At 51.0% G+C, this 44979-nt stretch carries 44 protein-coding genes and 1 pseudogene; 25 read left to right on the top strand and 20 right to left on the bottom strand.

Going from position 1 to position 44979, the window contains the following annotated elements; all coding sequences use genetic code 11:
- Window positions 1-304: 304 nt before the first annotated feature.
- From B156_RS32650 to B156_RS0121040, 4 genes are all read left to right on the top strand, one after another.
- Entirely contained in the window at window positions 305-544 is a 240-nt protein-coding gene (locus B156_RS32650; RefSeq protein ID WP_084757824.1) for an HNH endonuclease family protein, read from the top strand.
- Between the two features lie 153 nt (window positions 545-697).
- On the top strand, window positions 698-1468 hold the full coding sequence (locus B156_RS0121050) for a DUF5958 family protein (protein WP_018621764.1): 771 nt from the start codon (window positions 698-700) through the stop codon (window positions 1466-1468).
- Window positions 1469-1607: 139 nt separating this feature from the next.
- Window positions 1608-3350: a cryptochrome/deoxyribodipyrimidine photo-lyase family protein gene (locus B156_RS0121045; RefSeq protein ID WP_018621763.1), complete on the top strand. Its 1743-nt coding sequence runs from the start codon at window positions 1608-1610 to the stop codon at window positions 3348-3350.
- A gap of 52 nt (window positions 3351-3402) precedes the next feature.
- Window positions 3403-3675 carry a hypothetical protein gene (locus B156_RS0121040; protein WP_018621762.1) on the top strand — a complete coding sequence of 91 codons (273 nt, stop codon included), beginning with the start codon at window positions 3403-3405 and terminating at the stop codon, window positions 3673-3675.
- 8 nt (window positions 3676-3683) lie between these two features.
- On the opposite strand, the gene B156_RS0121035 is transcribed toward B156_RS0121040, so the two are convergent.
- The 3 genes from B156_RS0121035 to B156_RS0121025 form a co-directional block, all read right to left on the bottom strand.
- Window positions 3684-4178 (bottom strand): YybH family protein, encoded by a 495-nt coding sequence (locus B156_RS0121035; RefSeq protein ID WP_026260962.1) that lies wholly within the window; start codon window positions 4176-4178, stop codon window positions 3684-3686.
- 23 nt (window positions 4179-4201) lie between these two features.
- A complete protein-coding gene (locus B156_RS0121030; RefSeq protein ID WP_018621760.1) occupies window positions 4202-5926 on the bottom strand; it encodes a M14 family metallopeptidase in 1725 nt (574 codons plus the stop codon).
- A gap of 152 nt (window positions 5927-6078) precedes the next feature.
- Window positions 6079-7653 (bottom strand): amidase family protein, encoded by a 1575-nt coding sequence (locus B156_RS0121025; protein WP_018621759.1) that lies wholly within the window; start codon window positions 7651-7653, stop codon window positions 6079-6081.
- A 305-nt stretch (window positions 7654-7958) separates the two neighbouring features.
- Here B156_RS0121025 and B156_RS0121020 point away from each other — a divergent pair, with 305 nt between their 5' ends.
- Entirely contained in the window at window positions 7959-9551 is a 1593-nt protein-coding gene (locus B156_RS0121020; protein ID WP_018621758.1) for a serine hydrolase domain-containing protein, read from the top strand.
- Between the two features lie 104 nt (window positions 9552-9655).
- Here the strand turns inward: B156_RS0121020 and B156_RS0121015 are convergent, their stop codons facing one another.
- The 3 genes from B156_RS0121015 to B156_RS0121005 are packed head-to-tail and all read right to left on the bottom strand — an operon-like array spanning window position 9656 to window position 13456.
- Complete coding sequence (locus B156_RS0121015; RefSeq protein ID WP_018621757.1) at window positions 9656-11908, bottom strand: xanthine dehydrogenase family protein molybdopterin-binding subunit; 2253 nt, start codon at window positions 11906-11908, stop codon at window positions 9656-9658.
- A 4-nt stretch (window positions 11909-11912) separates the two neighbouring features.
- Window positions 11913-12914: an FAD binding domain-containing protein gene (locus B156_RS0121010; protein WP_018621756.1), complete on the bottom strand. Its 1002-nt coding sequence runs from the start codon at window positions 12912-12914 to the stop codon at window positions 11913-11915.
- Window positions 12911-13456, bottom strand: coding sequence for a (2Fe-2S)-binding protein (locus B156_RS0121005; protein ID WP_018621755.1), 546 nt, complete (start codon window positions 13454-13456; stop codon window positions 12911-12913). The genes B156_RS0121010 and B156_RS0121005 overlap by 4 nt, the downstream gene beginning before the upstream one ends.
- A 193-nt stretch (window positions 13457-13649) precedes the next feature.
- Here B156_RS0121005 and B156_RS0121000 point away from each other — a divergent pair, with 193 nt between their 5' ends.
- The gene (locus B156_RS0121000; RefSeq protein WP_018621754.1) at window positions 13650-14210 is read left to right on the top strand and encodes a hypothetical protein; all 561 of its coding nucleotides are present in this window, start codon (window positions 13650-13652) and stop codon (window positions 14208-14210) included.
- 72 nt (window positions 14211-14282) lie between these two features.
- Here the strand turns inward: B156_RS0121000 and B156_RS0120995 are convergent, their stop codons facing one another.
- Window positions 14283-14714 (bottom strand): energy transducer TonB, encoded by a 432-nt coding sequence (locus B156_RS0120995; RefSeq protein WP_018621753.1) that lies wholly within the window; start codon window positions 14712-14714, stop codon window positions 14283-14285.
- Between the two features lie 172 nt (window positions 14715-14886).
- On the bottom strand, window positions 14887-15993 hold the full coding sequence (locus B156_RS0120990) for a class I SAM-dependent methyltransferase (RefSeq protein WP_018621752.1): 1107 nt from the start codon (window positions 15991-15993) through the stop codon (window positions 14887-14889).
- A gap of 69 nt (window positions 15994-16062) precedes the next feature.
- Between B156_RS0120990 and B156_RS31515 the strand changes: the two genes are divergently transcribed.
- Window positions 16063-16263, top strand: a complete 201-nt coding sequence (locus B156_RS31515) for a hypothetical protein (protein WP_157627122.1) — start codon at window positions 16063-16065, stop codon at window positions 16261-16263.
- Window positions 16264-16331: 68 nt separating this feature from the next.
- On the opposite strand, the gene B156_RS29625 is transcribed toward B156_RS31515, so the two are convergent.
- Window positions 16332-16574: an L-rhamnose mutarotase gene (locus tag B156_RS29625; protein ID WP_018621751.1), complete on the bottom strand. Its 243-nt coding sequence runs from the start codon at window positions 16572-16574 to the stop codon at window positions 16332-16334.
- 93 nt (window positions 16575-16667) lie between these two features.
- Between B156_RS29625 and B156_RS0120980 the strand changes: the two genes are divergently transcribed.
- The 5 genes from B156_RS0120980 (at window position 16668) to B156_RS0120960 (ending at window position 19117) form a co-directional block, all read left to right on the top strand.
- The gene (locus B156_RS0120980) at window positions 16668-16946 is read left to right on the top strand and encodes a type II toxin-antitoxin system RelE/ParE family toxin (RefSeq protein ID WP_018621750.1); all 279 of its coding nucleotides are present in this window, start codon (window positions 16668-16670) and stop codon (window positions 16944-16946) included.
- Window positions 16947-16956: 10 nt separating this feature from the next.
- Entirely contained in the window at window positions 16957-17295 is a 339-nt protein-coding gene (locus B156_RS0120975; RefSeq protein ID WP_018621749.1) for a HigA family addiction module antitoxin, read from the top strand.
- A 23-nt stretch (window positions 17296-17318) separates the two neighbouring features.
- Entirely contained in the window at window positions 17319-17642 is a 324-nt protein-coding gene (locus B156_RS0120970) for a HigA family addiction module antitoxin (RefSeq protein WP_026260960.1), read from the top strand.
- 96 nt (window positions 17643-17738) lie between these two features.
- Window positions 17739-17990 carry a HigA family addiction module antitoxin gene (locus B156_RS29620; RefSeq protein ID WP_018621747.1) on the top strand — a complete coding sequence of 84 codons (252 nt, stop codon included), beginning with the start codon at window positions 17739-17741 and terminating at the stop codon, window positions 17988-17990.
- A gap of 269 nt (window positions 17991-18259) precedes the next feature.
- A complete protein-coding gene (locus B156_RS0120960) occupies window positions 18260-19117 on the top strand; it encodes a hypothetical protein (protein WP_018621746.1) in 858 nt (285 codons plus the stop codon).
- 324 nt (window positions 19118-19441) lie between these two features.
- On the opposite strand, the gene B156_RS30450 is transcribed toward B156_RS0120960, so the two are convergent.
- The 5 genes from B156_RS30450 to B156_RS0120935 all read right to left on the bottom strand — a co-directional run bounded on the left by B156_RS30450 (window position 19442) and on the right by B156_RS0120935 (window position 24520).
- The gene (locus tag B156_RS30450) at window positions 19442-19783 is read right to left on the bottom strand and encodes a recombinase family protein (RefSeq protein ID WP_018621745.1); all 342 of its coding nucleotides are present in this window, start codon (window positions 19781-19783) and stop codon (window positions 19442-19444) included.
- A 225-nt stretch (window positions 19784-20008) separates the two neighbouring features.
- A complete protein-coding gene (rhaM, locus tag B156_RS0120950) occupies window positions 20009-20323 on the bottom strand; it encodes an L-rhamnose mutarotase (protein ID WP_018621744.1) in 315 nt (104 codons plus the stop codon).
- A gap of 90 nt (window positions 20324-20413) precedes the next feature.
- Entirely contained in the window at window positions 20414-21580 is a 1167-nt protein-coding gene (locus B156_RS0120945) for a glycoside hydrolase family 88/105 protein (protein ID WP_018621743.1), read from the bottom strand.
- A 127-nt stretch (window positions 21581-21707) separates the two neighbouring features.
- On the bottom strand, window positions 21708-23120 hold the full coding sequence (locus tag B156_RS0120940) for an FGGY-family carbohydrate kinase (RefSeq protein ID WP_018621742.1): 1413 nt from the start codon (window positions 23118-23120) through the stop codon (window positions 21708-21710).
- A gap of 125 nt (window positions 23121-23245) precedes the next feature.
- Window positions 23246-24520, bottom strand: a complete 1275-nt coding sequence (locus tag B156_RS0120935) for a sugar isomerase (RefSeq protein WP_018621741.1) — start codon at window positions 24518-24520, stop codon at window positions 23246-23248.
- A 131-nt stretch (window positions 24521-24651) separates the two neighbouring features.
- Here B156_RS0120935 and tnpA point away from each other — a divergent pair, with 131 nt between their 5' ends.
- The gene (gene tnpA / locus B156_RS0120930; RefSeq protein ID WP_026260959.1) at window positions 24652-25095 is read left to right on the top strand and encodes an IS200/IS605 family transposase; all 444 of its coding nucleotides are present in this window, start codon (window positions 24652-24654) and stop codon (window positions 25093-25095) included.
- A 153-nt stretch (window positions 25096-25248) separates the two neighbouring features.
- On the opposite strand, the gene B156_RS0120925 is transcribed toward tnpA, so the two are convergent.
- Window positions 25249-27354 (bottom strand): bifunctional rhamnulose-1-phosphate aldolase/short-chain dehydrogenase, encoded by a 2106-nt coding sequence (locus tag B156_RS0120925; RefSeq protein WP_018621739.1) that lies wholly within the window; start codon window positions 27352-27354, stop codon window positions 25249-25251.
- A 193-nt stretch (window positions 27355-27547) separates the two neighbouring features.
- Between B156_RS0120925 and B156_RS0120920 the strand changes: the two genes are divergently transcribed.
- From B156_RS0120920 to B156_RS0120910, 3 genes are all read left to right on the top strand, one after another.
- Complete coding sequence (locus B156_RS0120920; protein WP_018621738.1) at window positions 27548-27772, top strand: L-rhamnose/proton symporter RhaT; 225 nt, start codon at window positions 27548-27550, stop codon at window positions 27770-27772.
- 266 nt (window positions 27773-28038) lie between these two features.
- Window positions 28039-29091, top strand: a complete 1053-nt coding sequence (gene rhaT / locus B156_RS0120915) for an L-rhamnose/proton symporter RhaT (protein WP_018621736.1) — start codon at window positions 28039-28041, stop codon at window positions 29089-29091.
- A gap of 93 nt (window positions 29092-29184) precedes the next feature.
- A complete protein-coding gene (locus tag B156_RS0120910) occupies window positions 29185-29460 on the top strand; it encodes an L-rhamnose-proton symporter family protein (RefSeq protein ID WP_026260958.1) in 276 nt (91 codons plus the stop codon).
- A gap of 42 nt (window positions 29461-29502) precedes the next feature.
- Here the strand turns inward: B156_RS0120910 and B156_RS0120905 are convergent, their stop codons facing one another.
- Window positions 29503-30189 (bottom strand): haloacid dehalogenase type II, encoded by a 687-nt coding sequence (locus tag B156_RS0120905; RefSeq protein ID WP_018621735.1) that lies wholly within the window; start codon window positions 30187-30189, stop codon window positions 29503-29505.
- Window positions 30190-30547: 358 nt separating this feature from the next.
- On the opposite strand from B156_RS0120905, the gene B156_RS0120900 reads away from it, so the two are divergent.
- Window positions 30548-32386 carry a glycoside hydrolase family 2 protein gene (locus tag B156_RS0120900; protein ID WP_018621734.1) on the top strand — a complete coding sequence of 613 codons (1839 nt, stop codon included), beginning with the start codon at window positions 30548-30550 and terminating at the stop codon, window positions 32384-32386.
- 110 nt (window positions 32387-32496) lie between these two features.
- Here the strand turns inward: B156_RS0120900 and B156_RS0120895 are convergent, their stop codons facing one another.
- Window positions 32497-33384, bottom strand: coding sequence for a dienelactone hydrolase family protein (locus tag B156_RS0120895; RefSeq protein ID WP_018621733.1), 888 nt, complete (start codon window positions 33382-33384; stop codon window positions 32497-32499).
- 450 nt (window positions 33385-33834) lie between these two features.
- On the opposite strand from B156_RS0120895, the gene B156_RS0120890 reads away from it, so the two are divergent.
- Window positions 33835-34815: a ThuA domain-containing protein gene (locus B156_RS0120890; protein WP_018621732.1), complete on the top strand. Its 981-nt coding sequence runs from the start codon at window positions 33835-33837 to the stop codon at window positions 34813-34815.
- A gap of 259 nt (window positions 34816-35074) precedes the next feature.
- On the opposite strand, the gene B156_RS0120885 is transcribed toward B156_RS0120890, so the two are convergent.
- Complete coding sequence (locus tag B156_RS0120885; protein WP_018621731.1) at window positions 35075-36001, bottom strand: Nif3-like dinuclear metal center hexameric protein; 927 nt, start codon at window positions 35999-36001, stop codon at window positions 35075-35077.
- Window positions 36002-36786: 785 nt separating this feature from the next.
- Between B156_RS0120885 and B156_RS0120880 the strand changes: the two genes are divergently transcribed.
- The 6 genes from B156_RS0120880 (at window position 36787) to B156_RS0120860 (ending at window position 41076) form a co-directional block, all read left to right on the top strand.
- Window positions 36787-37293, top strand: a complete 507-nt coding sequence (locus B156_RS0120880) for a hypothetical protein (protein ID WP_157627121.1) — start codon at window positions 36787-36789, stop codon at window positions 37291-37293.
- A 27-nt stretch (window positions 37294-37320) separates the two neighbouring features.
- On the top strand, window positions 37321-37668 hold the full coding sequence (locus B156_RS0120875; protein ID WP_018621729.1) for a hypothetical protein: 348 nt from the start codon (window positions 37321-37323) through the stop codon (window positions 37666-37668).
- Window positions 37669-38438: 770 nt separating this feature from the next.
- Window positions 38439-38639 (top strand): hypothetical protein, encoded by a 201-nt coding sequence (locus B156_RS31505; RefSeq protein ID WP_157627119.1) that lies wholly within the window; start codon window positions 38439-38441, stop codon window positions 38637-38639.
- 327 nt (window positions 38640-38966) lie between these two features.
- Window positions 38967-39437: a hypothetical protein gene (locus B156_RS0120870; RefSeq protein WP_018621728.1), complete on the top strand. Its 471-nt coding sequence runs from the start codon at window positions 38967-38969 to the stop codon at window positions 39435-39437.
- Window positions 39438-39663: 226 nt separating this feature from the next.
- Window positions 39664-40494 (top strand): helix-turn-helix domain-containing protein, encoded by an 831-nt coding sequence (locus tag B156_RS29610; RefSeq protein ID WP_018621727.1) that lies wholly within the window; start codon window positions 39664-39666, stop codon window positions 40492-40494.
- A gap of 63 nt (window positions 40495-40557) precedes the next feature.
- On the top strand, window positions 40558-41076 hold the full coding sequence (locus B156_RS0120860; protein WP_018621726.1) for an SgcJ/EcaC family oxidoreductase: 519 nt from the start codon (window positions 40558-40560) through the stop codon (window positions 41074-41076).
- Between the two features lie 612 nt (window positions 41077-41688).
- On the opposite strand, the gene B156_RS0120855 is transcribed toward B156_RS0120860, so the two are convergent.
- Window positions 41689-42516 (bottom strand): AraC family transcriptional regulator, encoded by an 828-nt coding sequence (locus B156_RS0120855; RefSeq protein WP_084757820.1) that lies wholly within the window; start codon window positions 42514-42516, stop codon window positions 41689-41691.
- A 424-nt stretch (window positions 42517-42940) separates the two neighbouring features.
- Between B156_RS0120855 and B156_RS0120850 the strand changes: the two genes are divergently transcribed.
- Complete coding sequence (locus tag B156_RS0120850; RefSeq protein WP_018621724.1) at window positions 42941-44347, top strand: vanadium-dependent haloperoxidase; 1407 nt, start codon at window positions 42941-42943, stop codon at window positions 44345-44347.
- A 449-nt stretch (window positions 44348-44796) separates the two neighbouring features.
- Here the strand turns inward: B156_RS0120850 and B156_RS31980 are convergent.
- Window positions 44797-44979: pseudogene (locus B156_RS31980) on the bottom strand (IS1182 family transposase); the annotation flags it as partial.

Here is a 44979-nt window from a genome sequence, read left to right as displayed (position 1 = left end):
GGAAAAAGTATACGGCGATCAGGCCTACAACGGTGTATTCAAAAAAGCACTTGGGGAATGGAGTATTGATTTTGAAAAAGCTTCGCGAGCGGAGTCAGCGAAAGGGTTTGTTCCAGTGGCAAAACGGTGGGTGGTGGAGCGGAGTATTGCTTGGACAAACTTCTTCCNTCGGCTAGTAAAAGACTACGAACACACGCTGAGTTCATCAATAAACTGGCTTTATTTGGCTAACATTCAGCTAATGCTACAGAGAATACCCTCAGAATCAAGCACCTAATTCCCCAACACGCTCTTAGAGTTTCCTATTGCCATTCAAGAGAACTACATATATCGCCTGGGTAATTATACCTTACTGGAAGAAGATAAGAATCGCGATTGTGGCACTAAGGATTTTTCAGAGAAAAAAGACATATACCGTACAAGCCAATATTCTCTATCAAAGAGTATAACGGCTGATGTATGGACACCTAATACTCTGGAAAAGAGACAAGAAAGATTGGCGAAGGCGGCAACTTCTATATGGCGTTTGTCTCAACTGGATTAGCACTTTCAGTAATTTAGGTAGTTAGAAGTGACTGCCTTTGCGAACATTGGTAGTTTTCGATAATCTTCTGCTTGTTCATTCTCATAATCAAGATGAAACGAAAAAGTGGCAAAAGATAATCTCGTTTATTCCTCTACACCAAACCACTGACTCATGAGCCTGGAAGATGAATTAGTAATCATTCAATTCGCGCAGGGTATTTATCCCAAGGCCGACTTGCTGGACAGCTTCAGGCAACTGGATGAGGCTAAGAAGTGCAAACAACTATTTGAGGTAACGGCTTTACTGAGACAACTAAAACTTACCGACGCTGATATCGAACAAGTCAATGCCCGTAGTTCATCAGAAACGGCATCTAGCCCTTTTCTTATTCAGCGTCCCAAATTGAGCAAGGTCGGTTTACGAATAAATATGGCCTTGGTTGAGCTTAATAGCTCGTATTCCATTCTGCTTGATTTATTCAAAGATGCCTATCAGTGTTCTTTTGAGCAGGAAAAGAACTCCTCAGAAAACTGGATTTACCAGGACTTATCGAACGATGAAATCGTACAGGGCATCTTTACGCAGCGCGACATAATGATTGAAGATCTTTATAGTAGCACCAGCTTCAGGAGCGAATTTATCAGCTTAGCCAAATTGTGGCACAAAGACCGTATACTGAAAGAGGAACTACACCGAAAACCGGAACCTGCTGATGAGCCTCAATCGTACGTTAACTTTGTGAGCTACGATGAAGTAATGACAACGTCCATCCCGGTAACCGCCATCAGTAAAGAGTTACGGGCAATAGACATCCTGCTCCATTCGCTTCAAAAAGCCACGTCAATTCGATACAAACTTGAACCTGACCAGGCGAGCCGATTGGTCCTGAATGTTCTGCGACGCCATCTATGGGAAACGTACAATATGCAGCTCGACCAGTAGTCAGTTCCCTCCCAAATACTCAGCCGGGCGAAAGAGCCGAAACGGGGGTACCAGTCGGACGGGTAATGACTCCATTCCAAAGCTGAACAAATTGCCTGTACGGTTGATTATAGGTCATCAAGACAGCCTTCTACTTCCAATGGTAAGCACCCCGGACGAACGACCGGCTCTGAACATACTCTGGTTCAAACGGGACCTGCGTTTACGGGATCACGCTCCGCTGAAGGCCGCCATTGATGCCTGTAAGCGAGGCACTCCGCTCCTGTTGCTTTACTGTTTTGAGCCGTCGGTACTTGCTGACCCCAATTACGACCTGCGCCACTGGCGGTTCGTTACGGAGTGCCTGACCGACCTTAACCGCCAACTGGCTGGTGTTACGCTACTCAACCCCGACGAGCGTCCGCAATACATTCCCCTGGTACACGAGTGGCTACCCTTCGTTTTTGCCGATGCGTTGATACCCGACGAACCAGTCTGGGCAGACCTGATACCCGGCCCAACCCAGGTGTGGCTATTCCAGCGCGAAGTGATTGATGTGTTGCAGGCCTTGCAGGGGAGATATACCATCAACACCCTTTTCTCCCACGAAGAAACGGGCCTGCGGGTTACCTACGAGCGCGACAAAGCCGTGGCCCACTTTTGCCGTAGCGAAGGCATCGCCTGGCGGGAATTTCAGTCTAACGGGGTTATCCGGCGACTGGCCGACCGCGACGATTGGGTGGCCCGCTGGCAACAGACGATGCGCGCCCCTCAGGAGCAGGCCGATATGGAAGCCTGGCTACCGGCCCTGTTGGATGACAACTGGTTTGCAGCTGAAAGCGGGCCCGACCTGCCCGCAGTCTTGCAACAGCCGGATGCCGCTTTTCAGCCGGGGGGTGAATACAACGGGCACCGGTACATGCAGTCTTTTCTGGCTGAGCGTATCGCCCTGTACGCCAGGAGTATCTCCAAACCGCTGGAAAGTCGCCGGGGATGCAGCCGGTTATCCCCCTACATCGCGTGGGGATGCCTGAGCATCCGGCAGGCGTTTCAGGCGCAGCTGGAAGCCAAAACGGCCCGGCAGGAACGGGGCAAGAAAGGGATGGCGGGTCAGTACGCGGCCTTTGCCTCGCGGTTGCGGTGGCATTGTCATTTCATCCAGAAATTCGAGAGCGAAGACCGGATGGAATTCGAGAATGTGAACCGCGCCTTCGATGAAGTACCTAAAAATGATAACCCGGCGCACTACCTGGCCTGGCAAACGGGGCATACCGGCTACCCCATGGTGGATGCCTGCATGCGCTGTTTGAACCAGACGGGCTATATTAACTTCCGGATGCGGGCTATGCTAACCTCCTTCCTGACCCATCATTTGTTCCAGCATTGGCAGGAAGGCGGCTGGCATTTGGCCCGCGTATACACCGATTTTGAACCGGGTATTCATTACGCCCAGATTCAGATGCAGGCAGGCATGACCGGTACCAATACGGTACGGGTGTACAACCCCGTGAAGCAATCGCACGACCACGACCCGGACGGTATTTTTATCCGGCAGTGGATTCCCGAACTGGCAAACTGCCCCACGGCTTATATCCACGAACCCTGGACGATACCCCCGCTGGAGCAGGACCTGTACCATTTTCACCCCGGCATTGACTATCCCGCGCCCATCGTCGACAGTACGCAGACGGGCCGGGAGGCCCAGCGAAAACTTCAGGCACCCCGGCGTACGGACGAGGGTAAGACCGAAAAGGAGCGCATTCTAAAAACGCACAGCATACCAGGATCGAAGCCACTACGGCCGACGAAGAAAGGGACGAGGAAGGACAAAGAAGTGAACAAACTGGTCAAAAGCAGCAAACCGGATGGCTCATCAGAAACCCTGGCGTTACCGTTTGCGTAAACCGTTCCAGGCAATTGGTCGTATCTTTACGAAGCATTAAGCACACTGCCCCATGTCCACCGTCCGAAAATCCAGTAATCCCGCCGATATTCCTGCTTACGATAAGGTATACTGGTGGGCAAAAACACCTCAGGAACGTCTGGCGGCTGCGCTTAAACTCATCCGTCGGGCTAAAGCCATCTACTACGCCAACCCCAAAAACCCACCGTTAGGCAATGGAGGACAGGTACTTAAATCTGATAAGCCGATTGGGCACCCAAGATTACCGAGCTTACTCCCGCAGGACTTGCTCGACCTGAAAAATCGACCGGGTCAGGTTGACTAACGCCCCCTTCACTTGCCACAGGCGGCACTACCGGAGCAAGCCAAACTAACGAACAGCTCGGACTGGATTTTCCAGCCTTCGTCCGTTTTTCGCCACATAGACAGGTACGAACCACTGATGATTTGAATACCGTCGGGCCGGCGAAAACGACCGGTCCAGTGTCCATGTTCCGCAGCCATCGGTCCTATGCTACTCACCTGAATACTATCCGTCTGCCGGACGTATCCCAGAAAATCGGGGTCGTTGAACTGGCCGGCCACCGAAGCCAGTACCGAATCCCGGCCCGTTACATGTGACCCACTCCCCCGCGTCACCTCAATGTCCGGTAGCATCGCCTGGCCAAACCCAGTCAAATCACGGGCCTGAATCGCCCGGTTCGACTGCATCCTGGCGGCTAGAATAGCAGTTTTATCGACAGAATCAGCCGGTTTGTTTTGGGCTGACAGGTAGTGCGAAAAAGCTAACAGCATGAGCAGTAGTGGGCATATCGGGAAACGTTTCATAGTGGACGGAGATACAGGCTGCGTTAATTTATCCGGTAAACGGGATAGCGATTATGCGTTTTTTCGTAATAGGGCGTCTGCCGGTAAATGAAGTCCAGCTGCGCGTTGGCGTTTTCAGCGAAGGCTTTATCCGCAGCCTTTTTCCCGTCCAGTTGTTTCTGTAGCGCCGGATCTTTTCGCAGCAGTTCGGCAGCAGTTTCTTCAAAAATATACCCGGAGAAATACTCTTTCTGGTCGAGGATGCTATCGAAGAAATTCCACGCAAAAAACGAATCCACGCCCTGTGGTTCAAGCGTCTCAACGATATATCGATTGGTAGCCTGATTTGTAAGGACCAGGTAGTCACCTTTGTAGCATTGAATTTGTTGCGCTTCCGTTCTGGTGTTAACCCCCGTGTGCAGGTAATGACCTTCGTACGGGCGTTGCGGGCTTTTGTAATCGGTAATGTAATAGACGGACACCGTCAACAAGGTATCTTTCGGGAGAACCTGCATCACTACGCCGTTCCGCTTCAGTTCATTTACCACCTCCGGCCACGACTGCGGGATAACGTAGGCACGGGGCTTTTCAACCTGTACTTCCACCCCAAAATTATTCAGGTACGGCACCCGCTTCGTGAAGGGTTTCGACCGGTCGTAGTAGAGCCGTTTCAGGCCCGACACCTCGCTGGTTTTGTAGGAAGCCTCGTATCCCAGAAACGTAACGGAGTCGACTTTACTGCGGTCGAGCGTGTAGCTCAGCGGCACCGTTGTCTGCTGCCGTACTGCTTCATTCGCCCGTTGCTGATTGGCGAGAATGGTTTTGGCTTCCCGCTCACACAGCCGCAGCACGGCTTCATCGAATGCGTAGGACGCCCTAACCCGTGCCGGGTAGGCTTTCCACATGTGCGTTTCCAGCGTAAAGCCAAAACAGTTGAACAGAGCCGCGTAGCCCGTTGAATATCGGGGTGAATCGTTGTAGCCAATCAGGCCGTTTTCGGGGGTGTCGCCGGGGTGGTTTACGTACGGTGCCGGAGGAAACCCCTTTGCAGCCAGCATTTTATCCAGTTCCGGCTGGAAAGTCTGCGTCATAAAACCCGATATGGCCGGATGGAGCTTGTCTTTCTGGGTGGCAAAATAGGTCAGCACGTGTTGATAGTCGGCCCCGTTGCTGGTGTGGTTGTCGATAAACACCTGTGGTTTCAGCGACTGGTACATCGTTTGAAACGCCTGCGTGTTTTGGGCTTCGGCTTTAATAAAATCGCGGTTGAGGTTCAGGTTGCGGGCATTCCCCCGAAAGCCGTAGGCGTCCGGCCCGTTCTGGTTCACCCGCGACACGCCCCGGTTCAGCGCGCCCCCCACGTTGTACACGGGTATGATGGCCAGCAGTACATTTTTGGGCAGTTTACCCGACTTCAGTACATCCCGCGCCAGCATCATACAGGCATCAATGCCTTCGGGTTCGCCGGGGTGGATGCCGTTGTTGATGAGCAGGGTCACGCGGTCGGGCCGACTGGTAAACTGCTGGTCGGCGGCTACTAAGAACAGATGCAGAGGCTTACCAACGTCCGTTTTACCAATCTCCACCAGTTTGGCCTGCGGATACTGCTTATCAAGTTGCTGATACCAGCTTATTATCTGAGCGTAGGTAGCAGTCTGGTTCGTATCCCGCTCGAACGGAGTCAGGTTTGGCAGGTTCGTCTGAGCGAAAACGGTCAGGGGTAAAAACAGGCACAACGCCGTTTGCCGGAACAAAGAATATAGGGTCATAAACTCAGGAAAATGCAAGGGATACAACTATAACCGCGACCGACGCAAAGGGTGCAGGGAAAGCTTTGCGGCTTCAATTCTGTAAGCGGGCGAGTTGAATCGCCCGCTTACAGAATACCTGAAGGTCAACATATGCATGTTTCGCCAGATAGTCACTTCGCGTTCTTTTTCCGCTTACCTAACACCGGCGTACTGGCGGGCGGATGTCGGTGGTGCGTAGCCTGCTCATAAGCGTAAGCCAGTTTCACAAGGGTTGGCTCACTGAACGGCCGACCGAAGAACTGCAACCCCGCCGGTAAGTCATCGTAGGTAAAGCCCATCGGGACGGAAAAGGCGGGAAAACCCGTTGGGGGTGAAAGTGCGTTGTTGTTCGTGCCCGACGGCGTGTTCAAATCGCCCAGCAGCCGGGGTGGGTAACTGAACGAGGGATACACCAGCACATCGACACCTGTGGAATCCATCGCGCGCAGGAGCAACGTACGCAACCGCTCCCGCAACCCCATATTTTTTTGCCAGCCTTTATGCGCTTCGGGAGCCAGCGTATCGGCGTCCGCTTCCGTCAGTGTTTTTTCGATACTGGGGTGAAACTGCTTCGACTTGATAATGGAGGCCAGGCTTTTATGCGGAGCATTCGGCCCCAGGTTAGCCAGGTAGAGGTTAAAATCGCGCCGTAGCTGCGGAATGGTATCGTAGGATTTATTGATAGTATCCAGTTCCGGCACCCGCACTGAATCAATGATAGTAGCTCCGGCCGCCCGTAGTTCGTCGAGGGCCTTGTTGAACAGGGCGTACACCTGCGGGTCTGAATTCTTAGGCATAACGAGTTGCCGGAATACCCCAATCTTCGCTCCTTTCAGACCGTCTTTATCCAGAAACTGCCGGTAGGTGGCCGGAATTTTACCCTCGCTGCGGTGCGTCACGGTATCCGCTTTGTCGTAGCCCGCAATCACGTCCAGCACCCGAGCGGCATCTTCCACCGTCCGGCAGATGGGCCCGCCCGTATCGTTGGTCATGGCCAGGGGTGCAATCCCATCCCGGCTCACCAGCCCCAGCGTAGGACGAAACCCGACCAGACTCTGGTGCGAGGCTGGCCCCCGAATGGAACTCCCGGTGTCGGTACCCAGGCCAATGGTGCCAAAGTCGGCAGCTACGGCAGCGGCCGTCCCCCCACTCGACCCCGCCGTGGTCCGTTTAGTATCATAGGGGTTTCGCGAATAGCCCGGCAGGATAGAACTAACCGACACCTGCCCCGACGTGGCAAATTCGGCCAGATTAGACTTGGCAATGATGATGGCCCCGGCGGCCCGAATGCGTTGAACAACATACGCATCGTTGGGCGGAATACTTTTTTTCATCGCCAGCGTTCCGTTGGTCGTTGGCATATCGGAGGTGTTGTAATTATCTTTCACGATGACCGGTATGCCGTGCAAGGGGCCAACGAATTTACCCGTGATTTTGTAGAGCGAATCAAGCCGACGGGCTTCGGTCAGGGCATTGGGATTCACCAGAACAAGGGCGTTCAGGTAAGGGCCCTGCTTGTCGTAGGCGGCTATCCGGTCGAGGTACAGCTGCACCAGTTGAACGGCCGTCAGTTTACCGGCTTGCATGGCTGTTTGCAGTTGCTCAATAGTAGCCTCGCGGAGTTGTTTGGGTTTATATGACTGACCGCTGAGACTCCCGGACAGACTGAGAAAAGTAAGCAGGCAGGCGAGTATTCGTATTTTCATGTTGAAGAAGAATGGTAGAAAGAAAACTAACCTGGTTAAACCGAATAATATACGGCGTAAGAAACAAAATGCCAATTTTTCTGTATAAACATACGGCTCAGGGCTTATTATTCGGCAATTGCCCCTGAAAAGTTTAATTTCCCGTTCCAGGTAGTGCGTACTTCAGTCTGCACTCTGCTACCTTAACATCAGGTTACCGACGGACTGAAGTCCGTGATACCATCAATAGAAGTCAAACCGATTCAGTAGGTAACTGGCTAACGGTTGTTTACTCTATTGCAGACAATAAATCCTGAAAAGAAACGATGAACCTTAACCGCAGAGATTTCCTCCGGCAACTGGGCTTCGGTGCCGCTGGCCTGACTCTTATCACCACCCGGCCCGTATCGGCCTGGACCGTACCCACTAAAACGGGTCAACTCCCCCGCAGCCTCCCCGAAGCGCAGGGTGTGGCACCCGGTGGCCTGCTGGATTTCGCTACTACCATTGATGCAAAGCAGCTTAATGTACACAGTGTCATGGTGCTTCGGCATGGGCAAGTGGTGGGCGAAGGCTGGTGGGCTCCCTACGCTCCGCAATACAAGCACACACTTTATTCGCTCAGCAAAAGCTTTACCTCGTCCGCCGTGGGCATGGCGGTGGGTGAAAAACGGCTGACAGTGGAGGATAAGGTCATATCGTTTTTCCCGAAAGACCTGCCCGCTACAATCAGTCCTACTCTGGCGGCCATGCGCGTGAAGGATTTGCTGACAATGAATACGGGGCATGATAAAGATTCGACCCCGGCGCTCCGCGAGGGGCCAGATGGCAACTGGGTCAAATCCTTTCTGGCGCTGCCGGTCGAGCATGAGCCGGGTACATTTTTCGTGTACAACAGTGGCGCCACGTATATGCTCTCGGCCATTGTTCAGAAACTGACGGGGCAAACCGTACTGGAATACCTGAAACCGCGCCTGTTCGCGCCATTAGGTATCGAAGGTGAAGACTGGGAAGTATCGCCCCAGGGCATCAACACGGGCGGCTGGGGCCTGCGGCTCAAGACGGAAGACATTGCTAAATTCGGGCAACTCTACCTGCAGAAAGGCATGTGGAATGGCAAACGGCTCCTGTCGGAAGCGTGGATAAACGAGGCCACCAGCAAGGAGGTCCCCTCAAAAGGCGGCAAGGGCGATGCCAGTGTAAATGACTGGATTCAGGGCTACGGCTATCAGTTCTGGCGGTGTCGGCACGACGCGTACCGGGGCGATGGTGCCTTCGGTCAGTACTGCATCGTACTCCCCAAACAGGATGCCGTGGTGGCTATAACCTCCGAAAGCGCCGATATGCAGGGTATCATGAACGCCGTTTGGGACCATATCCTGCCCGCGCTTGAAGGAACGGGCCTATCGGCGGCTAAAACCACCCAGGCGGCACTGACCCAGAAACTGGCTACACTGGCCCTCCCCTTCCCAAAAGAAGAATCCTCTTCCCCGATGGCGAGTAAGATTAACGGTAAAACCTTTACGTTTCCGGACAACGCGATGCACGCCAAATCGGCATCGCTGAGCTTCGGCAAGGATGGCTGTATCTTCAAACTGACCGACAATCAGGGCGACCATCAGGTAAACTGCGGCCTCAATCGCTGGATCGACACCACCACTACGTTTCCCATTGCGCCATTAACGCTGACCCCCACGATAGTACCCGGTGGCGACACCCGGAAGGTAGCCGCTACCGGCACCTGGCAGGATCCAAACACGTTTTTGATGACCTGGCGATTTATCGAAACCGCCCATTACGAAACGGTCACCTGCCGGTTTAGCGCCGACACCATGCAGGTAGAATTCCAGAAAAGCCTGACCAAAATCAACGGCTCGAAAGATACCCGCCCGGTGCTGGCAGGGCGAGTAGTAGCATAACGGCTTTCGGTATAAGGGTTATGGTTTTCGGTTGGCTGACGCGGGAATGTATTGATGCGTCAGCCAACCGAAAACCGTAAACCTTATACCGTAAACCATAAACTTTATAACAGCTTATCCAGCGTGATGGGTAGGTTCCGGATGCGCTTGCCGGTGGCGTGGAAAACGGCGTTGGCAATGGCCGCGGGTACGCCCACCAGCCCGATTTCGCCCAGTCCTTTCACGCCCAGCGGGTTCACAATATCGTCGTGTTCTTCCACGAAAATAACATCGAGGGCCTGCACATCGGCGTTGACGGCCACGTGGTATTCGGCCAGATTGTGGTTCATGATCCGGCCAAACTGGTGGTCCATCACACTTTCTTCTTCCAGTGCTTTACCGATGCCCCACACCATGCCACCCAGTATCTGGCTGCGGGCGGTTTTCGGATTCAGGATTCGCCCACCGGCAATGGCACTGACGATTCTGGTTACCCGTACCGTCCCCAAATCTTCATCTACGGTCACTTCCGCAAAAACCGCCGAATGGGCCGAGCGGGTATATTTCCGCTGCTTCAGTATGTTGGGGAACCCCGTGGAGGTATGCCGCACTGCCGCACCACCATTCGAATCGACGACAGACTGTAGTGAAACCGCCATTAACGAGTCCTTCTTCAGTTGAATCATTTTATCGGCAAAAACGACTTCATCAAACAATGCACTGGCAAAGGGCGAATCGGGCATTTTGCGGGCGAGTTTGAACAGTTTTTTTGCCAGTCCTTCGCAGACCGTTTTCACCGCCGTACCCACCGTTGCCGCCGTCCAGGAGCCGCCCTGAATAGGGGCAGCGGGCATATCTGTATCGCCAAGCTTGAAGGTAACATCGTCCAGCGACATACCCAGCGTATCCGCGGCAATCTGCGTCATGATGGTGTACGTTCCGGTACCAATATCGGCGGTGGCACTGCTTACGCGCAGCTTACCATTCACCAGCAACGCGGCTTCGGCCCGGGCGGGCATCTGGTTCGCTTCCCAGATTCCGGTAGCCATACCCCCGCCAACCAGTTGGTGCCCATCCCGCATGGAGCGCGGCTCCGGATTGCGTTTCAGCCAGCCAAAGCGTTCGGCCCCCTGCCGGAAGCATTCCCGGAGTTCTTTGCTGGAATAGGGAAGGTCGGCAAGCGGGTCACGGTCAGTATAATTCTGCAACCGGAATTCGACCGGGTCGATACCGGCTTTAAAGGCCAGTTCATCCACGGCACATTCGAGGGCCGACATGCCGGTTACACCACCCGGTGCCCGCATATCCAGCGGTGTGCTTACATCGAGCGGTACAAGCTGGTGGTCAAGCGTCACGTTCTCCGGTGGGTAGAGCATACCCCCGTAGTTAACAACGACTTCGGTATAATCCTCAAACTGCGAGGTTTCGCTAACGGCGCTATGGTACAGCGCCGTCATATCGCCCTCGGCCGATGCCCCTAGTGCCACCGTTTGAATGGTAGCGGGGCGGTGCCCAAAGGAAAACATCTGCTGGCGGGTGAGTACAACTTTCACCGAACGTTTCAGATTCTGAGCGGCCAGCATCGCCATAAAAAGCTGATACTGGGGACGAAGCCCTGACCCGAAGCCGCCCCCCACGTAGGGTGATACAACCCGGATATTCTTAAAGGGAATGTCGAATACCTGAGCGGCATATAAGATACTGTTCGTTACACCCTGCGTTTTATCGTACACCGTGTACTTCCCTCCCGACTTGCCGCGTCCCTTTTCGAATACCACCGTTGTAGCAAACATCTCCATCGGGTTATGATGCTCCATGCCATGTACATACTCCGCCGTTACCTGATGGGGAGCCGCATTGAAAGCTTCCTCGAAATTACCTTTGGGTTTGGGTGGCGGTGGCTTCAGTAAGGTAGCCATTCCTGAGGATGCCTTTCGCGCTTTATGTCGATTGGCTTCCAGGTCGCTCAGGTGCGCTACCTGCTCGTACTCAACCGTTATCAGCGAGGCTGCGTACCGGGCCACCTCAAACGTTTCGGCAATGACCAGGGCAATGGGTTGGGCATCATAGCGAATTTTTGCATCCCGCAGCGGTCGAAAGGGAGACCCCGGCGGGGCGTCCTGGTCTTTGTAGTTTATATCGAACCAGGCCAGCTTGGGCCGGTTTTCGTGCGTAAACACCTTTACTACCCCCGGCAGACTCAGCGCGTCCTGCGTGTTGATCTTTTTTATTTTCCCTTTGGCGATGGTGCTGTTCACGACGTAGCCGTGCAGCAGGTCCGGCGTATCGAACTCAGCAGCGTACTTCGCCTTGCCCGTCACTTTGTCCAGGCCATCGAGCCGGTTTATTGGTTTTCCAATGTATGGTTGTTGGGTCATGGGGTTAGTTCAGTTTAGCGGCCTGAGCCAAAGCGCGGACGATGGCGCGTTTGGCCAGTTCTAGTTTAAAAGTATTGTGCCCGTATCCCTGCGCCCCATCCAGCATGGCATCCGCCACAGTTTGAAACACATCGTTACTGGCCGATTTCCCATGCAGCATCGCTTCCACTTCGGGGCGTCGCCAGGGCTTGTGGGCTACGCCACCCAGCGCGATCCGGGCATCGACAATTGTTTCGCCCTCCATCTCCAGGGCAGCCGCTACCGAGACCAGCGCAAAGGCGTAGGAAGCTCTATCCCGCAGTTTCAGGTAGGCGTAATTTTTTGAAAATCCGTTGGCGGGCAGGTCAATTGCCGTGATGAGTTCACCGGCCTCCAGCGTGTTGTCTATCTGGGGTGTATCGCCGGGCAACCGGTGAAATTCCGCAAAGGGAATCGTCCGGTCGCCGTCGGGTCCGGTTACTTGCACCGTCGCTTCGAGGGCGGCAAGGGCCACGCACATATCGGATGGGTGGGTGGCAATGCACTGCACATCGCCGGTTGGTGAGCCAGTACCAAGAATGGCATGAATCCGGTTATACCCGTTGATGGCCGAACAGCCGGAACCAGGCTCCCGTTTGTTGCAGGGTGTGGCTAAGTCGTAGAAATAATAACAACGCGTCCGCTGCATCAGGTTGCCGCCATCCGTAGCCATATTACGAAGCTGGGCCGATGCACCGGCGAGTATAGCCTCCGCTAATAATGGGTAATTTTTGGCTACTTTATCATCATACGCCGTGTCGGCATTAGTTACCAGGGCTCCCAGCCGCAACCCGCCATTTTCGGTGTCGGTAATGGTAGTCAGGGGTAGACGGTTAATGTCGATCAACCGCGTGGGACGGGCCACATTTTCCTTCATCAGATCGATGAGATTTGTACCTCCTGCAATAAATGCAGCGGTTGATTCGTCGGCGCGTTCGGCCACGGCATGCGTTACGCCGTCGGCCCGGGTATAGGCAAAACTGTTCATGCTGCGTCGGGTTGAGGGTTCATAACGGATTGAATGGCATCCACAATGTTGGTATACGCGCCACAACGGCAGATATTACCACTCATCAGTTCCCGAATATCGTCGGCGGTTTTGACGTGGCCTTCGTTCATCATCCCCACCGCCGAGCAGATTTGCCCCGGCGTGCAGTAGCCACACTGAAATGCGTCGTGGTCCATGAATGCCTGTTGAATGGGATGCAAGCCGTCCTTCCCGTCGGCATCTTTCTGAGACAGCCCTTCGATGGTGGTAATCTCATTCCCGTCCTGCATGATAGCCAGCGTGAGGCAGGCGTTGATGCGTTTGCCGTTCACCAGCACCGTACAGGCCCCGCACTGACCGTGGTCGCAGCCTTTTTTTGTGCCGGTGAGGTGCATGTATTCGCGCAGGGCATCGAGCAGTGAGGTCCAGGGAGCCAGTTGTAGTTCTGTTTCGGTACCATTGACGGTTAGTTTCACCGTATGCATGGCGGGCAGCGAAGGCGGTTGCTTCATTGGCGGAGCAGCTTTTTCCGTAAGGGTCATAATCAATTGGATTGAGTCTACTGATTTTATATAGTATCAAAACCCCATGAAGCCAGGGTTGTTTATAAAAAACCGTCTATTCGCGTACTATTGGCTAAAGCCTGAACAGCTTCTATTAAATGATTGATTAAACGGCAGGCAACATACGGCTTGATGGGCAAATCCGTTATCAGGAAAATACCTGATCATCCGCATGAAACCCCTCCTGATTCTCCTCGTTTTCACCTGCTTTTCAATTATATCAGCATCCGCCCAAACCGGCGCTAACCGGCCATATAGCAACAGTTTTAGCAAAGGAAGCTGGCAGGCTGGCACACGCGTCGGCCGTCAAGGGGGAAATCTGATCGGGACTCGAAATACGCTCCAGTTGCACGCTGGTTACTACCTGATTAACAAGCTGGCGGTGGGCTTGAGTACTACGTGGGCCAGGGAGGGGTCTAAATCCTTTACGGGTCCCTTTGCCTTCCAGGATGTCACCGCAGGACCTTACCTTCGGTACCAGTTTACGCGTACCCGACTCTCGCCCTTTATCGACGCATCGTACCAGATAGGCCAACGAATGGCTGGGGAAGGCTTCACGTCAGGAAACCAGGCGGTGAGTACAGGCTATATCAGTCCTGGGGTAAGCATTGGCGTTACGCCCTTTCTACGGGCAGAAGTAAACTACCACTTTCAGTGGCTGAACGCTGGCTACGGTACCGGGTATATCGGTCAACCCCAGGTTGGTCTTACATACCTGTTCGCAAAAAACTAGCGATGTTGCCCGCACTATCCTCCGGAATGCGTTTGCCGTTTTGTACGGCACCGGCCAACCGGGGAAGTCACCTCACCGTCCGCTAAAGTTGATCGGTAAATTATACTTGACATTGACCGCCCGGCCCGCCTGTCTGCCGGGTTTCCAGGCAGGCATCTGCTGCACCAGGTTCACGGCTTCGGTTGCTTCAGGGGACCCCTGCCGGTTCAGGGCGGCAACCTCTTCAATTGCCCCCTGATCGGTGACGATAAAACTGACGAACACTTTACCAGTCAGCGGCTTGCTGGTAGTATCCTTTAGCTGACGCACCCTGTTTTGCATGAACGACTGATACGCCTTCATACCACCCACAAATTCGGGTTGTTGTTCCACCACGGTAAATACCGTTTTCTCGCGAGCCAATTCGGTTGGTGCCTGAGCCAGGCCTACGCGACTAGTCAATAGTAAACTCAACAGCACGCAGCCCGCAAGATTGGTACCCTGAAAAAGCGACTTGGTTTTCATTGGTTGATGGCAAAATGGTGTGTCTAATTTTGCAGGACAAGAATAAAGTAAATTCAGCGCAGTTCAGCCCGTAGAAATACGGATTTTTATACGGCATTGACGCCCCCACCCCATAATTACACACTGGGGTACCGGCATTCCGTCGGGCCGCACCCCGGAAACGTAAAATGAATTATCCCCCGGCGGCACCATCCAGGCTAAGGCCCCTAAGACGCTGGTCGGGGACCCCTTTCTGTTGAATCAAAACCTTGAATTTAGTGCCCATATCGACCAGTAAGGTCTGCCGTAGCCGGGCCACGTTCCGGGCGGCCTGTACGATGTTGGTTTCCCCGGAAAAGGCCTGCTCAATTAAATCGGTAATGCCCAGGGCCAACAGAAAATGGCATTGATCGGTCAATCTGCCTGTAATCAACCCGGATTTGGCGCCCCAGTGGGCTAAGGCCGAAAAATTAATGTACGTGGTTATGTCCTGGCAACCAATGTGCTCATATAGACTGGTATTGACCGTATGGTTCCGGTAACAGCGCAACGTTCCCTGACTCCGGCTGGGCTTATACAGCTCCTTGGAGTCAAACCCGTAATCAATGGTCATCACGTAGCCCCGTTTCAGGGCGGTGCCTACGGTCTGGATCCAGCGAACGGCCTCCAGATTAATTTCGGTGCGGTACCCGGTCGGCAGGCAAACACCCAGTTCGTTCAGGTAATGGGTCAGTTCCAGGGATGCGGGTTGTAAAACCTCCCGAAAGGTTGTATCATACTCCACAAATACTTCCATCAACTGCTGATTCATCACCACGGGGTGAACCGCAAAGGTATCGACCAGTTCATTAGAGAGGATACAGCCCGTGATTTGGGGTAGCTCGTCAATCGACTCGTGCCAACTCACTTTCTGGGCGGGTAAATGGCTTCGTTCAATGGCCCGCATGACCGGACTTTTTTCAATGATGCAATAGCGTAAGGAATCGTATAAGCTGGAATTGTTTTTCAGGTACAACAGGATATCGGCGCATAGGGCACCGGTACCGGCTCCATATTCAACGACGGTAAAGGGCTCCCGGCCCAGGATGTCCCACATTTCTTCGAGTTGTTTACCAATTAGGGCACCAAAGACGGGGGTTAGGCAGGAACTGGTAAAAAAGTCTCCCGTGTGGCCAATCTTGGTAGCGGGTGATGTGTAGTAGCCTAAGTCGGGATAGTAGAGGCACATCTCCATGAATTCTTGAAACGGAATGGGCCCCTGCTGCTTTATTGTCTGGATGATCCGTTCGGCGAGGGTCATAAGCTGGCGTAAACCCCAGAAACTCCACCGGATTCATTGGGTTAGGGTAGCTGACCAAAAAGTGAGCGAGTGGACTTTGTACCAGCCCAAAATAGCCTGACCGATTCAGGAGGAAACAAGACGCTGAAAATTCCCATGCCTGGCAACCGCTTACGAGTAGCCAGGCATGGCAGGTTGGTACGAAGCAACTGGACCAGCTTACTAATTGGGCGCAGAGAAGTAACCCTCGATGATGCAGGGGTCATCGACACAATCCGGATACCACCGTAGGGGCTGGAACCTGACTCTTGTTGAAATAAGCCCGTTATAGCTTACTCAGGGGCCAGGCCTGTTGGCTGTTACGCCTGGTGAAATACCCGCTCCAATGGTATAACGACCGGCGAGTTGTCGGGGTTGGTTTCCATCAAATCGGCCATGTACAGCCACCACCGCTGCATAACGGGTAGGTTTGGCAACGTATCAGCCGTATTGGTATTCGTCTTTTTCTGAACGGCAAACAGTGTGCCGGTGGCCCGGTCCAGGTAAATGGGATAATCGCGGATGCCCGCGTTGACAGAGAACAAAAATTGAATAGTACCCATGCCTCAATCTGGTCATCTACGTGCGAAAACGACCTGTGCTAAACAATAGGTGAATTACTTGACACCCGTTACGGAACGTGTTACATTTGAGTAATGATAAGAAGTATCAGTAGCAAGCCTTTACGCCTGTTTCACCAGAAAGACGATGGCTCAAAACTCCCAGCGTCGCAATTGGGAAAAATAGGCTTAATCATGGGTTTGCTTGATGCGGCCGCGAAGCCGGAGGACATGGATTTTCCCGGTTCTGGACTACATAAATTATCAGGAGAATTAAACGGTTTTTGGGCCGTTAAGGTCAATGCGAATTACCGAATTATCTTCAAATTTGATGATGAAGGCGTTACCGACGTTGATTACCTGGACTACCACTAGAACGAAAAATATGAATATGGAAGACAATCGCGTGAAAGGCCCGATGAAGACCCCGCCCCACCCTGGCCAGATCTTGAAGGGCTTGTATTTAGAACCCCTCGAACTATCCATAACGGATGCTGCTAAAGGCTTAGGCGTGACGCGGAAAACGTTGTCGCAGCTAATCAATGGCCATCATGGAATTACGCCTGAAATGGCTTTACGCCTGTCTGAAGCCTTTAACACGACTCCGCAAGTTTGGCTAAATATGCAGCAGAATTTTGATTTACGTCAGGCAGAGAAGAAAGAGAAGAATTATACGGTGCAGCGCTTTTGGCAGTCGTCGGATGCTGGAATGCAGCCAGTTTAATTTGAAGCTAGGAGGGTAAGATCATGCTAAAACGAACTTTGCCACCAGTACACCCCGGCGAGATTTTGCGGGAAAATTATATTAACGAGCGCCATTTGACGATTACTGAAGTCGCTAAAGGCTTAGGCGTTGCACGGGCCAATCTATCAGCCATTGTCAATGAACGGGCCGGAATAAGCCCTGAAATGGCGGTGAAACTATCCGAAGCGTTTGGCAATACCACCCAATTTTGGGTCAATTTGCAAAAGAACTACGAAGTGTGGCATGCAGAAAAAAAAGTAAATCGTTCGACCGTTCGCCATTTTTGGCAAGATGGACAAGTTTGCAAACCGCTTAGCCGTCACTAAGACAGGAGAAACAGACTATGGCTTTATTCGCCCCGCCCACCCCGGCGCACTTATCCGCGAGACGTTAGAAGGCATCTTTGAAGAATCGGGTAAAAAATGACTGTTTCGGAAGTGGCGACCGGCTTGGGCATGACCCGCAAAACGTTGTCAGCCATTATCAACGGCAAGCAGAGCGTCACACCTGAAATGGCCATTTGCTTAGGTGCCGCTTTTGCCAACACTACGCCGGAATTTTGGCTAACGGTGCAGGAGAATTACGATCTTGCCCAGGCCCGGCGCAATGTAGATGTCAGTACCATTAAAGTATTTTGGAGTCCAATTGGACTTTCCTCACAACATACAATATAGAAATTTATTAAATGAGTTATTGATCCGTGAGTAAGTCTGTAAATTTTATAGCTGATTGGTGTGGCTTTAGAGATCATTCGGCAACTCCTATTAAGCAACAACTTTACGAACTAATTCACGCATCAATAATGGCAATCATAAGACCAAGATTAAATTTAAAGGGGATTATCGTTCTTACGTTTTATAAAAAAGCAACCGTTGGATAAATTCAGGCTAATTTTAAATTAAATATCAATTAATATTCTTTAATATTGGCAAACCCCATACTTATGAAATATCATACATTTATACTACTTTTCATTTGTTCTTCAGTAGCTTTCGGCCAAGAAGAAAAAAAATCATTAATAGGTACATATTATTGGATCAACTCAGTTGTGCTTGAAGCTGCAACTCTCGATGGTAAGCCTGATACTCAGGCTAAAACGGTCACTTCGATTCCAAACCAGTATTTTAAAGTTATAAAGGAAACCAAGAATGATGATAAAGATTGGGCTATAATTGAAATCATTCCCTATAATAAAGGAGTAGAAAACTTTTATGAATACAATGTCAAAGGTGGCGTAACTGCATACAATAGTCTAAGCAATGAAAAAAAAACTGCTGGCGAGTATACAACAGTTTATTTTAGAGTTGAGCCCTCTATCGTCAGGCTACATGCTGCCCAGAGAATTCCTGCAAGTTTTGTGTTTGGCCTTATTAATTTTCCTTTCAAATTTAGGCCACAGTATGGCCGGAATGACTTTGCTGGTGCTTTTAATTTCGGAGCCGGCTTAGGTTACAAACTTGGTCACAAAGGATCAGTTAACACAACCGTTACTATAATAAATGCTTATAGTCTTTCTAATATAAATATTGATGCTCCGGCAGTTACTAGAAACTCAGCCGATTTAGAGAAAACTAATAATTATTCCGGTTTATCAATATCATTAGGCTTAATGGCAGAAAATAAAAGGGTTCAGGCAGGAATCTTTACTGGGATTGATATTTTAAGTAATGTAAATCAAACTCAGTTTGGTTGGCATTACCAAGGTAAGCCTTGGATAAGTATCGGTTTTGGGTATTCTATTTTTTCAAATGATAAACCTAGTGAAGAAACTGTAGCTAAACAGCCAAACCAAAAACCCTAAGTTATACCTAACATTGCTAGCTCCCCCTACTTAGGCGGCTATAAAGACGCTGTAACTGTACGGCCTGATACTGATTACCCTTCGGCGTTTTAAAGCTATCTGTGTTCAATTTACGGACAATCTCCGACCAACTATAACCCTGCTGTACAAGCTGCTTTATCATGGCACTGGCCGGGCGGCTGTGGCTATTGTCTGCGGCCTGGGTGGTGATCGTAGCATGACCTAACCGGGCGGCTCGGCCTGTTTTAAACAACTGGCTTCCTTTACGCCACTGGTCGGAACGCTTTACTTTCTGAACCAGTGCGCCGGTCGTGCGGATACTTATTAATTCCCGCTCTCGACCAGCAAGGGCAATGTAAATTTATCCAGGTTGGGAATGTCACAACTTTCCAAGCGTCCGGCCAATTCCCGATAGATGGCTAATGCCTGTTCCGTGTTGCGGCTTAATCGGTCAATCTTGGCCACCAACACAGCGCGTCGCTCTTTACACAACGTTAACGCCTTCATCAGTTCGGGCCGGTTGAACACGTCCTTCCCGTTCTGCAAGTCGGTAAACTCGACTATGATCGACTTGTCATGGTAAAAGTGTTCGACGTAAGCGCGTTGGGCATCTAAGCCCAAACCGCTTACGCCCTGGCGTTTAGTGCTGACGCGGTAATATATCACATACAGGGAGGGGAGGCAACAGCTCGTTTCATGGGCTGAACATAGCCGAACGGTCTAGTTTTACAAACATATGACGTTGGTTATACGTTTGTAAAATTCATACCTCGCGAATACCTTTTTTAAACGCCCGTTTTTTGGCAAGCTCGTTAATTTGAAAAGCTTTTCCAAAGTGCCCACACCAATGCCTGGCCTGACAAGCGTAGTAACACTCGGCCCATCCACCCATCATTCCTGGTGAAATACCCGCTCCAATGGTATAACGACCGGCGAGTTGTCGGGGTTGGTTTCCATCAGGTCGGCCATGTACAGCCACCACCGCTGCATTACGGGTAATTCCGGCAATGTTTCTGCCGTATGGGTATCCGTCCTTTTCTGAACGGCAAACAGGGTGCCGGTGGCCCGGTCCAGGTAGATGGAATAATCACGAATACCTGCGTCGGTCAGTACGCTGGATAGCTCCGGCCAGATTTCATCGTGCCGACGCTGGTATTCAGCCTCCACACCGGGTTTCAGTTTCATCGTAAACGCAATTTCTTCCATGGCAGTAGTCGGGTTTAAGGTTTACAGTTTTTGGTTTACGGTGGCTGACGCACGAATTGCAACGATGAACCATAAACCCAATACCGTAAACTATTTCATTTTACACAGTTCCGTTCCCGCCAGCAGGAAGCAGCCGAGACCGTAATCTTCGAAGTCGGGCTTACTGTCGTAGGTAACGGGCTGGCCGTCTTTGGGTTCTTTGCCGGTCCCCTGCACGTAGCCCAGAAAACCATTCGGGTGGACTGATTCGGTCGCCATGGCGTTCCAGGCTTTGGCGATGATGGGCCGGTATTTTTTCCCGTCGAGCAAACCGTGGTTAACGCCCCAGGCCATTCCGTAGGTAAATAAAGCCGTTCCGGTCATTTCTTTACCGCCGAAATTATCAGGGTCGTGCAAGCTCACGTTCCAGTAGCCATCGGGGCGTTGCAGAGGTGGTAACGCCTGCATCATTTCCAGAAACGTTTTTTCGTACTCGTCCCGGTGGGCGGCATTTTTTGGCATGATATCCAGCACCCGTACCAGAGCAGCCACTACCCAGCCATTCCCCCGCGACCAGTAACAGTCCTGCCCATTTGGTTCTTTGTACGGCGGCACAAAATCTTTATCCCGCCACCACAACCCATCTTTAGGATTGTACAGCCCGTTGCCGCCCTCTTTCGTTTTTGTATGCAGGTACATCTGGTACATTTTCTCGTAGTAGGGCGACGTTCCGGCACTATGTCCGTTGTCCATTGCCCCCAGCTGGGCAAATACCGGCATCGCCATTTGCAGAGCATCCACCCAGGTCCAGTCGTTTACTTTATCACTGTTCACCATCGCGTCCATGGACGCTTTAATGTCGTGAATGCGTTCCGGTTTGGCCCGGCCAACAGCCTGGTCTATCTGATACAGATCGATGTAGGTTTGCCCGCAGCACTGGTCGTCGGCATTACGTGTGTTAGTACCACTTCTCAATCCCCACTGGTGTTTTTCGCCCCAGTCAACGGCGTAATCGAAGTACCGCTTCTGTTTGTCGATACCGTACAGGGCCATTAGTCCTTCGTAATAGACGGCCCGGGTCCAGATGTTGCTGGGGCGGGTTTTGTTGGTCACGATTTCCTTGCCCGGATCAGGCCAGGTTTTCATAAAATAATCGTTTGCCAGGGTCATTCTGGCCACGATTTCTTTTTTGGCAGGGAGTTTCTGAGCTGGTGCCGTGAAGACAGTCAGGGTACAAAGGAGCAGCAAACTGCGGTTTATAAACCGTTTTCGTTTCATGTATTTTCTGATGGTTATAGGCGACAGGAGGCACGCAACACCGGGTTAAGCTAATGTTGAACCCGGTGTTGCATACGTCCTGGTCAAAAGCACTGATTGGCAATTGGTCTTATCCCAAAATAGCTGGTCAATGGACTGCCGGGGGAGCCGTGTACTTTTTCAGGGCGACACAGTTGTCGGGAATCGGCTGGCTATTCCAGTGCTGATGGATGGCCAGGGCAGCACCCAGCGCCGACGCCTGCGCTACCGATGCGGCATATACCTCGATGTCCGGAAAGGCAATAGCCAGCAGATTCATGTAGATGGGGTTGTTGCCAAAACCACCGTCAACGAAGATGCGCCGGACGGGCGAGTCGGCCAGTACCAGCGACGTTGAGATGAGCTGCTGGGCCATGATGTCGAGGATCAACTGGTGATAGGCTTCCCCGTAATCGGTAAATGCCGACAGGTCGCGGTCGCGGAACAGGGAGCCGTGCATGGAAATAAGCTGATCGCCTTTACCTTCCCGCTCCGTAGTCACCTGCGCTACACGTTGACGCAACCGATTGATTAATTCTGGATTATACGACACTTTCTTATACGCATCCACCGGCACCTGAAAATGGCCGGCCAGCCGTTTTACCTGCTGCTCATGTTCATTCCCGGCAAACAGCCGCGACGCCTTTACGGGCCGACCTTTGTAGTGCATGAATGTCAGACAGTCGTATTGTAACTCCTCGGGCGTGAGGGGATTGCTGTTAAACGGGTTCATGCTCACGCACCAGGTACCGGTCGATATGAGTACGAAGGAGCCAGCGTCGCCCTCCTCCTGAAACGAAGCCAGATACGGAATTAATGCCGCCGAACTGTCGTGCAGTCCAACACCCACCTGTACCCGGTTCCCATCAATTGTAACGGGCACCGCTGAATCCGAGGCCGTAATTGGAGCCAGATACCGTTCCAGCTTTTCCCGACCGACCCACGCGTGGTAGGCCTGCCGGTCAAAATCCCAGAGCATGGTATGACACCCGATACTGGTCAGGTCAGAGACGGGCTTGTTGTTTATCAGAAAGCTGATGTACTGCGGCAGGTGGAGGGAAAAGGCCAATTTTCTCACTACGTTCGGCTGCTCGTATTTCAGTCGATACAACTGAAGGCCGGAATTCAGGTTACCCAGCAATGGGGAAGCCGTTTGCCGGGTAATGTCGGCTTCGGTCCCGTAGGTGTCGAAAAACTGACGTTGCAGCGGAGCCGGGAACACCTTGAGGTAACTGTACAGCGGAGTCAGGGGTTGCCCCGCCTGGTCGATATGTACCAGACTGGCTCCGTAAGCCGAAATATTTACTGCTTTCACCGAATAGTCGGGCAATGCCAGTACTTCGGCCAGGGAGGCAGTTACCCAGCTTTTCAGCTGGTGTACGTCGTCGCAAAAGTCGCCGTCTTCATCCGGTATCTCCACAAAACTCTCCGACTTTTCCCAGACAATCTGATACGTTTCGTCGAAGAGAAACAGCTTTTTGTTGGTCTTCCCAATATCGAAGATGGCAATAACTGGCGTCATTTTGAAGGAATGATGAATTATGAATGATAAATTATGAATGATAAATGAATAATGCGGTTTCACCAGTCAGCCATCATCGCTCCGGTAACGTTGCCATCATTTATCATTCATAATTCATCATTAGTTTACAGTCCCGTTGCTACTGTTTTGGCACCACGTTCGTCGATGAGTTGCTGACGGACGTTTAGCTGGCGGTATAGGGCCAGTGGGTTCAGAGAGGCCCCGGCCCGGCGTCGGGCTTCGGCCACCAGCGGGCGAACGTCGGTTCGGAAAGCATCCTGCAAAATTTCCTGCGCCCGAACCGCGTCGTTGGCTTCGCGGGCTTCTTCCAGGGCGTCCCGGTCCACCAGCAACGCCTGTGCGTAAGCCAGCTGAATGGCTTCGACCGATTGCAGCAGGTCTTCGAGCGGGTCTTTTACGTTGTGGCTGGCATCAATCATCCAGCCAAGGTCTTTGGCGTGATTCATCCCTTTTGCATCCAGTCCGTCGACCAGTTCGGTAAAAATCAGAAAGAGCTGGTAGGGTTTGATGCTACCCGCCGTGAGGTCGTCGTCCCCGTATTTGGAATCATTGAAGTGGAATCCACCCAGTTTGCCCTGATGCAGCAGAATAGCCACAATCTGTTCGATGTTGGCGTTGGGCAGGTGGTGACCCAAATCCACGAGGGTATAGGCTTTGGGGCCGAGTTTGTTGGCGTAAAGGAAGCTGCTGCCCCAGTCGCCTACGGTCATCGAATAGAAATTGGGTTCGAACGCTTTGTACTCGACAAACAGTTTCCAGTTGTCCGGCAGGGCCGCATAAATCGCTTCCAGACTCGACAGGGTACGGTCGAACGCTTTTCTGAAATTAAGCTGCCCCGGAAAACACGATCCATCCGACAGCCAGACCGTCAGCGCATCGGAACCCAGGGCCACGCCATGTTTAATTACTTCGATGTTGTGGTCGATGGCCTGTTGCCGTACGGCGGGGTCGGTGTGTTGCAGGGAACCAAACTTGTAACTCTGTTCAGCCCCGGGCTGGTCCTGAAAAGTGTTGGAGTTTACGGCATCGAAGCGGAGCCCGTACTGGCTGGCCAGTTGCTTAATGGCTCCCGCATCGGTTGGAATATCCCACGGAATGTGCAGGGAAATGGCTCCACTGGCCCGGTTCAGGGCGTGAAGCAGCCCCACATCGGCCATTTTCTCTTCCAGTGAACGGGGTTCTCCCCCACCCGGAAAACGGCCAAACCGGGTACCGCCCGTACCCAGTGCCCAACTTGGAATAGCAATTTGAAAATCAACCAGTTTCCGAATAATGGGTTCGGCCGTCGCTACCTCCTGCGTCCAGTACGATAGTTTACGCTGGTGCGCTTCCAGTTGACTTTGGTTATAATCGGCAATATAATCGGGTTGGAGGTTCATAAGGGTTTAGAGTCTATGTATCCACATTATGGAAATTCCGTCTTATTATCAGCCCACACATTCATGTGTGGGTTTGAAAAAACAGGTTTATTATATCTTGAACCGTTTTAACGGTTTTTACCCATTCACCTATGAGTCACTCTAAATCAAAAGTTTGGGTCCACGCCGTTTTTTCCACAAAAAACAGACAGCCACTGATTCATACTGCCATTCGTCCGGTCGTGCATGACGAATTGACAAGTCAACTCAGGGCTATGGACTGTTCTGTTGATTGCATCGGTGGCGTTGCCGACCATGTGCACATCCTGTTCCTGCTCAATCCCAAAAAATCAATGGCCGATCTGATGAAACAGATGAAAGGCGGTAGTTCACATGCGTATAATCAGGTCAAATTAACAACGACACCCTTCGCCTGGCAAACGGGTTACGGCGCTTTTTCAGTCAGCGAATCGCATGTTCCGCGTGTTCGGGCCTACATTTTAAATCAGGAGGAACATCACCGTACCGTTACGTTCATGGATGAATACCATCGATTTATGGCTCATTATGGATTACCGGGTGATGACCTCGTTTGATTCATAAAACCGTTAAAACGGTTGGCAAATAGATACTTTCGATTCTTTTGAACCCACAAATGAATGTGTGGGCTGGCAGAATGGATAATGAACAATGGCCAGTACGCTGACCTTCCATTGTACATTGTTCATTATCCATTCTACATTGATTTTCTACCGTACAAACGCCATCGCTACACCGCCGTCTACGTTCAGAACGTTGCCGGTGGATTTGGACAAGAGGCCGTTTACGAAGGCCAGACAGGCGTTGGCAATATCGTCAGGCAGGATAATTTCGTTCAGCAGGGTCCGCTTGGCGTAGTAGGCCGGGAGCTCGGCCACCGTTACGCCGTAAGCTTTAGCCCGCCCTTCGGCCCAGGCACCCGCCCATATTTTCGAGTCCGAAATAACGGCATCGGGATTGACGACGTTAACCCGGATATGGTCTTTCCCCAGCTCGGCCGCGTTCAGGCGACTCAGGTGCAACTGTGCCGCTTTGGCCGAACCATAGCCCGCGTTGTTGGGGCCGGACACCAGCCCGTTCTTGCTGACAATGTTCAGGATATCACCGCCCAGCTTCTGTTTCCGCATGATCTCAACGGCTTTCTGCGTGACAAAAAACTGACCTTTTACCAGCACGTCATACAGGATATCCCAGTCTTTTTCGGTGTGCTCTTCAATCGGCTTGGAGATGCTCAGGCCCGCGCAGTTCACCGCAATATCGACTCCGCCGAAGGCCAGGGCGGCCACATCGAAAGCGGTACTAATCGTGTCGGCCTTCGTTACATCCAGCAACGCCGATGCGTAGGCATCTTTACCGTACTCTTTCTGAAACTCCTCTTTAGCTGATGCCAGCCGATCGGCGTCGTTGTCGTTAATGACGACGACGGCCCCTTCGGCCAGGAATTTCTTGGCGATGGCCTTGCCGATACCACCCGCACTGCCCGTAATCAGCGCAATCTTGCCCGACAGGGGCTTGGGCTTGGGCATCCGCTGGAGCTTGGCTTCTTCCAGCAACCAGTATTCGATATCGAAGGCTTCCTGCTCCGGCAAACCAACGTAGTCCGATACAGCCTCGGCTCCCTTCATGACGTTGATGGCATTGGTATAAAACTCAGCGGCTACCCGCGCCGTCTGCTTGTCTTTGGCGAAGGTGAACATGCCCACGCCGGGCAACAGCATTACCACCGGATTCGAGTCGCGGATGGCGGGGCTGTTGGCATGCTTGCTCCGCTCGTAGTACGCCGTATAGTCTACACGGTAGTCAGCAAAGGCTTTTTCCAGATACCCCGTACTATCATCGCCGGCTAGCTGAGCCGGGTCAAGTACCAGCGGGCGAATCTTGGTGCGCAGAAAGTGGTCCGGGCAGCTCGTACCCAACCGGGCCAGCCGGGACAGGTCGTTAGAGTTGACAAATTCCAGCACCCGCTCGTCGTCGGTAAAGTGCCCAATCATCTGCCGATGGCCGGAGGCCAGTCCCCGCAGCGTGGGCATCAGCGCAGCCGCCTGCTCTTTCCGCGCCTGTACATCCAGGCTCTGACCAGCCGGACCACCGAAAACGGGACGTTTCTTACCGAAGTTAGCGTTCAGGTACTCCGACGCCTGCTCGATTACCTCCAGCGTGTTCATGTACGATTCATAAGAAGTATTACCCCAGGTAAACAGGCCGTGCCCGCCCAGGATAACACCCCGCAGGTTGGGGTTGGCGCGAACGGTTTCTTCCAGTTTCAGGCCCAGGTCGAAGCCGGGACGCTGCCACGGGAGCCACGCCATTGTGTCCCCCCAAATCTCATGCATGATGGCCTCCCCGTCTTTGCTGGCGGCAATGGCAATCAGCGCGTCGGGGTGGAGGTGGTCGATGTGTTTGAACGGCAACAGACCGTGCAGCGGTGTATCAATGGACGGAGCGGCACATTTTGGGTCGAACAGGGTGTGGTTAAACAGTTCGACCATCTCGTCTTCATGCTCCAGACCCCGATAGCGTTTTTTCAACGCCTGAAGTCGCTCGACGTACAGGTTGGCACATCCTTTTTTGGTGAGTGTACCAATGTCTCCACCGGAGCCTTTCACCCACATGACCTCAACGGGTTCGCCCGATACGGGGTTCGTTTCCATCACCTTCACCGAGGTGTTGCCCCCGGCGTAGTTGGTCAGGCGCAGGTCGGCGCCGAGCAGGTTAGAACGGTAGATAAACAGAGCGACTTCATCGCCCGCCAGTTCAGCGGCCTTTTTATCGTCCCAGAGGTAACTAACATAGTTGAACGCCTGTGTCGTGTTCATAGATAAGAAGTAAGTATATTCGTCTGATAACTTGTTTTGAAGCAAAGTACATAACTGCTGTTTTCTCCTGCTTCATGTACTCTCCTGTTGTGTCAACAAAAAAGCCGGTTGTCACAGATACGGGTAGTTACAGGAGAGAACAGGTAAGTTCTAGAACACGGTCAAGATAAATTTGTAAAAAAACTAAAGAAAAGTGTCTGTACTCTGGGGTGTTCTGTTTCATGCGTCGGGAGGTTTTGCTTCCGGCAGTTTCTACCTACCATACAACAAAGTGAAGGGCTGGGCCTGGGAAAGTTACTGGCTCATTGGGGGCCTGTTCTCCTGGGTGGCCGCTCCCTGGATACTGGGTTTGCTCACCGTTCCGACCCTGATTGAGGTATTGAAACAGTCTCCTTCCAAAACCCTTTGGTGGAATTAGAAACGGTTTATGCCATGCGAGTGATGATCCCAAAGGAGCCAATCAATAAGCAAGCTGCTGATAGCAACCGCACCGGCGTCCCGCAGTTTTATGTGGATTACGCACATTCGATGGACTACCAAACGTGTTTTTGTTAAATCAAACAGCTTCCAGGAGCCTCACTAACGACAAAAATTCAGAATTGAGTCGGACAAAATTTGGCAACGTTAAACTACAGGTCGTAACGCCTACCAACGATTTAAAACAGTATTGTAATTGATTTCTTTATGCAAGTTCTGATTGGCATCATTTACCACACGATTGGTGGCGGTTTTTCGGGCAGCTTTTACATGCCCTTTAACAAAGTGAAGGGCTGGGCCTGGGAAAGCTTCTGGATTGTTGGGGGCCTTTTTTCCTGGCTCATCCTACCTCCCTTAGCCGCCTACTTAACCATCCCCGATTTTGCCGCTATCATTGCCTCGGCTGATACGAATGTTAAGATGCTCACGTTTGTATTTGGTTTGCTGTGGGGCATCGGTGGGCTAACGTATGGCCTTGGCGTTCGCTATCTGGGCATGTCACTGGGTAATTCAGTCGTATTAGGGTTCAGTTCGGCTTTCGGCGCACTGGTACCTTCCATCTATTATAATATCAACCCAGTTGAAGGGAAAGTCTCGTTTACCGATATGTTGGGCTCAGCCGGGGGGCAGGTAGTGTTGCTGGGCGTACTGGTTTGCCTCATCGGAATTGCCATCTCGGGTAAAGCGGGCATGATGAAAGAAGCTGAACTTTCGGAAGCCGAGAAGAAAGCTTCTGTCAAAGAGTTCAGCATCGTGAAGGGCCTGACAATTGCCGTGATTTCTGGTATTTTAAGTGCCTTCTTCAACTACGGAATCGAAGCGGGCAAACCCCTGGCCGGTCAGGCTGTTGTGCAAGGTTGCAATCCCCTGTTTCAGAATAACGTAACCTACGTGGTACTACTATGGGGCGGACTGACCACTAATTTTTTGTGGTGCATGTACTTAAACGCCAGAAATAAAACCTTCGGCAATTACACCGATACCCGGACGCCTATTCTGGCTAATGTTCTTTTTTCGGCAACCGCTGGTACCATGTGGTTTCTTCAGTTTTTCTTCTACGGGATGGGTGAAAGTAAACTGGGTAATGGCGCCAGTTCCTGGATTACGCACATGGCCACTATCATTCTGACCGCCAATATGTGGGGTTTGTATCTGAAGGAGTGGTCGGGGGTGTCGGCCGCTACCTTCCGTACCTTCGTCACCGGCATTATCGTGATTCTTATTTCAATCGTTCTGGTAGGGATCGGCAATTCTCTTTGAGCAGAGAATGAACTCGTTAGCTTTTCGTTTGGCCTCACCGCCGGGCAACCTATTGCCGACATAGCGGTTCAGCAGGGGGCCGATCCACTTTTCATGAACAACGCTATTCTGGTTATTCTCCTGCCGGGTGGTTTGACAACCAACGCCATCCGGACGATTTACCTGAATAAAAAACCGGACGTATACCGATTACCGGAACATCTCGACGCCCATCGTGCGCAACATCATCTTTTGCGCGATGGCTGGTTTTACCTGGTATTTTCAGTTCTTTTTCTGCGGCATGGCGACAGTAGGATGGGCGAATACCGCTTTTCGGGCTGGCCCCTGCACTTGGCCTACATCATTGCATACGGGGTCGATGAAGCGTGATTTCCCTGGGTATGCGTACGCTATCTCGTCAGCAAATGGCATTCAGGCCGGTAAGCTTATTAATTGCTGGGCAAGGTCAATCAGGGTTTCGCCCTGCAGGTCGGATGGGGACGAAAGGGGGTAAAGTGACTGCCCTTTACGGTGTATAAATGCCGTTTTCATGCCCACATGAGCGGCCCCGGCAATATCCCAGCCGTGGGCGGCAATCAGCATCGTCTGGTCAGGGAGAAGGTTCAGTTCACGCAGCGCCTGATTGTAGGTATCGGGGTGTGGTTTGTAGCGTTTTACGGCATTCACCGTCCAGGTTGCTTCAAAGAAATGCCCCAGCCCGGTTGCCTCCATCTGCTTTTTCAGGGTTTCGTCGGGGGAATTGGTGAGGGTGAAAAGCCGAAATCCAGCCTCTTTCAATAAGGACAGTCCCTGTTCAACGTCCGGATGAGGCTCCACCTGAACCATCGTCTGTAAAAGTTCCCGTTTCTCTTCTGTCGGCAGCGAGTGCCCGAAAAACTCCTCTGTCATGGACAACACGGCCTCACCAATCTGCTTGAAATCATGAAACTGTCCGGTCAAGGTATCCACCAGCGAATACTGCAACAGCAATTGAAACCAGTACTTGAACGCGTAGTCGTTCTGGAAGGCCCGGTTGAAGGCCTCCTGCACCGCGCTCAAATCCAGCAGGGTTTCGTTGACGTCGAAAATGAGGGCCCTGGGGCGGGTAGTCAGTTTCATGTGCGAGCGAAATGTTTGGATAGTTAACCGGGGAACCCGCCAAATTGATTAGGAATGGCCGTCTTTAGCGGATTTTAGCCAGAGAAAGTACGCATCGCTCATCAGAAAGGACCAGTCAGCAGCCTGAACCGGCTCAGTTCACCTGGAAACCCAGCAAACACACTCAGTCATCACCCGCGTGTGCAACGGTAGTGACAGTCTGCCGACCCACTGCTATTCACAAAGGGAGTTCCGGGCAAAAGCCATTCTTTTCTTCGTACCCCTTCTGGCAATCGGCTGGAGGGGAATGCCCAAAATTAGCCGGATTTAAACACTATGGGATTAAGTTCCGTTGTTTTTGTTTCGCTCCCCACGTATTATGGAAACCAAGTACACCAATAACAGTTTTTCGGCCAGCCGCCCGGAAAAAGCCCCCATTACCGAGCCGATAAATGAACTTCCCAGAGCGGTTCTTCGGCCCAACACTTACATGCTGCTTGACGGAGAATGGCGGTTTATGATTGATCCTGATGATAGGGGGATACATGACCAATGGTACGTAAGCTATCCCTTTACCGAAACGGCTCACTGGCCCGGCTCAATAGAAGCGCATATGGCGCAGGCCAAAGGACAGGTAATGCCCGTTGGCTGGCAGGATAAAATAGTGGCCTGGTACGAAAGGGAATTCCCCCTCCCCCAGCGCAGTGAACCGGCCTCCCGCTCCATCATTCAGCTCACGTTTGGCGCCTGTGGCTACGAAACCCGCGTATGGCTCAACGGGCACCCACTCCGCACCATTGAAGATGAAGAAGTCCATTTGGGAGCCTACACCTCCTTTTCGTACGAGCTACCTGAAGAGTACCTACACGAGCAAAACCGGCTTACCGTCCGGATTGCGGATACGATGGATGCCGAAACTACGCGGGGCAAACAGGAATCGCACGTCTACAAACGCGGTGGCATCTGGTATCAGACCTACTCGGGAGCGGTACGCAGCGTCTGGCTCGAATCGGTGGAGAGGAACCGGCTGCGTTCGCGGGTGGGTGTCGTCAGCGTGGTAGAAGACCGGCTGGTTCGCTTTAGTGTAACGACCCGCATCCATGACCCCGGCGAATACATACTGCGCCTGAAGGCCTATGATCATCACGGAACCGAACTGCTGGCAACGTCCGACTACCCACTCCGGCTGGAAGCCGGGCAAAAGCAGCAACGCGTCGTACTCGATATAGACCGGGCCGAGCTGTGGTCGCCCGAAACACCCATGCGCTACAAGCTCATTGCGCAACTTATCGACTCCGGAGGCTATGTGGCCGAGATAGAAACGCAGTTTGGTCTGCGTAAAATTGAAGCCCGGGGCCGCTACATCTATTTGAACAACAAATCTGTTTACCTCGACGGTATTCTGTATCAGCCGGGTACGGCTTCATACGAGGAAATGAAGCGACACATGCAGGCCATGAAAGAGCTGGGCTGCAATCTGGTACGGGTTCACATTGCCGGGGTCGATCCCCGCATTTATAATCTGGCGGATAAACTGGGCCTCATGCTCTGGGTAGAGGTTCCAAGTCCGCATAGCTCAACGGCTCAAAGTCGTAAAAACCACCGGGCCGAACTGCTGCGCATGGTGGCATTGATCAGTTCCCACCCGTCCGTTGTGATCTGGAGCCTGTACAATGAAGACTGGGGTGCTCAGGACATAGCAACGAACCCGGAAACAAGGAAGTACATCATCGATATGTACCACTTCATGCAGATTGCCTACCCGCAGTACCTGGTTGTCGACAATGATGGGTGGCAACATGTTTCGTGGGAAGGCCGTCTGAAATCGGATCTGCTCACGGCTCACCTCTATACACCTGACCTGAACCATTGGCGCGACCTTCTCCAGCGACTGGAAGCGGGTGAACTGACAAACGTAGCTGCTTACCCGCTGGTAGTTGGCGACCCGTTTTTCTACCGGGGACAGGTGCCACTGATCGTTAGCGAATGGGGTGGTTTCGGCTTCGCCAATTACGGCGGGCCGGCAGAAGCAGAAGAACGGGCTGAGCGTATCCGACTCTTTAAACATGAATTGCGACGGGGCTCCATTGCCGGCGATATCTACACGCAGGCAACCAACATTGAAGAGGAACGCAACGGGATTATCGACCCGCAAACGGGCGAACTTACCGTACCAGCGGGCTTATTAAACTCCCGGGATATTGGCAGCGTAGTGTAGGCTTATTTCATGGTTATCACACACGCAGTCAGTCGAAACGCCAATGCCCCTGATACAATTTGTGTCAGGGGCATTGGCGTTTATTGTACCAGACTATACCGGGCTGCTGCTCAGGCCAGTTTCTGGTTAAAAAAATCGATGGTGCGCTTCCAGGCCAGTTCGGCGGCTGCTTTGTCGTAGCGGGGCGTGGTGTCGTTGTGGAAACCGTGGTTGGCATCGGCGTACATGTGCTCCGCGTATGGCTTGTTGTTCGCTTTCAGTGCGGCTTCGTAGGCGGGCCACCCCTCGTTGACCCGTGTGTCGAGGGCGGCATAATGAATTAGCAGGGGCGCCTTAATTTTAGGTACGTCTTCGGCAGCGGGCTGGGCACCATAGAATGGAACCGCAGCTGCCAGACCGGGTACGCGCACGGCCATCATGTTGGCAATCCAACCCCCAAAGCAGAACCCGACAACGCCGATGTTGCCATTGCAGGCCGGGTTACTTTTTAGGTAGTCATAGGCCGCTATAAAGTCTTCCAGCATCTCGTTGCGGTTGCGCTTGCTTTGCATCTCCCGCCCCTGCTCGTCGTTACCCGGATAGCCACCCAGCGGGGTTAGGGCATCGGGCGCAATGGACACGAACCCGGCAAGGGCTGCCCGTCGGCCCACGTCGGCAATGTAGGGGTTGAGTCCCCGGTTTTCGTGGACGACAATGATGCCACCCAGTTTCTTTTTCGCGTCGGCAGGCATCGCCAGTTGAGCCTTGATGGTACCCCCTCCTTTGGGCGAGCTATAAGTAATGTACTCAGTTTTCAGTCGTGGGTCGTCGGCCTTCACCTGAATGTTATCCTGATAGTTGGGCATCAGAAAACCCATCAGCGAGGTAACGGTCAGCCCGCCCACGGCGTAGGCCGATAATTTCTGTACGAAGTCACGCCGGTCGATGCGGCTGTGGGCAAAGTCGTCGTAGAGGTCGAATACTTCTTGGTTGATGTCTTCTTTTCGCAGGTCGCTCATTTCGATTTGGGAATGTCCGTTTAAAACTACGCATTTAACTGGCTCAACGGCTATCTCCGCCGAATGCAGTCGTATTGGCTAATCAGCAGCGCTCACCCGATCAGCGTGATGACGTTGCACATGCTAAGGAATACAAAGCGAGCAGCGTACTAAATCTACGCTTACGCCTTCTGAGTCATTGACGCACTATTCGCTTGTACAGACGGACGGACGACCGCTCCGGCCGCTACGCCGGAGCGGGACCGTGAATTATCCAGGCGGCTGGTGCCGTACCTTTCGGCATAACTACCCGAAGTCAAGTCAGTAAAAGGGATTTAGGTACAGGAAGATAGACCAGACAAAAGTAGATTCAAGCCAGTACTCGGTTTGAAAACTATCGACCCGGTGTAGGCATACGGTGTGGCTGACCCAGAGCCCTTATGCCCCACTTCCCTTAACTACCAATCGTTCATGAAATCCTTAATCACGCTGCTACTACTGATGCTCCTTGGGGGCAATTTTGTTCAGGCTCAACTACCACAAAAAGGCAAGCCTAAAGTTATTCGCACGCTCATCGTCGATGGACAGAATAACCACGAACAATGGCCCAAAATCACCTTTATGGTCAAGCGATACCTGGAAGAAACGGGTAAGTTTTCGGTCGATGTACAGCGCTCGTACTATACCTGGAATGGCGATGAGTTAATGGAAAAATACAAAATTCCCGGTGTCCGGACGACCAAATCCTTACCCAAACCCAGGGCCGACTCCAGCTTCCATCCCGACTTCGCCAGCTATGACCTAATCGTCTGCAATTTTGGCTGGGAGGCCGCCCCCTGGTCCGATGAAACCCAGCGTGATTTTGACAAGTTCATCAAAAACGGGGGCGGTCTGGTCGTCATCCATGCGGCTGATAACTCGTTTCCCCGCTGGCCCGCCTACAACAAAATGATCGGCCTGGGTGGGTGGGGCGATCGCACCGAGAAAGATGGTCCTTACGTGTATTACAACAACGAAGGGGCCCTCATTCGAGACCCCCAACCCGGAAAGGCCGGATCGCACGGGGCGCAGCAGCAGATTTTAATAAGAATTCGGCAAGCCAGTCATCCCATCACCCAGGGCATGCCCCTAACCTGGATGCACACCAAAGATGAATTGTATGACCGTCTGCGGGGCCCCGCCGAGCACCTGCAAGTGCTGGCCACGGCCTACTCGTCAAAAGAAAACCAAGGCACCGATCGTCACGAACCTATGTTGATGACCATCAATTACGGGAAAGGCCGGATTTTTCACACCCCCCTGGGCCATATGGATTATTCGGTTGAATGTGTTGGGTTTATCACCTGCCTGCAACGGGGGGGGCAATGGGCCGCTACGGGTAAAGTGGACATTCCCATCCCCTCGGACTTTCCCACCCCCACGGCTACCCGCCAACGGCGCTTTGTCGAGTAAGAGACCTTGACCGGATATAGCCAGTAACTAAGCTCGCGGTACGGGGCCTTTAGTTACTCCCGGCTATGGGCCTACCAGATGTGCGGTTTGAGTTGCCGAATCGGTCGCCAATTTCACTATGATGGCACTATATGGCCGACCTCCAGGCGTAAAGTCAACCATTACAAAGCGACCTTTGTCAGACAAAAATCGAGGGTTTTCGTGAAGGTTTCCTCAAACACATACACCACACTAACGCCCCCTCTTTTTCGACCTTCTCCTATAGATAGCGAAATGGACTCCCACTGGCAATGTGACTTATCCTCATACCGGTAAGTTTAGGCGCTAACCACTGGGCCGCATACGCCATACCCGCTTCTTCACTCAGGGCATGACTGACCACCAGCAGGGATGTCTTCTCGCCCATTAACAAGCCATCCCGTACCCGTTCCACCGTTTCCCATTCCCGGGTTTCCCCGCTTAGAATCAAGTCAGGTTTGTAGGTCTGAATGGCTTTTATCTGCTGTTTACTGTCCATATAACCAAAAGCCAGGTAAATGCGGCTGCATACCTGTTGTTCATGACCAACGACCCGTACCCACGGAATGTCCAGCTTTTGTTTTACCAGCGATACGATGGCGTCTAATCGCATCGGTTTGGGTAAGGTTACCAATCGGGACTGGTCCGCGTCATACAGCTCCCCCCACCCCAGCTTCATTAAATTGCCCATAATGATCCCATCGGGCTTATGGGCGTGCCAATAGTCGTGAAAGCGCCACAGGGCAATCTTGTGTTTTGTTAACAGGTCTACTTTATATCGGTACGCGTCATCCTGCTGGAGCCAGTCGGTTTGATCCTCATTATTGTAGAAGGGCGTTTCATGGGCGATGATCAGGTTAGCTCCCAACCTGACCGTTTTCTCAATGACCTCCAGGGTGGGGAACATGGTTGTCACAATACCGCTCACTGGCTGATGCAGACTTCCCGCCCGTAACTGATCGACCGTTTTGGCGAAGGGGGCACCTGGAATTTCGTTTAGTATAGTATCAATAACCTGCTTTACGGTCAAGGTAAGGGTTGGTCGTCGTGCTGGCTGAGGGGTACTTATCGTTGGTTGGGTCGTCAGCAGGGAGCCCGCTGCCAGTGCCGTGACACGGGTAAAAAATTCTCTTCTGGGCAACAGGTTCCGGGGGTCGGTCTTATTCATGAACGGAGAAGGGTAAAAGCGTCAGGAGTTTACTTAAAAAGTAGTCTCTTTTTAAGGCTAAACAGGCCTGAGTTTACTATTCCCTTATCCGGCAGGTATTATCGACCTAGTGTTACCCGCCGTCTGTTATTGGTGGGATGTAGGCCATGAATTGTAGCTGACAAGTAGCAAAACGATTAATTAGACATAGAAGCGTTTCGTGATCGTTTTCAGACTGGTAAGTTGTGTGATAAACACGACAGTTACCTGGCCTAGTTGTTCAGTTAAAGAAGCCTTTTCCTGAACGGAATAATGATCATGTCTATTTGTACAATTACTTGATTGAGGTAATACTTTTATCACTTATACCTACTTTGTCGATATTGTACATTTGCTGTAAATCACCTGGATGTATGTCCAGTAATCTGGATCGTTTTCCCGGCATCTTGGCAACCACCCTACTTTGTCAAAATTAGTGTTCCACGCCTATTTTACAGATCATTAATGCCCGTTAATGTTCTGTAAAGCTCTGTTACTGTCGAATAAGTTAATTGCATCAACTAAATGAGTTAATCCTAATGAAGCCAATTACTAGGACCAATACGGTACTTTTCTTCCGTAGCCAATCGACCGCTTGCTCAAAAGCTAACCCAGTGGCTTTACTTTTTAAACTACCTTCCCTTATGAAAAGAGGGGACGGATTGTTTCATTCCGTTGCTCATATCCTGCCAAAAGAACGAAGACGGTTGGCGGCTCACTAAAACTAACCGCAGACTACTAATTTAAATACGAAAAACAGACCAACGATGAGACCAATCTATTCCCTAACTGCGGTAATGCTACTCGCACTTACCTTGGCCTGCTGCAAGAAAAACGGGGCCGATCCCCAAGCCGCCAGTACGGGCACCGGCACGGGTAGTATCAAGCTTACTCAAAATGGAAAGGTTATTACCGAGTTTCAAACCACCAAGGTAACGGCCATAGGCGGGGGTGGATATGATGTGGTAGTCAACAGTGCCGATGAAAAACATTCGCTCCTCATAACTATTACTGGTCAGTCAGCCGGGACTTACCCCTTCATCGCCCCTGGCCAAAGCCTGGGCAGCGGAAAAGCAAATTTTTTGTATCAAAGCTATGCCTTACCCGAAGCCTTTCAGGGTACGGTCGGCATACTGGAACCCAGTACTGGCCAGGTCGATCTAAAAACGGCTACCCAAACCCGGTGTAGCGGTACTTTTAGCGGAACGGGTAAAAATGCCAAAGATGGTAAAACCTACACCCTTGAAGGAACCTTCGACTCCCCCGTACTCTAACTAGTTTCACTAGTAACCAACTCAGTTATGAAACCTATTCGTTTTCTGTATCTGCCTGTTCTGCTCCTGTTGAGCCTGCCCCTGCTGGCACCCAGCTGTAGCAACAAAAACTCCGATCCTGTTCCTGCGGCTACCCATCCCGCCAGCGTCGCCAGCGTCTGGGCATGGCAAAAACTACAGGTTTCCCCACCTGTTGGCAACATTGACGATATCCTTGATTTTTATATCCAACTCAATCTGATCACCAGCAACTGTCTGCCGATCTTTTTGTACGAGTTTAAAAGCGATGGCACGGTGGTTCCCCTAGAGCAGACTATTTGTGCTAGCAGTGGGAATAGTGCCTTAGAAATGGGGCCACAGATGGGGGATACCTAGTCCGTCACTGGTAGCACTATCACCATCACCCATGCTGATGGCAGTAAAGATAATGCCGAATTAATCTTGACGGATGGGACCTTATCGAGCGGGGCCAAATCGAAAGTAATGACCTGGAAGCGAAAGGTAAATGACCAGTTATTTACCTACGCATTTGAGCGAAAGGTATAGCTAGCGGTCATTACTACCAGGCCATCCGGCATCCGATGTACCTGTCTTTTTTGTTATCTTCTATTGGCATGGTCCTGCTACATTTGACTGGACATTAAGTTAAGCATGTTCTAACTTAGTGAACCGCTCAGGCGGTCCTGCATGAAAATCAGGCGACAATACGACCGCTCCGGCGGACCGGAAAGTTCAAGAAGATGGCCGTGGAGCTGTCGGAAGCCAAAGGCTCTCTAAAAGCGACCGCTGAAGAGTTGGGCATTACCACACAAATTCTAACCCGATGGCGTAGAGAACGAGCGCCTTCTTAAGTCCCTAGAGCTGGTAGCGGAATCCAAGGGAACCCAGAACAGCAAGAAATTTTACTCCTGAAAAAGCAGCTTAAGCAAGCTGAATTAGAACGTATGCTACGGGTAGTCGTTGACAGGTATTGAAACTAGTTGTCCCATAAAACCCTCCTTCCTGAGACCAAGCGGCTTGTTATCCCATTTGTAAACCTGTTTCAGTGGCATATAAGAATCACCGTAGCCTAAAGAGTTTGCAAAGAGTATTGGTCAATAGCCTTTATTAGTACTTAGTAGTGCGGCCTTAATACACCCAAAACTATGAAAAATCGACGCAGGTCTCTTCTCCTGTTCTTCGTGTTTACAGTTCTTGGAGGCTTCAACCTGTCAAGCCTGCTAGGTCGTCCCATTTTTGAGAACATGCGAGGGGCAGATGTTGCACACCTGATCGGCACAGTGGTGATGTTTGGGCTTGCAATCTTGTGTCTTAAGGAATACTTTTTCGGCCGTCGCTCATCATGAAGACTGGGCATCCCCCGCAATAGTATATTAGTAAGTGTCTGCGACGCAAACTCCGCTTTACATAATGCCAGTGGCTGTTGCAAAAGTCTAAATGGTAGTTCTAGAGCGTATGTTATGGATAGCATTGGACAGTTATTACAATCATGTGTCCCATAAAACGCTCTTTTACGAAACGCTTGGGCTTGCATGCGTATACTTCTCAATTGGCCGGGGTGGGGCCGCACCGGCGTACCGGCCACTGCGATGCCGTAGCGGGCATATAATTGCACGACCACTTTTAATACCTGTCAACGACTAGCCGTAGCAAACACTTTTAACAAATAGTCCATGACCAACAGACACCGTCTTTCACCTATTGTATTTACTGTGTATATTTTTCTGGCCTTTTATGTGTTTGGCGCTGGTATCACTAATTCACTAGTGGCTTACCGCACTTGGCGAGGGGTAGGAGCTAAAGAGTTTCCGGCGTTCCACCAAATTGATAGTGCGCTCATTATTCCTTTCTTTGTTGTGTTCTTTTTCTTGCTGTTGATTCCCCTGATACTCTTATTCTGGTTTCGACCACCTATCATACCAACGTGGATGATTTGGGTAGCCTTACTTTTCTATCTAATTACTTTACTGTCAACCCTATTCATTCAAATTCCTATTCAAGTAGAGTTAGATAAGCGGTTTTCTCTAAGGCTAATCGACCGGCTTATCTCAACGGACCTGCTTTACCGACGCATTCCGATGGCCCTTTTAGCTGGCATCAATTTCGCCATGCTCTACAGAGTTATCAAGCAGTCAAGTACTTGAGCATCCGCTTCGCTCAAAGAAACGCAGGGACTACCCAGTCGTTAACGCTTCCATGAAGCAAGGAGATTGATAAAACCAGATCTTTGGCTTAATTAGACAACAGTGTATCACCGCTTTATAAGGAGTGTAAGGACAGTACTGTAAATTCTGCGTGAATGTCTCTACCTCTTCCTGGCTAACAGATGCGGCTAAGCAATGGCCAACAGTAATACTAAACCGTAGGGCTATGTTTCAACAATTCTACGAGCCGCATCCGGCCTTAAAAGGGTTTGTCAACAACATCATGATTCATCAGGTCAACTTTGATGAATCGGCTATCCAACCGCAATTCCTAGTGCCCCCACTGCCCGAGCACTGCTTGTTCTTTTACCTCAGAGATCGTTCGGGTGCAGAGGATATGGCTACCGATAAAAAAGAAACGCTTTCCTCTTCGCTAATCGTTGGACCCCATGTCAATCGGCATATTATCAGGCCGGGGCGTGATCATTTGATGATCAAGGTGGGATTTCAGCCGGGCGGATTGTATCGCTTGTTAGGCATACCCATGAGGGAACTATTGAGTCAGGATTCATTTGATGCAGTAGGCCTGTTGGGGAGAAAAATGGATGAAGTAACCGACCAACTACGAGAGGCCGATTCTTTTGCCAACATGAAAATGATTGTTGACCGGTTTCTGCTTAAACAGGTTGGCCGATTAAAACCTGCTTTACCCATTGATCAGGTGCTTCCGCTACTGATTAAAGAACGGGGATTACTTAAAATAGACCAATTGGCATCCTATGCCTGCCTGAGTATCCGCCAATTTGAGCGGGTATTCGGGCAACGAATCGGATTACCGCCCAAACACTACTCCCGGTTAGTCCGATTTGCCCAGGCCTGGATTATGAAAGAACAACAGCCTGAGCGTAGCTGGTTTACGATTGCTATTGAATGTGGGTACTTTGACCAGATGCACCTGATCCGCGACTTCCAGGAATTTGCGGGGGTTAACCCTTCGGTGATTGAATCAGCACTTTCGACCTCCGAGGTCAAATTTTTTAACCGGCTCTTTGATTAAGATGTCGCGTTTGTACTAGGCTTTTGCGTTCTCGCTAAGCTAGTTTTACCAAAAAAAACAGTGATGAAAAAAATACTGACGACCACCCTCCTGGTGTTGATGAGTGGGCACCTGTTTGCCCAAACTCGGACCGCCGACGAATCGGCCATCCATAAACAGATTGATGCGATGATCTATAGCTGGAACCATCATAAGTATGATGATCTGAAAAACTATACGACCGAAGATACCGACTGGGTGAACGTTGTCGGCATGTGGTGGAAAGGTCGAAAGCAATCCCAATATGCACACCAGGTTTATCATAATACCATCTTTAAAACGTCTGTAATGGAGAAAAAGGAGGTGGCCATTCGCTTCACAACAAAGGATGTGGCTATAGCCCACGTTGTCTTACATTCTTATGATTCTGACCCGCACCCGGCTCCGTTACCAGATGGAAAGAAACCCGGCCCTACCGATGGGCTGGCCACACTTGTCTTTGTAAAACAAAATGGGAAATGGTTACTGGATGCGGGAGAAAATGTTTTAATTGATAAAGGAGCTGAACCGTTTGACCCGGTGAAACAAATGCCGAAGCACTAAACGTATCTGAGCGATTAACACTGCACAATCTACGGGTATCCTGTATAAGTGATACCGCTGTGGCGGACCGTCCGCATCTGTCAACTTTCGGTTGACGACGGACAATGGTGAGCGTCGGATGTGCTATGTGCTATCTCAATAAACGCTCCTAAGTGAGACGATGTATCTTTCATATATATACTTCCAACATGACCACGCCAGCCAGTCGTACGCGTCGGATGGCCGATGCCACTCCGAAGTAAATCGTGATGCTTCGGGTGTTTAAAGAGGCCTAATCCGATCTCCAAATAGTATTTTACCGTTATCTGAAATAAAGGGAAGTTGTACTCACACTTTTTTAAAATTTGTACATTTCATAGTAAGCGCTCAGATAACGCAACCATTTCGTGAACGTTTTCAGGCTTGAGAAGTACAGTTCATACAAAAAATTTGTTTGAAACAGCCATTCACTTATTGAAGTGATTAGCTGAACGAAATTTTAAACACTAAAAATTGTATTTAGTGAAGAAGCAACTCGTAATGTCTCACCTGAATTCGATACGGTTAAATTAACTATTTCCGACACTACAGCTACAGTACGTATGCTACGGATTTACTGTATACGGAAAGTTGTCAATGAAAGCATTTAGAAAAAAATTCCTCTACTTCATTCATGCTACTTTTATAACTGGAAGGCGACCGACCGGAAAAGGCCACGAATTCGTTGATAAAGTGGGCTTGATCGTAATAATCTACATTGACCAACCCATCTTGCCATCTCCAGCCCGGTTTTTCAAGCAATTGGTTGCGGATTCGTTGAAACCGCTGAATACGAAGGTACGTTTTAGTAGAAATTCCGAGTTGCTCTTTAAAATGACGCAAGAGCGTACTCTCGCTACAATAGAGTTGTTTAATGAGCTTCTCAATCAATACTGATTCGGGTTCTTGCTCAACGAGCTGTTCAACCCCCTCCACTAACCCCGCCTTGGTGGGTTTGCCATTGATGTGCTGAAGTAAAAATTTTTCTATCAGATCAAACCGTTTGGCCATTGTCTGGGCTTCACCTAATTGGTTATATACCCGCAGAGCTTCTGGCCCAATAACCGCCTGTAAATCATAGAGTACAGTATCCGACGAATTGATGGCATACAAGGGAATTTGCCACAGTCGATGAAAACCAGTGATAGTAAACTCTACGCCAATATGTAGATGAGTACCTTCTAAAATATTGATGACAGGCTGCGTGAGGGGCGTAATCAAATTCGTAGCATTCGCCTGAATTAGTGTATCACCCCGCTTTGTTTTAAACGGGGGCTTCAGATTAAACATGAAGTGAGTAGTGGTTGTGCAACAGTCAGGCTGATGGATCACTTCACCCATCGGTACGTCCATTTCAAACTCCCAAACTCGATTAACAAAGGGCTTTAACAGGGGACTAAGGGGATATTCAACGTATTTCATATCCAGTTGATAGGCTACTTTTCTGAAAGCCTAATATGGCCTTTTTACGGTAAAAATGGAAGCGATTCAGCATAAAAGTTTCAACCGTAATTCATGGCTGATTCCCCAGAAACTTCAATACTGTTTTTAGGGATGAATTGAGTGAACGGTTATTTGGTGGCCTATTTCCCAATACCTAGCCCTGAGCAGACGGTACGTTGATGGCTAAGCCTTCAGTCATCAGTTCGCAAATTTTTGCCAGTAACGAAGTTGACGTTTTTTTACAATATATGATGATATCACCAATTTAACTTTACACCGCCCTCATCAGACACGTAGCGCTCTGCTTAAGCCTGCGGTTGGCTATCGGAAGTCGTCTACCTTCCAGACCGACGCACGCGCAATAGAACATATAAATGAATGACTACCTTTTAAAAACATAGCTATGAAACGAATTACGATCCCCTTCATTGGTTTAGTTAGGGTGCTGTTTAGCTACGCGCAAACGGAACAAAAAGGCATAGTTTCAACAATGAACCGATCTACCCCCCCACAACGCTTGGTGCGATCCTCCATCTGGCTGCTCGTTTGTCTCGTGCTGGTAAGTTCCTGCCAGGATCACCGCCCGCTCAACCCCCAAGTCTTGTCGGCCGACGTAGCCCATGCCTGGATGCAGATGCATATCCGGCTGACCCTTAGCACCACCGGCTACAATTCCGTCGTCTCAGACCGCTCATTTGGCTATGCTGGAATCACGATGTACGAAGCGGTATTACCCGGTATCGAAGGCAGCACCTCCCTGCTGGCCCAGATTGGTGGTAGTTCCCTCACACCCAGCCAAAGTGCCGATCAGTACTATTGGCCCGAAAGTCTCAACGCAGCCATGGCCAGCATTACCAAACAGTTATTTGAAAGTACATCGGCGGCCAACCTGAAAAGCATCGATTCGCTGGAAACGGTTTATAAAAATCAGTTCCAGGCCGCTACCAATCCTGACAAATTAATGAATGCCGAGACGTACGGTCGACAGGTGGCCAATGCGATCTTTGAGTGGTCGAAAACAGATGGCGCCCATCAGGCCAATAAAAATGTGACCGACCCCACCTACACGCCCCCGGTCGGGCCAGGATTGTGGGTCCCTACGCCCACCGCAGCCCCCATTTTACCGCGTTGGGGTAACAACCGGACGTTTATAGCCAACAGTGCGGTTAGTTCGCAGCCGGGGCCACCAATAGCTTACTCCGAAGACCCCGGCTCTGCTTTCTATGCGATGGTGAACGAGGTCTATACAACTTCACAATCGCTCACCAAAACCGATACGACCACGGCCAGGTTTTGGGCCGATACACCGGGCAATCTGAACGTCCCGGCCCACGCCACCAACATCCTGACCCAGCTTTTGGTAGCAACCAACCAGGACTTGTTCAAAGCCGCAGCTGCTTATGCCCGGCACGGCATTGCCCTGAGTGACGCAGCCGTCTCGACCTTCAAAACAAAGTACACCTATAATTTGCTTCGGCCTTTTACTTACATCCGCAATGTGTTGAAAAAGACTACCTGGAGCCCCCTCCTCCCTACTCCGCCCCATCCGGAATACTCGGCCGCTCACGCGGTGGTATCGGCAGCCAGTGGCGCCGTCCTGGAAAAATTGTTTGGAGCCAGCTACACCTTTACTGATAACAGCTATGCCTCGAGTTATGGCGTCCGGTCCTACACTACGTTTCAGGAGTATGTTCAGGAAGCGGGCCGGTCGCGGCTGGTGGGCGGTATTCATTATGGACCGTCCATTAGCGCTGGACTGAGCCAGGGAACCAAAGTAGGCAATATGGTTAATCAGCTAACGATTAAGTAGGCCGATCAGGTGACTAATTTCTATTTATTACTACCAGACTTAGTACCCTGCATTACTAATGCAAATCTATAAAACTAGATTATAGTTGAGTATGGTGTGGTCAGCCACTTTCCCATAAACTCTCCGTCAAGTTTTATGATTTAGCGTAAGGCTTGAGGTATCAGGACTGCTTTGATATTTTTTATTTACAGGGATTGAAATGCTCTAAGATTTACCCGATTGTTAGTCATACCCGCTGATTATCACAAACTCATCTCACGTACCAAAATAAGATTTTGGTACGTGAGATGAGTTTGTGATAATCAGGAAAATCGTTTGGATTAATTCATTGGGGATGCCGGTAGATAGTCTTGGAAAAACGGGCGTGGCTGTTGCACAACTCCGCTTTCTAGATCGATTTTCAGTGTCTGAATTGGCTAATAAGATTTTATACCATCGGTCTGCTCTTCTTAGTTGAGAAAAAGCACGCCAAAACCCGGAAAAGTGTCTTGAGAAGGTGATGACCATTCCACCTTTAGGGCTATGGCCTGGCTGAGAGTGAACTTGGTGGTGAACTTCATATACTTCTTCAGGTTGAAGGCAATAGCCGCCATCAGCATCACTTTGTGAGCTCCAGCTTTGCCCCGTACATT

Origin of the sequence: Spirosoma luteum DSM 19990, assembly GCF_000374065.1 — a bacterium.
GTDB classification, from domain to species: domain Bacteria; phylum Bacteroidota; class Bacteroidia; order Cytophagales; family Spirosomataceae; genus Spirosoma; species Spirosoma luteum.
This window is presented reverse-complemented; position numbering and strand designations above follow the sequence as displayed.

Excerpts from the sequence above, each read along its gene's own strand:
- B156_RS0120945 (WP_018621743.1), bottom strand. The coding sequence starts at position 21,580 with ATGAAACGAAAACGGTTTATAAACCGCAGTTTGCTGCTCCTTTGTACC.
- B156_RS0120940 (WP_018621742.1), bottom strand. The coding sequence starts at position 23,120 with ATGACGCCAGTTATTGCCATCTTCGATATTGGGAAGACCAACAAAAAG.
- B156_RS0121015 (WP_018621757.1), bottom strand. The coding sequence starts at position 11,908 with ATGACCCAACAACCATACATTGGAAAACCAATAAACCGGCTCGATGGC.
- B156_RS0120875 (WP_018621729.1), top strand. The coding sequence starts at position 37,321 with ATGAAACCTATTCGTTTTCTGTATCTGCCTGTTCTGCTCCTGTTGAGC.
- B156_RS0120960 (WP_018621746.1), top strand. The coding sequence starts at position 18,260 with ATGAAATATCATACATTTATACTACTTTTCATTTGTTCTTCAGTAGCT.
- B156_RS0121005 (WP_018621755.1), bottom strand. The coding sequence starts at position 13,456 with ATGACCCTTACGGAAAAAGCTGCTCCGCCAATGAAGCAACCGCCTTCG.
- B156_RS31505 (WP_157627119.1), top strand. The coding sequence starts at position 38,439 with ATGAAAAATCGACGCAGGTCTCTTCTCCTGTTCTTCGTGTTTACAGTT.
- B156_RS0120925 (WP_018621739.1), bottom strand. The coding sequence starts at position 27,354 with ATGAACACGACACAGGCGTTCAACTATGTTAGTTACCTCTGGGACGAT.
- B156_RS0120975 (WP_018621749.1), top strand. The coding sequence starts at position 16,957 with ATGAATATGGAAGACAATCGCGTGAAAGGCCCGATGAAGACCCCGCCC.
- B156_RS0121030 (WP_018621760.1), bottom strand. The coding sequence starts at position 5,926 with ATGACCCTATATTCTTTGTTCCGGCAAACGGCGTTGTGCCTGTTTTTA.
- B156_RS0121000 (WP_018621754.1), top strand. The coding sequence starts at position 13,650 with ATGAAACCCCTCCTGATTCTCCTCGTTTTCACCTGCTTTTCAATTATA.
- B156_RS0121045 (WP_018621763.1), top strand. The coding sequence starts at position 1,608 with ATGGTAAGCACCCCGGACGAACGACCGGCTCTGAACATACTCTGGTTC.
- B156_RS0120895 (WP_018621733.1), bottom strand. The coding sequence starts at position 33,384 with ATGAGCGACCTGCGAAAAGAAGACATCAACCAAGAAGTATTCGACCTC.
- B156_RS0120980 (WP_018621750.1), top strand. The coding sequence starts at position 16,668 with ATGATAAGAAGTATCAGTAGCAAGCCTTTACGCCTGTTTCACCAGAAA.
- B156_RS0120970 (WP_026260960.1), top strand. The coding sequence starts at position 17,319 with ATGCTAAAACGAACTTTGCCACCAGTACACCCCGGCGAGATTTTGCGG.
- B156_RS29610 (WP_018621727.1), top strand. The coding sequence starts at position 39,664 with ATGTTTCAACAATTCTACGAGCCGCATCCGGCCTTAAAAGGGTTTGTC.
- B156_RS0120905 (WP_018621735.1), bottom strand. The coding sequence starts at position 30,189 with ATGAAACTGACTACCCGCCCCAGGGCCCTCATTTTCGACGTCAACGAA.
- B156_RS0120935 (WP_018621741.1), bottom strand. The coding sequence starts at position 24,520 with ATGAACCTCCAACCCGATTATATTGCCGATTATAACCAAAGTCAACTG.
- B156_RS0121020 (WP_018621758.1), top strand. The coding sequence starts at position 7,959 with ATGAACCTTAACCGCAGAGATTTCCTCCGGCAACTGGGCTTCGGTGCC.
- B156_RS0120860 (WP_018621726.1), top strand. The coding sequence starts at position 40,558 with ATGAAAAAAATACTGACGACCACCCTCCTGGTGTTGATGAGTGGGCAC.
- B156_RS0120885 (WP_018621731.1), bottom strand. The coding sequence starts at position 36,001 with ATGAATAAGACCGACCCCCGGAACCTGTTGCCCAGAAGAGAATTTTTT.
- B156_RS29625 (WP_018621751.1), bottom strand. The coding sequence starts at position 16,574 with ATGGGTACTATTCAATTTTTGTTCTCTGTCAACGCGGGCATCCGCGAT.
- rhaT (WP_018621736.1), top strand. The coding sequence starts at position 28,039 with ATGCAAGTTCTGATTGGCATCATTTACCACACGATTGGTGGCGGTTTT.
- B156_RS0120880 (WP_157627121.1), top strand. The coding sequence starts at position 36,787 with ATGAGACCAATCTATTCCCTAACTGCGGTAATGCTACTCGCACTTACC.
- B156_RS0121040 (WP_018621762.1), top strand. The coding sequence starts at position 3,403 with ATGTCCACCGTCCGAAAATCCAGTAATCCCGCCGATATTCCTGCTTAC.
- B156_RS0120855 (WP_084757820.1), bottom strand. The coding sequence starts at position 42,516 with ATGAAATACGTTGAATATCCCCTTAGTCCCCTGTTAAAGCCCTTTGTT.
- B156_RS0121025 (WP_018621759.1), bottom strand. The coding sequence starts at position 7,653 with ATGAAAATACGAATACTCGCCTGCCTGCTTACTTTTCTCAGTCTGTCC.
- B156_RS0120995 (WP_018621753.1), bottom strand. The coding sequence starts at position 14,714 with ATGAAAACCAAGTCGCTTTTTCAGGGTACCAATCTTGCGGGCTGCGTG.
- B156_RS0120900 (WP_018621734.1), top strand. The coding sequence starts at position 30,548 with ATGGAAACCAAGTACACCAATAACAGTTTTTCGGCCAGCCGCCCGGAA.
- B156_RS0121035 (WP_026260962.1), bottom strand. The coding sequence starts at position 4,178 with ATGAAACGTTTCCCGATATGCCCACTACTGCTCATGCTGTTAGCTTTT.
- B156_RS0120870 (WP_018621728.1), top strand. The coding sequence starts at position 38,967 with ATGACCAACAGACACCGTCTTTCACCTATTGTATTTACTGTGTATATT.
- B156_RS29620 (WP_018621747.1), top strand. The coding sequence starts at position 17,739 with ATGACTGTTTCGGAAGTGGCGACCGGCTTGGGCATGACCCGCAAAACG.
- tnpA (WP_026260959.1), top strand. The coding sequence starts at position 24,652 with ATGAGTCACTCTAAATCAAAAGTTTGGGTCCACGCCGTTTTTTCCACA.
- B156_RS0121010 (WP_018621756.1), bottom strand. The coding sequence starts at position 12,914 with ATGAACAGTTTTGCCTATACCCGGGCCGACGGCGTAACGCATGCCGTG.
- rhaM (WP_018621744.1), bottom strand. The coding sequence starts at position 20,323 with ATGGAAGAAATTGCGTTTACGATGAAACTGAAACCCGGTGTGGAGGCT.
- B156_RS0120850 (WP_018621724.1), top strand. The coding sequence starts at position 42,941 with ATGAAACGAATTACGATCCCCTTCATTGGTTTAGTTAGGGTGCTGTTT.
- B156_RS0121050 (WP_018621764.1), top strand. The coding sequence starts at position 698 with ATGAGCCTGGAAGATGAATTAGTAATCATTCAATTCGCGCAGGGTATT.
- B156_RS0120990 (WP_018621752.1), bottom strand. The coding sequence starts at position 15,993 with ATGACCCTCGCCGAACGGATCATCCAGACAATAAAGCAGCAGGGGCCC.
- B156_RS0120910 (WP_026260958.1), top strand. The coding sequence starts at position 29,185 with ATGAACAACGCTATTCTGGTTATTCTCCTGCCGGGTGGTTTGACAACC.
- B156_RS0120890 (WP_018621732.1), top strand. The coding sequence starts at position 33,835 with ATGAAATCCTTAATCACGCTGCTACTACTGATGCTCCTTGGGGGCAAT.